Origin of the sequence: Belliella buryatensis, from assembly GCF_900188245.1 — a bacterium.
GTDB lineage: Bacteria > Bacteroidota > Bacteroidia > Cytophagales > Cyclobacteriaceae > Belliella > Belliella buryatensis.
In genome coordinates this window covers 1-57,671 of record NZ_FZOK01000016.1, presented here as the reverse complement: position 1 = coordinate 57,671, position 57,671 = coordinate 1, and the positions used below count along the sequence as shown (strand labels likewise).

Annotated in this window: 50 protein-coding genes and 1 pseudogene (1 of these 51 running past the window's edge); 30 read left to right on the top strand and 21 right to left on the bottom strand. The window is 38.3% G+C overall.

Features of this window, described 5'->3' with window-relative positions; genetic code table 11:
- The 9 genes and pseudogenes from CHB66_RS15310 to CHB66_RS15270 all read left to right on the top strand — a co-directional run.
- Positions 1 to 303: the end of an arabinan endo-1,5-alpha-L-arabinosidase gene (locus tag CHB66_RS15310; protein WP_089242291.1), read on the top strand. 696 nt of this gene lie to the left of the window's left edge; only the last 303 of its 999 coding nucleotides appear in the window; the start codon falls outside the window, past its left edge; the stop codon is at positions 301 to 303.
- Between the two features lie 20 nt (positions 304 to 323).
- Entirely contained in the window at positions 324 to 1,916 is a 1,593-nt protein-coding gene (locus tag CHB66_RS15305; RefSeq protein WP_170932505.1) for an alpha-N-arabinofuranosidase, read from the top strand.
- A 57-nt stretch (positions 1,917 to 1,973) separates the two neighbouring features.
- The gene (locus CHB66_RS15300; RefSeq protein ID WP_089242290.1) at positions 1,974 to 3,446 is read left to right on the top strand and encodes an arabinan endo-1,5-alpha-L-arabinosidase; all 1,473 of its coding nucleotides are present in this window, start codon (positions 1,974 to 1,976) and stop codon (positions 3,444 to 3,446) included.
- 2 nt (positions 3,447 to 3,448) lie between these two features.
- Positions 3,449 to 5,788, top strand: a complete 2,340-nt coding sequence (locus tag CHB66_RS15295; RefSeq protein WP_089242289.1) for a glycoside hydrolase family 127 protein — start codon at positions 3,449 to 3,451, stop codon at positions 5,786 to 5,788.
- 78 nt (positions 5,789 to 5,866) lie between these two features.
- Positions 5,867 to 7,417 (top strand): alpha-N-arabinofuranosidase, encoded by a 1,551-nt coding sequence (locus tag CHB66_RS15290; protein ID WP_089242288.1) that lies wholly within the window; start codon positions 5,867 to 5,869, stop codon positions 7,415 to 7,417.
- A 24-nt stretch (positions 7,418 to 7,441) separates the two neighbouring features.
- Positions 7,442 to 9,103 carry a ribulokinase gene (locus tag CHB66_RS15285; RefSeq protein ID WP_089242287.1) on the top strand — a complete coding sequence of 554 codons (1,662 nt, stop codon included), beginning with the start codon at positions 7,442 to 7,444 and terminating at the stop codon, positions 9,101 to 9,103.
- A gap of 148 nt (positions 9,104 to 9,251) precedes the next feature.
- A pseudogene (locus tag CHB66_RS17315) lies at positions 9,252 to 9,599 on the top strand (four helix bundle protein); the annotation flags it as partial.
- 73 nt (positions 9,600 to 9,672) lie between these two features.
- On the top strand, positions 9,673 to 10,371 hold the full coding sequence (locus CHB66_RS15275) for an L-ribulose-5-phosphate 4-epimerase (protein WP_089242286.1): 699 nt from the start codon (positions 9,673 to 9,675) through the stop codon (positions 10,369 to 10,371).
- Positions 10,372 to 10,394: 23 nt separating this feature from the next.
- Complete coding sequence (locus tag CHB66_RS15270; RefSeq protein ID WP_089242285.1) at positions 10,395 to 11,537, top strand: aldose epimerase family protein; 1,143 nt, start codon at positions 10,395 to 10,397, stop codon at positions 11,535 to 11,537.
- Positions 11,538 to 11,661: 124 nt separating this feature from the next.
- Here CHB66_RS15270 and CHB66_RS15265 read toward each other — a convergent pair whose 3' ends face one another.
- From CHB66_RS15265 to CHB66_RS15245, 5 genes are all read right to left on the bottom strand, one after another.
- Positions 11,662 to 12,666, bottom strand: coding sequence for a glycoside hydrolase family 43 protein (locus tag CHB66_RS15265; protein ID WP_089242284.1), 1,005 nt, complete (start codon positions 12,664 to 12,666; stop codon positions 11,662 to 11,664).
- A gap of 279 nt (positions 12,667 to 12,945) precedes the next feature.
- Positions 12,946 to 14,025 carry a 6-bladed beta-propeller gene (locus tag CHB66_RS15260; RefSeq protein WP_245812749.1) on the bottom strand — a complete coding sequence of 360 codons (1,080 nt, stop codon included), beginning with the start codon at positions 14,023 to 14,025 and terminating at the stop codon, positions 12,946 to 12,948.
- Positions 14,026 to 14,122: 97 nt separating this feature from the next.
- Entirely contained in the window at positions 14,123 to 14,344 is a 222-nt protein-coding gene (locus CHB66_RS15255; RefSeq protein ID WP_089242283.1) for a hypothetical protein, read from the bottom strand.
- A gap of 495 nt (positions 14,345 to 14,839) precedes the next feature.
- Positions 14,840 to 16,558, bottom strand: a complete 1,719-nt coding sequence (lysS, locus tag CHB66_RS15250; RefSeq protein WP_089242282.1) for a lysine--tRNA ligase — start codon at positions 16,556 to 16,558, stop codon at positions 14,840 to 14,842.
- Between the two features lie 59 nt (positions 16,559 to 16,617).
- Positions 16,618 to 17,805, bottom strand: a complete 1,188-nt coding sequence (locus tag CHB66_RS15245; RefSeq protein ID WP_089242281.1) for a proline dehydrogenase family protein — start codon at positions 17,803 to 17,805, stop codon at positions 16,618 to 16,620.
- A gap of 211 nt (positions 17,806 to 18,016) precedes the next feature.
- On the opposite strand from CHB66_RS15245, the gene CHB66_RS15240 reads away from it, so the two are divergent.
- Entirely contained in the window at positions 18,017 to 19,102 is a 1,086-nt protein-coding gene (locus CHB66_RS15240) for a bifunctional 3-deoxy-7-phosphoheptulonate synthase/chorismate mutase type II (protein WP_089242280.1), read from the top strand.
- On the opposite strand, the gene CHB66_RS15235 is transcribed toward CHB66_RS15240, so the two are convergent.
- Positions 19,103 to 19,492: a hypothetical protein gene (locus tag CHB66_RS15235; RefSeq protein ID WP_089242279.1), complete on the bottom strand. Its 390-nt coding sequence runs from the start codon at positions 19,490 to 19,492 to the stop codon at positions 19,103 to 19,105.
- A gap of 387 nt (positions 19,493 to 19,879) precedes the next feature.
- Between CHB66_RS15235 and CHB66_RS15230 the strand changes: the two genes are divergently transcribed.
- From CHB66_RS15230 to CHB66_RS15200, 7 genes are all read left to right on the top strand, one after another.
- Positions 19,880 to 20,977, top strand: a complete 1,098-nt coding sequence (locus tag CHB66_RS15230) for a chorismate mutase (RefSeq protein ID WP_089242278.1) — start codon at positions 19,880 to 19,882, stop codon at positions 20,975 to 20,977.
- Positions 20,978 to 21,144: 167 nt separating this feature from the next.
- Positions 21,145 to 22,176, top strand: a complete 1,032-nt coding sequence (gene aroB / locus CHB66_RS15225; protein ID WP_170932504.1) for a 3-dehydroquinate synthase — start codon at positions 21,145 to 21,147, stop codon at positions 22,174 to 22,176.
- A gap of 27 nt (positions 22,177 to 22,203) precedes the next feature.
- On the top strand, positions 22,204 to 23,415 hold the full coding sequence (locus CHB66_RS15220; RefSeq protein WP_089242276.1) for a 3-phosphoshikimate 1-carboxyvinyltransferase: 1,212 nt from the start codon (positions 22,204 to 22,206) through the stop codon (positions 23,413 to 23,415).
- Between the two features lie 103 nt (positions 23,416 to 23,518).
- Positions 23,519 to 23,758 (top strand): hypothetical protein, encoded by a 240-nt coding sequence (locus tag CHB66_RS15215; protein WP_089242275.1) that lies wholly within the window; start codon positions 23,519 to 23,521, stop codon positions 23,756 to 23,758.
- A 114-nt stretch (positions 23,759 to 23,872) separates the two neighbouring features.
- Complete coding sequence (locus CHB66_RS15210) at positions 23,873 to 24,691, top strand: prephenate dehydratase (RefSeq protein WP_089242274.1); 819 nt, start codon at positions 23,873 to 23,875, stop codon at positions 24,689 to 24,691.
- Complete coding sequence (locus CHB66_RS15205) at positions 24,691 to 25,836, top strand: pyridoxal phosphate-dependent aminotransferase (protein WP_089242273.1); 1,146 nt, start codon at positions 24,691 to 24,693, stop codon at positions 25,834 to 25,836. Before CHB66_RS15210 ends, CHB66_RS15205 begins: the two co-directional genes overlap by 1 nt.
- Before the next feature lie 10 nt (positions 25,837 to 25,846).
- Positions 25,847 to 26,695, top strand: a complete 849-nt coding sequence (locus CHB66_RS15200; protein WP_089242272.1) for a prephenate dehydrogenase — start codon at positions 25,847 to 25,849, stop codon at positions 26,693 to 26,695.
- A 103-nt stretch (positions 26,696 to 26,798) separates the two neighbouring features.
- On the opposite strand, the gene CHB66_RS15195 is transcribed toward CHB66_RS15200, so the two are convergent.
- Positions 26,799 to 27,308, bottom strand: coding sequence for a hypothetical protein (locus CHB66_RS15195; RefSeq protein WP_141107409.1), 510 nt, complete (start codon positions 27,306 to 27,308; stop codon positions 26,799 to 26,801).
- Positions 27,309 to 27,317: 9 nt separating this feature from the next.
- Positions 27,318 to 28,604 (bottom strand): serine hydrolase domain-containing protein, encoded by a 1,287-nt coding sequence (locus CHB66_RS15190; protein ID WP_089242270.1) that lies wholly within the window; start codon positions 28,602 to 28,604, stop codon positions 27,318 to 27,320.
- Positions 28,605 to 28,785: 181 nt separating this feature from the next.
- On the opposite strand from CHB66_RS15190, the gene CHB66_RS15185 reads away from it, so the two are divergent.
- Both CHB66_RS15185 and CHB66_RS15180 read left to right on the top strand, forming a co-directional pair.
- A complete protein-coding gene (locus tag CHB66_RS15185) occupies positions 28,786 to 29,499 on the top strand; it encodes an SIMPL domain-containing protein (protein ID WP_089242269.1) in 714 nt (237 codons plus the stop codon).
- 114 nt (positions 29,500 to 29,613) lie between these two features.
- Positions 29,614 to 31,125 carry a M20/M25/M40 family metallo-hydrolase gene (locus tag CHB66_RS15180; RefSeq protein WP_089242268.1) on the top strand — a complete coding sequence of 504 codons (1,512 nt, stop codon included), beginning with the start codon at positions 29,614 to 29,616 and terminating at the stop codon, positions 31,123 to 31,125.
- Positions 31,126 to 31,196: 71 nt separating this feature from the next.
- Here CHB66_RS15180 and pyrE read toward each other — a convergent pair whose 3' ends face one another.
- Positions 31,197 to 31,847: an orotate phosphoribosyltransferase gene (gene pyrE, locus CHB66_RS15175; protein ID WP_089242267.1), complete on the bottom strand. Its 651-nt coding sequence runs from the start codon at positions 31,845 to 31,847 to the stop codon at positions 31,197 to 31,199.
- Between the two features lie 105 nt (positions 31,848 to 31,952).
- Here pyrE and CHB66_RS15170 point away from each other — a divergent pair, with 105 nt between their 5' ends.
- Positions 31,953 to 32,639 carry an NUDIX hydrolase gene (locus CHB66_RS15170; protein WP_089242266.1) on the top strand — a complete coding sequence of 229 codons (687 nt, stop codon included), beginning with the start codon at positions 31,953 to 31,955 and terminating at the stop codon, positions 32,637 to 32,639.
- Here the strand turns inward: CHB66_RS15170 and coaD are convergent.
- Genes coaD through CHB66_RS15150 form a run of 4 tightly spaced genes read right to left on the bottom strand, consistent with a single transcriptional unit; the run spans position 32,627 to position 35,064 of the window.
- Positions 32,627 to 33,085: a pantetheine-phosphate adenylyltransferase gene (gene coaD / locus CHB66_RS15165; protein ID WP_089242265.1), complete on the bottom strand. Its 459-nt coding sequence runs from the start codon at positions 33,083 to 33,085 to the stop codon at positions 32,627 to 32,629. The two genes, CHB66_RS15170 and coaD, sit on opposite strands and share 13 nt — an antisense overlap.
- Before the next feature lie 8 nt (positions 33,086 to 33,093).
- The gene (locus CHB66_RS15160) at positions 33,094 to 33,924 is read right to left on the bottom strand and encodes a DUF3822 family protein (protein WP_089242264.1); all 831 of its coding nucleotides are present in this window, start codon (positions 33,922 to 33,924) and stop codon (positions 33,094 to 33,096) included.
- 2 nt (positions 33,925 to 33,926) lie between these two features.
- On the bottom strand, positions 33,927 to 34,508 hold the full coding sequence (locus CHB66_RS15155; protein WP_089242263.1) for a hypothetical protein: 582 nt from the start codon (positions 34,506 to 34,508) through the stop codon (positions 33,927 to 33,929).
- Between the two features lie 55 nt (positions 34,509 to 34,563).
- Complete coding sequence (locus CHB66_RS15150; RefSeq protein ID WP_089242262.1) at positions 34,564 to 35,064, bottom strand: NUDIX domain-containing protein; 501 nt, start codon at positions 35,062 to 35,064, stop codon at positions 34,564 to 34,566.
- A 26-nt stretch (positions 35,065 to 35,090) separates the two neighbouring features.
- Between CHB66_RS15150 and CHB66_RS15145 the strand changes: the two genes are divergently transcribed.
- Both CHB66_RS15145 and CHB66_RS15140 read left to right on the top strand, forming a co-directional pair.
- Complete coding sequence (locus CHB66_RS15145; RefSeq protein ID WP_089242261.1) at positions 35,091 to 36,542, top strand: ATP-dependent DNA helicase; 1,452 nt, start codon at positions 35,091 to 35,093, stop codon at positions 36,540 to 36,542.
- Between the two features lie 79 nt (positions 36,543 to 36,621).
- Positions 36,622 to 37,011, top strand: a complete 390-nt coding sequence (locus CHB66_RS15140) for a DUF1573 domain-containing protein (RefSeq protein WP_089242260.1) — start codon at positions 36,622 to 36,624, stop codon at positions 37,009 to 37,011.
- 52 nt (positions 37,012 to 37,063) lie between these two features.
- Here CHB66_RS15140 and CHB66_RS15135 read toward each other — a convergent pair whose 3' ends face one another.
- From CHB66_RS15135 to CHB66_RS15105, 7 genes are all read right to left on the bottom strand, one after another.
- Complete coding sequence (locus CHB66_RS15135) at positions 37,064 to 38,233, bottom strand: baeRF7 domain-containing protein (RefSeq protein WP_089242259.1); 1,170 nt, start codon at positions 38,231 to 38,233, stop codon at positions 37,064 to 37,066.
- Positions 38,234 to 38,648: 415 nt separating this feature from the next.
- On the bottom strand, positions 38,649 to 38,873 hold the full coding sequence (locus tag CHB66_RS15130) for a CDGSH iron-sulfur domain-containing protein (protein ID WP_089242258.1): 225 nt from the start codon (positions 38,871 to 38,873) through the stop codon (positions 38,649 to 38,651).
- 204 nt (positions 38,874 to 39,077) lie between these two features.
- Positions 39,078 to 39,791: an SGNH/GDSL hydrolase family protein gene (locus CHB66_RS15125; protein ID WP_089242257.1), complete on the bottom strand. Its 714-nt coding sequence runs from the start codon at positions 39,789 to 39,791 to the stop codon at positions 39,078 to 39,080.
- 6 nt (positions 39,792 to 39,797) lie between these two features.
- Complete coding sequence (locus tag CHB66_RS15120; protein ID WP_089242305.1) at positions 39,798 to 40,835, bottom strand: S66 peptidase family protein; 1,038 nt, start codon at positions 40,833 to 40,835, stop codon at positions 39,798 to 39,800.
- A 29-nt stretch (positions 40,836 to 40,864) separates the two neighbouring features.
- The gene (locus CHB66_RS15115; RefSeq protein ID WP_089242256.1) at positions 40,865 to 42,181 is read right to left on the bottom strand and encodes a D-alanyl-D-alanine carboxypeptidase/D-alanyl-D-alanine-endopeptidase; all 1,317 of its coding nucleotides are present in this window, start codon (positions 42,179 to 42,181) and stop codon (positions 40,865 to 40,867) included.
- Positions 42,178 to 42,567, bottom strand: coding sequence for a DUF423 domain-containing protein (locus CHB66_RS15110; protein ID WP_089242255.1), 390 nt, complete (start codon positions 42,565 to 42,567; stop codon positions 42,178 to 42,180). The genes CHB66_RS15115 and CHB66_RS15110 overlap by 4 nt, the downstream gene beginning before the upstream one ends.
- 112 nt (positions 42,568 to 42,679) lie before the next feature.
- Positions 42,680 to 43,351 (bottom strand): YggS family pyridoxal phosphate-dependent enzyme, encoded by a 672-nt coding sequence (locus tag CHB66_RS15105; RefSeq protein ID WP_089242254.1) that lies wholly within the window; start codon positions 43,349 to 43,351, stop codon positions 42,680 to 42,682.
- Between the two features lie 48 nt (positions 43,352 to 43,399).
- Between CHB66_RS15105 and CHB66_RS15100 the strand changes: the two genes are divergently transcribed.
- Genes CHB66_RS15100 through CHB66_RS15090 form a run of 3 tightly spaced genes read left to right on the top strand, consistent with a single transcriptional unit; the run spans position 43,400 to position 46,261 of the window.
- Positions 43,400 to 44,953 carry a GH3 family domain-containing protein gene (locus CHB66_RS15100; RefSeq protein WP_089242253.1) on the top strand — a complete coding sequence of 518 codons (1,554 nt, stop codon included), beginning with the start codon at positions 43,400 to 43,402 and terminating at the stop codon, positions 44,951 to 44,953.
- On the top strand, positions 44,950 to 45,612 hold the full coding sequence (locus CHB66_RS15095) for a LysE family translocator (protein WP_089242252.1): 663 nt from the start codon (positions 44,950 to 44,952) through the stop codon (positions 45,610 to 45,612). The genes CHB66_RS15100 and CHB66_RS15095 overlap by 4 nt, the downstream gene beginning before the upstream one ends.
- Positions 45,613 to 45,652: 40 nt before the next feature.
- Positions 45,653 to 46,261 (top strand): DUF6992 family protein, encoded by a 609-nt coding sequence (locus tag CHB66_RS15090; RefSeq protein ID WP_089242251.1) that lies wholly within the window; start codon positions 45,653 to 45,655, stop codon positions 46,259 to 46,261.
- Between the two features lie 65 nt (positions 46,262 to 46,326).
- On the opposite strand, the gene ald is transcribed toward CHB66_RS15090, so the two are convergent.
- On the bottom strand, positions 46,327 to 47,445 hold the full coding sequence (ald, locus tag CHB66_RS15085; RefSeq protein WP_089242250.1) for an alanine dehydrogenase: 1,119 nt from the start codon (positions 47,443 to 47,445) through the stop codon (positions 46,327 to 46,329).
- A 441-nt stretch (positions 47,446 to 47,886) separates the two neighbouring features.
- On the opposite strand from ald, the gene CHB66_RS15080 reads away from it, so the two are divergent.
- From CHB66_RS15080 to CHB66_RS15060, 5 genes are all read left to right on the top strand, one after another.
- Positions 47,887 to 50,301 (top strand): alpha-ketoacid dehydrogenase subunit alpha/beta, encoded by a 2,415-nt coding sequence (locus CHB66_RS15080; RefSeq protein WP_089242249.1) that lies wholly within the window; start codon positions 47,887 to 47,889, stop codon positions 50,299 to 50,301.
- 207 nt (positions 50,302 to 50,508) lie between these two features.
- Positions 50,509 to 51,612: a GAF domain-containing protein gene (locus tag CHB66_RS15075; protein ID WP_089242248.1), complete on the top strand. Its 1,104-nt coding sequence runs from the start codon at positions 50,509 to 50,511 to the stop codon at positions 51,610 to 51,612.
- Between the two features lie 102 nt (positions 51,613 to 51,714).
- On the top strand, positions 51,715 to 55,401 hold the full coding sequence (purL, locus tag CHB66_RS15070; RefSeq protein ID WP_089242247.1) for a phosphoribosylformylglycinamidine synthase: 3,687 nt from the start codon (positions 51,715 to 51,717) through the stop codon (positions 55,399 to 55,401).
- 745 nt (positions 55,402 to 56,146) lie between these two features.
- Positions 56,147 to 57,130, top strand: coding sequence for a GSCFA domain-containing protein (locus tag CHB66_RS15065; protein ID WP_089242246.1), 984 nt, complete (start codon positions 56,147 to 56,149; stop codon positions 57,128 to 57,130).
- Positions 57,131 to 57,314: 184 nt separating this feature from the next.
- Positions 57,315 to 57,602, top strand: coding sequence for a hypothetical protein (locus CHB66_RS15060; protein ID WP_089242245.1), 288 nt, complete (start codon positions 57,315 to 57,317; stop codon positions 57,600 to 57,602).
- The last annotated feature ends 69 nt before the right edge of the window (positions 57,603 to 57,671 follow it).

Here is a 57,671-nt window from a genome sequence, read left to right as displayed (position 1 = left end):
TTTGACTACTGCTGTAGAGGAGTGAATAGCACTTACAAAATGGTAGTAGGTAGATCAAGAGATGTGAAAGGACCATACTTAGATAGAGATGGTAGGAGCATGTTTGAAGGGGGAGGAACGCTAGTGCTTGAAGGCAATGCTGACTGGCATGGAGTAGGGCATAATTCCGCCTATACATTCGATAACAAGGATTTCCTCATTTTTCATGGCTATGATGCGCACGATAATGGAAGGTCTAAGTTATTGATTAGAGAAATGAACTGGGACAGTGAAGGCTGGCCTATAGTGAAATTGGAAGAATAAGAATAATTAACCCTAATAAAATGATTGATTTCAAAAAAATTACCACGGGCCTAGCTTTTTGTAGCCTTATGATTGGTTTCTCAACCAACTCATTAGCACAGAATGCCAGAATTAAAATTGACTTGGATCGTAAGATTGGTGAAGTCGATAAAAAAATCTATGGAAACTTTGTGGAGCACCTTGGGAGATGTGTCTATGGAGGCATCTATGATCCAGGTAACCCCCTTTCTGATGAAAATGGATTTAGGCTAGATGTATTAGAAGCAGTCAAAGGGTTAAATGTCTCTTTGACCAGATATCCAGGGGGTAATTTTGTTTCCAATTACAATTGGAAAGATGGAGTAGGATCTAAGGAAGATAGACCTACACGTTTAGAACTGGCCTGGAGTAGATTAGAATCCAATCAATTTGGCACGAATGAGTTTATGGATTATGCTAAGTTGATGAATACAGAACCTTATTTTGCTGTAAACTTAGGTACTGGCAGCATCCTAGAAGCACAACAATGGGTGGAATATACAAATGTAGAATCTGGTCCATATTATGCTGAATTGAGAAAAAAGCATGGCTATGAAAAACCTCACAATATCAAGTACTGGAGTTTAGGAAACGAAATGGATGGTCCATGGCAAATGGGTCATCTTAGTGCTGAAGATTATGCTAAAAAAGCCAGAGAGGCTGGAAAGTTAATGAAATTGACTGATCCTTCGATCAAATTAGTGGCAGCAGGATCTTCTAATTTCTATCCAGGTGCTAACCCTATGCATTGGAATAGGGTAGTCATTGATGAGCTCAAAGATGTGGTAGATTATCTAGCGCTTCATATGTATGTCGGTAATGTAGAGGATAACTATTATGCATTCGTAGCTTCTCCATTGGTATTAGAAGAAAGAACCCATTTGGTAAAAGGCATGATCGATGAAGCCATGACAAGAGCCAATAGGAAAGGGAAGGATCCTATTTACATTGCATGGGATGAATACAATATTTGGTATAGATGGAGGTCATCAGAGACTATGTCTGGAGACATAGCCTTGGAAGAAAGATATAATCTGGAGGATGCTTTGGTCATTGCATCTTTTCTAAATGCATTTATCAGAAATGCCGATGTTGTGAAGATCGCTAATATGGCTCAATTGGTGAATGTGATCGCTCCTATATTCACTAATGAAGAAGGTCTTTTTCTACAAACGATTTATCATCCGTTAGCATTATTTGCTCAGTATGCCCATGGTACAGCTTTGGATGTGTTTGTTGATTCAGAAACTTACAATACAGGAGATTTTGCTCTAGGTCTAGGGGAGCAAAGAGCTGACTTGAAGAATGTGCCTTATTTGGACGTTTCTGCCACCGTCAACGGCGACGAGGTCATCATCAATGTAGTCAATAGACATAAGGACAAGGCAATTACAACTGATATTCTAGCATTTGAAGGGGAATTTTCTGGTGATTTTGAAGTATTTGAAGTAAATGGCCCTGATATCAAAGCGATGAATGATTTTGGGAAAACAACTGTGGAAACTAAATCAAAATCTCTTAAAGGAAAAGGGGATAAAGTTACTTATGCCTTCCCAGCTCACTCTTACACAATGATCAGAGCAAAAATCAAATAATTAGCCTAACCCAATTTGAAGATGAATAGCAATTTCTCATTGATAAGACTTTTAATTATGTTTCTCCTAGTAGGAGTGCTGTTTTCTTGTAATGAAGGTACAGATGAGCCACCTCAAACTACCGAGCCTCCGACTGGCCCCACAGGACCAACTCCAATCGAAGGAATTCCAGTTCCATTGTCTGAAATTCAAGATAGTTATGGTCAGATTTCCTCTTTTCAATTTGCAAGTCAATGGGGGCCTTACAATTCTCATGATCCCTCGGTCATTAAAGACGGGGAATGGTATTATAGTTTTGGGACTGATGTAGCCTATGGTCAGCCTCTTTCCAGGGTTGGTATTCAAGTCAGGAGGTCCAGAGATTTGGTGGCTTGGGAGTTTAGGGGATGGGCATTCAATGGTCGTCCAACTCAGGCTGTGAATTATATCCGTCAAAATGGAGGAGAACCATTTGAAAATGTATGGGCTCCATACATTATCAAAATTGGAGATGAATACAGACTATATTATTCTCAATCTTCTCCGATTTTCAAACTCAGTGCTATTGGTCTCTTGACCTCTGATAATATTGAAGGACCTTGGGAAGAAAAAGGCTTGGTAGTCACTTCAAATACCAATATCCCTATGACCAATGCGATAGATCCGGCAGTCATAGTGGGTAAAGATGGCAAACATTGGATGTATTATGGATCCGCTTTTGACGGCTTATATGTAATGGAGTTGAATCCAGAAACAGGACTTGCTCAAACTACCAATGATAAAGGGTTTAGAATTATCCAAAGAGGCTTTACAGGTAGTAGAATCAATGGTAATATAGAAGCACCTGAAGTGATCTACAATGAGACTACAGGCTACTATTATATGTTCCTTTCTTATGATTGGTTAGAGTCCAAATACAACATCAGGGTAGGTCGATCTACAAGCCCCACTGGGCCATTTTTGGATTTTAATGGGCTAGATATGAATGGAGAGCAAGACAACGGCCCAATGATCGTTGCTCCTTACCGCTTTCAAGGGCATGGAGGATGGCAGGGTGTTGCTCACAATGCTGTTTTTAGAGATGGGGACCAGTTTTTTATTGCTCATCAGGGTAGGCCTTCTACAGATAGATTTTACATGATCAAGCATGTTAGGAAAATTTACTGGACAGAGGATGGTTGGCCCGTAGCTTCTCCTCAGCGCTTTGCAAACTTACCTTCTAAACAAATCAATCGAGAAGATATCGTGGGTACTTGGGAACAGATCATCTTGGGCTATAGAGTAGTGCCTGGTTATGCCGACGAGCAGTTTCTTCCTGATCTTCAAGTGTCTGCTGATTTGACTTTGAATGAAGATGGTACAATTGGTTCTGATGCTAACAATTCATGGACATTCGAAAGACCGTGGTTGACTCTGAATTATGGCAATGGTGCTTTCATTGATAAAGTCTATGTTGACGTAGAATATGATTGGGAAAATAGAAGAGAAACTATCATTTACACTGGTCTTAATAATGAAGGAACAGCCATTTGGGGCAAGAAAAAACAATAAATATGAACTTTAAATCCAAATTGTGCATACTGTTAATCTTTTGGTTTAGCCTTACTTTCAAAGGCTTAGCCCAAGATAAATATGTGCAGTTTTTTGGTTTAGATCAAGTCAAGTTATTAGATAGTCCCTTCCTCCAAGCACAAGAGATAGATAAGCGCTATATCCTAGAAATGGATGTAGATAGGTTACTTTCACCTTACATGAAAGAAGCTGGCTTGTCTTGGAAAGCTGAGAATTATGGTAATTGGGAAAATACTGGATTGGATGGTCATATTGCTGGCCATTATCTTTCCGCTTTGTCTATGATGCTTGCAGCTACAGGTGATCAAGAGATCAATAAGAGGCTTGACTATATGCTCGAAAAACTAAAGCTGGCTCAAGATACAAATGGGAATGGCTATCTCAGTGGCGTTCCTGCAGGAAAGAAAATTTGGGAAGAGCTCCGATCAGGTAATATCAGAGCAGGGAGTTTTTCTCTCAATGACCGTTGGGTGCCTTTATACAATATCCATAAGGTTTATGCAGGTTTGAGGGATGCGTATTGGATAGGGGGTAAAGAAGTAGCCAGGCCTATGTTGATAGCATTGTCTGATTGGTTTTATGATCTGACGGAAGAATTTTCCGATGAGCAGTTTCAGGAAGTATTGATCAGTGAACATGGAGGGCTTAATGAGGTCTTTGCAGATATAGCTGTCATGACCGGAGATTCCAAATACCTGGAATTAGCTAGAAAAATGTCTCATCAACAAGTCCTAGATCCATTAAAAAATTCAGAAGATAGGCTTACTGGGATGCATGCCAATACACAAATTCCCAAAGTAATTGGATTTCAACGCATCGCTCAAGTTGCCAAGGATGAAAAACTTAATCAAGCATCGGATTTCTTTTGGGATAATGTGGTCAATCAAAGGTCTATATCGATTGGAGGAAATAGTGTTAGGGAACATTTTCATCCAAGAGATGACTTTTCATCTATGCTCTCTTCTGAGCAAGGTCCTGAAACATGCAATACGTATAACATGATGAGGCTTTCGGAAATGCTTTTCCAAACAGCTCCAGATAGAAAGTACATTGATTATTACGAACGTGCTGTTTTTAACCATATCCTTTCTACTCAACACCCCGAAAAAGGTGGTTTTGTCTACTTTACCCCAATGCGCCCACAACACTACCGAGTGTATTCACAGCCACATGAAAATTTCTGGTGTTGTGTTGGTTCTGGATTAGAGAATCATGCCAAGTATGGACAAGCGATTTATGCCTATCAAGAAGATGTTCTCTTTGTCAATCTATTTATTGCATCCGAATTGGATTGGAAAGAGAAGGGGATAAAATTGAAACAAACAACCAATTTCCCAGAAGAAGAAGGTACAACTATAGGTTTTTCACATAGAGGAAAGAAGGAAGTAAAGCTGAAAGTACGTTACCCAAGCTGGGTCAAGCTGGGTCACTTGAAAGTAGCTGTAAATGGCAAACAACAAGAAGTTACAGTGGATAAGTTTGGATATTTTCTGATTGAAGGTAAATGGTCGGCAAAAGATCAAATCCAAATAGCTCTTCCCATGGAAACAAAAAGTGAGCAAATGCCTGATGGTTCACCTTGGTATTCTTTTACCCATGGACCGATTGTGTTAGCGGCCAAAACAGGAGAGAATGACCTGAAAGGGCTCTTTGCGGATGATAGCAGAATGGGTCATGTCGCTGTTGGAAAAATGATTCCATTAGATCTAAGTCCGATACTAAAGCAAGAAGTCCAACCAAAGCCAATTCAAGTAGACAATACATTTAAGTTCCTCTTAACTGCCAATCAATTTCATCAATTAGAAAAAGACATCGAGCTAGTTCCATTCTACTCAGTTCATGACAGCAGGTATCAGGTTTATTGGCCGGTAGTGGCTGGTACCTCACTGGAAGCTTTCAAAAGGGAGCTAAATACCAAAGATGAATGGATGCGAAGGTTAGAAGACTTGACGATAGATCAGGTAGCCGTTGGTGAGCAGCAGCCAGAAACAGAGCATGATTTCAAAGGAAATAATTCACAAACAGGACAAGAAAATGGCATATTCTGGAGAAGTACAACTGAATATTTTCAGTATTCACTCAAAAATAAGCATCAAGAAAGCAAGATCTTACGACTTACCTTCTTGAATCCGCCATCTTCCCGAAGTTTTCGGCTTTTAGTCAATGGTGAATCATTGAAATCCGAAAATGAAGATGAATCATTAATTAGAGATTATGATTTGTCGGGATTCAATAGCGAGTTGTTGGAAGTGAAAATTCAAAGTATTGAAGGTGCCGCTACTCCAAAACTAAATCACATTCGATTGATGAAATCGAACTAGCTAGCTTCAAGCAGTTTTGCCTAAGGAAAAAAATATCGAGAATTAAAAGCATTAATATAAACCTATAATCTATAAGAAATGAAGACAAGAAGCTTAAAAGGAATGATCTTATTGGCAGCAGCACTGCTGGTAACCTTTGTTTCCACGGCTCAAAACCGACTAATCGTCAATACTGATCAAGGAAAAACCACCATCAGCAGACATATTTATGGACATTTTGCGGAACATCTGGGACGAAATATCTACGGAGGAATATGGGTGGGGCCTGACTCTGATATTCCAAATGAAGATGGATATAGAAAAGATGTAATGCAGGCTCTGATTGACCTGGAAATTCCAAATCTAAGATGGCCGGGAGGTTGCTTTGCCGATGAATATCACTGGACAGACGGCATAGGAGACCCTGCGGAGAGACCCAAAATGATCAATACCCACTGGGGTGGAGTGACTGAGGATAATTCTTTTGGTACACACGAGTTTATGAATTTTGCCAAGAAAATTGGTACAGAGCCTTACATCACTGGAAATGTGGGTAGTGGATCCGTGGAGGAGATGTCAAAATGGATAGAATACATCAACTTTGATGGGGTAAGTCCAATGGCAGACTTGAGAAAAAGAAACGGACAAGAAGAACCTTGGAATATCAAATATTGGGGTGTAGGAAATGAAAGCTGGGGATGTGGAGGAAACATGACTCCAGAGTACTACGCCAACGAGTACAGAAGGTATGCTACCTACGCTAGAAATTATGGTGGCGCAAAACTTTACAAAATTGCAGGCGGTGCCAATAACTGGGATTATAACTGGACTGAAGTCTTGATGAAAAATATTCCACTTTGGATGATGGACGGACTTTCATTGCATTACTACACCATTGCAGGTTCTTGGGAAAACAAGAAGTCAGCGACACAATTCGATAAAGAGACCTACCTAGAGACGCTAAGAAAAGCAGCATTCATAGATGAATTGATCACCCGTCATGGTACCATCATGGACAAGTATGATCCTGAGAAAAGGATCGGTATGATCATCGACGAATGGGGGACTTGGTTTCAAGTAGAGCCAGGTACTAACCCAGGATTCTTATACCAGCAAAATACCATGCGCGACGCCCATGTAGCTGCCATTTCTTTGAATATTTTCAATAAACATGCGGATAGGGTTCATATGGCCAACTTGGCACAGACAGTCAATGTACTGCAAGCTATCATTTTAACAAATGAAAATGATATGATTTTAACTCCGACTTACCATGTTTTTGACCTATATAAGCCGCATAAAGACGCTACCTTGTTGCCTCATCATTTGGTTTCAGAAGAAGTGAGTTTTGGGAAAGAGAAAATGGAGGCTTTGAATGTATCTACTTCAAAATCTGATGATGGTACCATAAATATTAGTATTGCCAATATTCATCCTGACAAGAAAATCGACCTTGATGTAGTTCTGAGAGGCATAGAGGCTAAGAACGTCTCCGCTGAATTCGTAAGTGCCCCAAGTATTGATGCCTACAATACCTTTGAGAAAAAGGATGTGGTCAAAAAGGCGACATTCAGAGATTTCAAATTGAATAAAGATAACTTAAAAATTTCTGTACCGGCAAATTCAGTTTTGATGGTAAGGGTGAAATAATTGATTGCAAGATAAAGAAAGCAAATGAACGAGCAATTTGTAATTGGACTGGACTATGGATCTGATTCTGTCAGGGCTGTATTGGTGAATACAGCTAATGGAAACTGTCTAGCTAGCCATGTCTACTGGTATCCTCGATGGAAGGAAGGAAAATACTGTGATCCAGTATCCAATAGATTTAGACAGCATCCTTTAGATCATTTAGAAGGATTAGAGCAGACGATCAAAGGAGTTTTATCAAAATCAGGTATTGACAAAAACCAAGTAAAGGCCATCTGTGTGGATACAACTGGTTCTTCACCTTTACCTGTAGATCATAAAGGGCAGTCTTTGGCTTTAAAGCCTGAGTTTGCTGAGAATCCTAATGCCATGATGGTGCTTTGGAAAGATCATACTGCCATCAAAGAAGCAGATGAAATCAATTATATTGCCCGTACATGGGGAGGTGAAGATTTTACAAAATACGAAGGAGGTATTTATTCCTCCGAATGGTTCTGGGCCAAAATCCTCCATGTTGTAAGAGAAGATGAAGCGGTGAAAAATGCAGCCTTTTCTTGGATGGAGCATTGTGATTTTATCACTGCTCAGTTGATTGGAAGCGAAGATCCCTTGGCATTGAAGCGCAGCAGATGTGCAGCAGGACATAAAGCGCTATGGCATGAAAGCTGGGGCGGATTGCCACCAAAAGAATTTCTTGGCAAATTTGATCCGTATTTAGCTGATTTGAAGGACAGACTTTACACTGAAACATACACTTCAGATGAAGCTGCTGGTAATCTGAGTAAAGAATGGGCGGATAAGCTTGGACTTTCTGAAGAAACAGTAATTTCTGTCGGTACATTTGATGCACATGCGGGAGCAGTAGGAGGTGAGATTACAGAAAACACCTTGATCAAGGTGATGGGGACATCAACTTGTGACATCATGGTTACCAATAAAGAAAAGCTTGGAGATAAATTGATTCCAGGAATCTGTGGACAGGTAGATGGTTCTGTAATTCCTGGTACAATTGGCTTGGAAGCTGGTCAGTCTGGTTTTGGTGATGTATTGGCATGGTTCAAAAATCTCCTACTTAAACCATCTCTGGAATTGATTGAGGCAAGTGAAATCTTAAATCAAGAGCAAAAAGAGAAATTAAAAACAGAACTTGATGATCAATTGATTGTCAAATTATCTGAAGAAGCCTTGGCGATACCTATTGAAGAATCTAAAATAGTAGCATTGGATTGGATCAATGGCAGGAGAACTCCAGATGCTAACCAAGCACTTAAAGGTGCAATCAGAAACTTGAATATGGGTTCAGATGCTGCCCGAGTGTTTAAGTCATTGGTAGAAGCAATCAGTTTTGGGTCAAAAAGCATCGTAGAAAGATTCCGTCAGGAAGGTGTTCAGATTGATGCTGTTATTGGTCTTGGAGGCGTTGCCAAAAAATCAACGTTGGTGATGCAGACACTCGCTGATGTTTTGAATATGCCCATCAAAGTAGCGACTTCCGACCAAGCCCCAGCTTTGGGTGCTGCCATGTATGCTGCAGTTGCTGCAGGCATTCATGCTGACACCGAATCCGCCATCCAAGCCATGAGCAACGGTTTTGACAAGATCTATGAACCAATCCCAGCCAATGTCCCTGTTTACGAAAAGCTTTATAGCGAGTATGTGGACTTTGGGAAACTAATTGAAGGATGAATTAGGAAGGATGAAGGAGGAGTTAATTTTAGATTTTAGAAGGTAGATTTTAGATTGAGTTGGAGATTGTGTAGATTTATTATGCTTTCAACATTTTTCAATTCTAATTTTTACATTTATGCAAAGTCTAATTTAACAAAGAACAAAGAGATTTGCTCTCGATGTAATTGATCTTATTGAATCACTTCCAAATTCAGTTTCAGTAAAAGTAATTTCCTATCAACTTGTCAAATCTGCGACTTCAGTAGGCGCAAATTACAGAGCTGTCTGCAGGGCAAGAAGTGATAATGAGTTTATTTCAAAACTTCAAATTGTCTTAGAAGAGGCAGATGAAAGTGGCTATTGGTTAGAATTAATTCAAGCTAAAGGCTGGGTTGATGTTTCAAGACAACTACAAGAGGCAAATGAATTAACAGCGATCTTTGTATCGAGTTTGAAAACCATTAAAAATAGATCAAACTCAAAAAATAATGAAGAAAACAATCCTCTAAAATAATTGTAGATTTCAGATTTCAGATCTAAAATCTACAATCTTCCCGATAGCTATCGGGACTAAAATCTAAAATCAAATGTACAAAGAACTAAAACAAGCCTGCTACGACGCAAATATGCAACTGCCGAAATTGGATTTGGTGGTGTATACTTTTGGAAATGTAAGTGCTGTGGATAGGGATAATGGCGTTTTCGCTATCAAACCAAGTGGTGTGCCTTATGAAGAATTGAAAGTGGAAGATATCGTCATCGTAGACTTTGATGCCAAAATTGTGGAGGGAAAGATGCGTCCCTCTTCGGATACAAAAACCCACGCCTTTTTGTATAAGCATTGGGAAAATATCGGGGGGATCTGTCATACGCATTCTACTTATGCAGTAGCATGGGCACAAGCCATCATGGATATTCCCAATTTTGGAACTACCCATGCTGATCACTTGACCGCTGATATTCCCTGCGCTGCACCCATGGCCGATCACCTTATTGAGGGAGATTATGAACATAATACGGGACAGCAGATTTTAGACTGTTTTGCAGAAAAAAACTTGAGTCCAGCTGAAGTTGAAATGATCCTAGTAGGGAGTCATGGTCCTTTTGCCTGGGGAAAAGATGCTGCAAAGGCGGTATATAACAGCAAAGTTTTGGAGGAAGTAGCAAGAATGGCATACCTTACTCTACAAATCAACCCAAATGCAGCAAGACTTAAAGATGCATTGATCAAGAAGCATTATGAACGTAAACATGGTAAAGATGCCTATTATGGGCAAGGATGTTAATAACTTCCTAATAAGGATAAATTATGAATAAAATAACCACCACGGCCTACCTGCTAGGTTTATTGACCTGCTTAAGCTGGAGCTGCTCCGCTCCAAAAACTGAGGAGAGTAAGATGATTCAAGAAACCATTAATTTCAAAGTTAAGGTACAGGAAGTACCTATTGGAGATAAAAAGGCCAAGCTCTTTCACCTCGATAATGGCAATGGAATGGAAGTGGAAATCTCCAGTTTTGGAGGGATTATTTCCAAATTGATTGTTCCAGATAAGAATGGCAAAAGTGAGAATATCGTTTTGGGCTATGAGAATATTGCTGATTATGATAACAATGACTATTATTTTGGCGCAGCCATAGGTAGGTTTGGAAATAGAATTTCCAAAGGACGTTTTGAATTAGATGGGAGTTCTTATCAATTAGCTACCAATGATGGCGCTAATCACCTCCATGGAGGTCTTACAGGTTTTAATAGAGTCTTTTGGGATGCAGAATACCTTGAAGGGGAAGAGTCCATGATCATAAAGATGAGCTATACAAGCCCAGATGGTGAAGAAGGATACCCTGGAAATCTTAAAACTACTTTGACCTTTGAATTGACCAGTGATAATAAGCTTTTGTTAGAGTTTGTTTCAGAGACTGATCAGGCTACTATTGTGAATTTGACCCACCATGGATATTTCAATCTGAGTGCCATGAAGGAAAATATTCTTGGACATCAATTGACTATCTATGCGCCTAAATATACCCCTGTAGATGCTGAACTGATCCCAACTGGAGAATTGAAAACAGTAGCCGGGACACTTTTTGACTTTACCAGTCCATATTTAATTGGAGCTCGTATAGGGGAGGTTCCTGGAGGTTATGATCATAATTTCGTAATCAAAGAAGCGCATTCTGGAGACTTAGTCAAAATGGCCGAATTGTATCATGAAAGCTCAGGAAGAGTGATGGAAGTTCATGCAGATTCACCTGCTGTTCAGTTTTATTCTGGGAACTTCTTGGATGGAAAATTGACTGTCAACGGGGTCAATTATGAACAATATATGGGACTCTGTCTGGAACCTCAGACTTTTCCTAATGCACCAAATGAACCCTCTTTCCCTTCTGCAAGACTTAATCCAGGCGAAAAATACAGCCATAAGATTGAGCTTCACTTTGGGGTAAGGTGATTTTTGATTTTAGAAGGAAGATTTTGGAGTGGGCGCTAGGCCAACTCTAAATCCACCTTCTATTTTTTTTGTTAAAGGCTGACTGACTGTCCAAATCAAGCTGCTCCTTTAAAATCTAAAATCCTCAAACTGGCTCAACTCCCTCCGTTGTCATCACCACTCTTTTCAAAGTACCATCAGGATTGTAGTAGAGGTAGTCTATGCAAACAGACCTTCTAAAGCTTCCTCCATCTGTAGGGATACTGCCGTTATGATAGATAAAATAGTCTTTTCCTTTAAATTCTATGATTGCTTGGTGATTGGTGTTGGAATTCCCAGCTACTTCATTTAAGATTCCTTTGTATTCCCAAGGCCCTGTGATGCTCTTACTCATGGCGTAGGCTGTTTTTTCAGGGAATTGATACGCGTATGATAGATAATACCAGTCACCCTTCTTGTGAACCCAAGGCGCTTCTGTGAAGTTGGGAAGTGGAATTTGATTAATTGGACCATCTAATTCGATCATATTTGGTTTCAATTTGGCCCAATAAGCGATTGTATTTCCCCAAAAAACATAAGCTTCGCCATCATCATCAATGAATACAGCTGGATCAATATCATCCCAACTGATTTCGGTATCCGTGGTCATGTCGTTGGTGATCAATGCCGAGCCTCTCGCATCTTTCCAAGGACCAATTGGTGAATCTGCCACTGCAATTCCAATAGCTTTGCCAGGGATTTCTTTGTGCGTGACAGTCACAAACCAGTAGAATTTACCGTCTTTTTCAATCGTATGGGCTGCCCAAGCATCTCCAGACGCCCAAGCAAATGTTTCTACTACATTCAAAGCCGCTCTCTCCTCCCAATTGACCATGTCAGTGGAGGAAAAAATAAGCCATTCATGCATTTCATAAAACTCCTTTCGCGGAGGAGCTTCATCATGTCCTACATAAAGGAATACGGTGTCATTATGTACAAGTGCTGCTGGATCTGCAGTGTATTTGTGGGTGATGATTGGATTTCCTACTCTTTCTGAAGCTGTAGTTTGAATAGTTGTATTTGTGCTTTCAACTGCTGGTTCAGAACATGCAGCAATTGCCAGAAGCATTCCTGTACATGCCAAATTGATTTTTCCTCTGAAATTTTTCATAGTCTCAATGGTTGTGATTTTTTAAGGTTTATTTATTCAATAGCAATATAAATAAATAAGTGTAAAAAATACAATTAAAAAATCAAACCTTAAAAATCTCTGCTGATAGGTACAGGAGGAATTCCTTGGCAAGAGTTCTTGGAGCTGGATGTTATCTCCTTATTCAAATAAAAAGACTGTCAATTTAACTGTCTTTTTTGCTTAAAAATACTTTCGTAAAGTATTGATTAATAATTAAATAATTTACTTTTTAATATTTTACTCAATAGAAAGAGTAATTTACTCTAGGACGAAAAGGAAAAACGAATATTCATACCCTTCTTCAAGACTGCTTTTGAATGATTCTGAAGCCCTACTTTTCACGTATTCTCCACTCACTCCAAAAACTGTTTTGCCAGTACTCACAGTATTGATATGGAACAACTCCATATCACTTTTGAAATTATCTTTCAGACTTGGATATATGACCAAGTTTCCCTTATCAATATCCCATAATCCAAATGCACCTTTTCCTTTGATAGAAACTTTAATTAGTGCTTTTTGATCATCAATTGAATAAATCTCTCCGTCCAAATAGGAGAATTTTTTGGTATTGAAAAAATTCATCATATCAAAAGCATCTTGAATTTTCAAAAATTGATCATCCGGAACTGAGCTACTCCCAAAATCAACTTTTGCAAATGGAATTAAGCCTTTTTCTACTTCATAAGAATAGATTGTATCATTAAAAGATTTTGAAAATAGGATTTGATCTTTGTATGCGGAAAAAGGTGAATAGGGTTTGTAAACGTATGCATATTCATTTCTGTCTATTGGAATAGCTCTATGGATTATGCCATTTTCATCAGAGGATACGAAGTCAAAATCAATTTCATCATTTATTCGGTTTACGAATGAAACATATCCATTTTTGAAAGGGAAATGATAATGTGCCTTAATCGCCATGGTTTCTGTTTTTTTATTATTTAGTTTCTCGTCAAACCAAATGATTTTTGTACCCATGGATACAACACCAACTTCATTGTTTTTTTCTACTAGGTTATTGATTCCATTAATATTAAGCTTGTCATCATTACCAAATCGGATGGAATTCAGGACATTACCTTCGTAATCAATCTGGTAAAGAGATTGTGAGTAATCTTGATCGAATAGATAAATGTATTTTTCTGAAAGTAAAACATCAGGAATTCCTCCAATAGGGCTTTCAGTTTTGATTTCTATAATGTTGAGTTTTTCTCCGATTTCTGATAATTCAATTGATTTTTCCTGAAGGATAGGGTTGATTTTAATTAATTTTACTGTGCTGTCCGAAGAACATGAAAAAAGAATTAAAAGAAATAATGCAAGAATGTATTTCATGTTTTTAAAAGAGTATTGTTTAGAAATATGAAAAGAATTTTTTTTGAAATAGAAAAAGACTCTACCTTAATTAAATAAAGTAGAGTCTAAATTGATATTATTCAATAGTCGGTTCCTCATCACAGAATGTTTGCCAATTTGCAAAACATTCGTCCACGCCTTCTAGCCTGCATCGAATAACTTTTTCTGTAGGACTACCCGGGGCACACTTTTGCCAAACAATTTTGTAAGGATTAGCATTAGTTTCTGAAGGAGCAATAAATGCAACTCCAATAAATAATATTGAAGCAAAACCAAAAACTTTCATAAAATTTTTCATCTGATTAAATATTTAAAGTAACACCTTTATTTATGCAGGTAAAGGTTTCCTGCAAATTCTAAAAATTTGCCAAAAAAGAATTTGATCAAACTTATTTTTTTTCATTTCAAAGATTTTTTAAAAAAAAAATTAATGATTGACCTTAATGAATTCAATAAATAAACTGATAACCCTCGTGTACTGTGGTGTACATATCGATTATCCACAAGATTATTTGTAATAAAATTACAAACTGATGTCCTTTCGTAAAATCACAATTTTATGATCATATGCTTCTATGCCACTTGCTCCAATTTCTAGTTTTAATGCTTGATTTGGGTCAATTCCGAAAATCGGAACAAGTTATCCATGAATATCAAATTTCAATTAATATCTGCTTTAATTGAAAAGCATACATTTATTTTACTACTGGCATCATTCCGTATATACATGTTATAATTTTTATATTCGTGAAGAAGTATTTTATAATTCCCCATTAACTTTTCTTAAATAACCTTATGCTAACCAGCCCTCTACCTCTTCTTTAGTAGGGTTATTGGCGACTAGTTTGAGTTTTTTTCTTCTTCCACAGACATCATTGAAAAGCTTATTGGCATCTTGATCTTTGAGTTGTTCGATGGTGTGGATATTCAAATCTCTCAATGCAGGTATTAATCCCATTGGAATTCCCAAAGCCATGAAATCTTCATCAGTAGCAATCTTAACTTTTTTCTCTGGTCTCATTTGAGGAAAGAAAAGTACTTCTTGAATGGTAGTCTTATTAGTCAGCATCATGGTCAATCTATCAATACCAATACCAAGACCTGAAGTAGGTGGCATACCATATTCCAAAGCCCTCAAGAAATCATCATCCATAGCCATGGCTTCATCATCACCTCTGGCTGCTAGCTTTAGTTGCTCTTCAAATCTTTCTCTTTGGTCTATTGGATCATTTAATTCAGAATAAGCGTTGGCGATTTCCTTACCATTTACAAATAGTTCGAACCTCTCTACCAGACCATCCTTAGTTCTATGTTTTTTAGCTAAAGGTGTCATTTCAATCGGATAATCAGTAATATAGGTTGGTTGAATCAAGTGATCTTCAACCTTAGCACCGAAGATTTCATCAATCAGCTTGCCTTTGCCCATGCTGGCATCTGTTTCGATTCCTAGATCTTTGCACACTTTTCTCAATCCATCTTCGTTCATTTCAGATACATCTATCCCTGTATATTCCTTGATAGAGTCGTACATGCTGATTCTTCTGTATGGACCAGCAAAATCTATTTGCTTATCACCTACAGTAACAACAGTAGTTCCATGAATGGATAAGGTTACTTTTTCCAATAACTCCTCTACCATTTCCATCATCCAGATGTAGTCCTTGTAGGCCACATAAATTTCCATTGAAGTAAATTCAGGGTTGTGGGTTCTATCCATCCCTTCGTTTCTGAACATTTTTCCGAATTCATACACCCCATCAAAACCACCTACAATCAATCTCTTGAGATAAAGCTCGTTGGCAATTCTCAGATAGAGTGGCATGTCAAGCGTATTATGATGTGTATTGAAAGGCCTTGCTGCTGCGCCACCGTGGACAGCTTGAAGAATAGGTGTCTCTACCTCTAACCAACCGTGATCATCAAAATACCTTCTCATATTAGAGATGATCTTGGTTCTGGTGATAAAAACTTCCTTTACCTCTGGATTAACAGTCAAGTCTACATAACGCTGTCTGTATCTCAATTCAGGATCGGTGAACCCATCATAAGTATTCCCTTCTTCATCTCTCTTAACAACAGGAAGTGGTTTCACCGCTTTTGAGAGTACTTTGAGTTCAGTGACATGTAAGGAGATTTCTCCTGTTTGGGTAGTGAAAATATACCCTTTCACACCGATAAAATCACCAATACCAAGCAGCTTCTTGAATACAGTATTGTAAAAAGTCTTATCCTCGCCTCCGCAAATATCATCTCTACGAACATAAATCTGCAATCTGCCTGTAGAATCTTGAATCTCTGCAAATGAAGCAGAGCCCATGATTCTCCTGCTCATTAATCTCCCGGCGATAGAAATGTCCTTATAGTCAGTTTTATTATTCTCGTAGTTTTGATGAATGTCTGCCGCAGTGACATTGATTGGAAATGACTCGGCTGGATAAGGATTGATACCTAACTTCATCAACTCTTCTCGGTCTTTTCTGCGCTCTATTTCCTGTTCACTTAATAATTGCATTGTCTAAAGATTTGAGGGAGGAGGGCTTGAATTGCTTCTCCTTTTTGGTTTAAGGTTTTTTATTTATTCAAATTTCTTCTTCGAGAAATTTCCTTTTTGATCAAGTCAAACTCTCTTGAGCTTTGACCTGCTACTGAAGTGTTTTCTTCTGCTCTACGGCCTAAGTAAGGCATTACTTTTTCAACAGGACCATAAGGAACATATTTCACTACATTAAAGCCGGCGTTTGCTAAGTTGTATGAAATATTATCGCTCATGCCGTAGAGTTGAGCAAAGTAGACATTCTCGTCTTTTGGGTTGATTTGATTTTCTTCGATCAATTCGGTGAGATAAATATTGCTTCTCTCGTTGTGTGATCCACTTACAAGACTTATTTGTCCAAAATTTTCTATGCAAAAGGCCAAAGCTGCGTCATAATCTCTATCAGAAGAACCTTTGTCAGGTTGAATGGGTGATAGGTAGCCTTTCACTTTAGCTCTTTCCCTTTCTTTTTCCATGTATGCTCCTCTCACAAGTTTCGCTCCTAATTTATAACCTTTTGCTAAGGCTACTTCATTGGCATCCTTAAGCCTTTGAAGCATGTCATGCCTGTACATTTGGTAAGTATTGTACACGATACATTGCTCTTGGTTGTATTTCTCCATCGCCTCGTAGACCATCTGATCAATGACATCTTGGAACCAAGACTCTTCAGCATCAATCAAAATCCTTGTTTTTGCTTTCGCTGCAGCCTTGCACAATCCATCTACTCTAGATTTAAGTCTAACAAAAGATGCTTTTTCTGAGCAATTTAGTGCCTTCCCTTCTTGAACTTTAGTCATGATTTTATAGTCTCCAAGGCCAGTTACCTTAAAGACAGCGAAAGGAATATTGTCATCACCAGAAGACCTTTCTACTGTTTTTAATATTTCTTTATAAGTCGCTTCATAGCTATCTTCATTTCCTTCGCCTTCTACTGAGTAGTCCAATATGGTTTTGATATTGAAAGCAGCCAATTCATCAACGGTTTGCTGAGAATCTTCTATGCTTTCTCCTCCACAGAAGTGACCAAACATGGTGCTTTTCATCAGTCCCTTGATGGGGAATTTTATCTTAAATGCCAAATTGGCCATTTTAATCCCCATTTTCACGGCGGTGTTGTTATTCATAGTTGCGAAGATGAGATACATTTTTCTCAATTCCGCGTCAGATTTAGAAGCAAATGCTACTTCTAAGTTCTCCAAAGAAATTTTGGTTTTTGTGGGCATATTCTGTCATTCGAGCTGCAAATATACTTTTTGAATCATAGCCTTCCAAACCTTATATGGATTCTCACTGTAGATTGGCTAAGCTTTTTTTATGATTCAAAATTAGCCTTTTTCTTTATCAGAAGGCTGATTTCAATCATGTATTTCCCTAGCAACAACTTTTTGTTGTAAGCAATTGTTAATTTGGCGATAATAATTGAATCAAATTTATATGGCTAGATCATTTGAAGCTTGGGAATTGGGGTTGGAGAATCCTTTGTTTATTGCAGGCCCATGTAGTGTAGAGACACCTGAACAACTGGAAGAGACTGTTGCTGGATTGGTCAAACAGGGAGTTAAAATAATAAGAGGAGGTGTTTGGAAACCAAGAACAAGACCAGGTAGCTTCGAAGGTGTAGGAACGATAGCATTGCCATGGATTCAAGAAGTAAAAAAGAAATATGGAGTAAAATTCGCTATCGAAGTAGCAAACCCTAGTCATGTAAAGCAAGCATTAGATGCAGAAGTTGATATTTTATGGATAGGAGCAAGATCTACAGTTAATCCATTTACTGTCCAGGAAATTGCTGATAGTCTCCGAGGAGTAGATATTCCGATATTTGTAAAGAATCCAGTCAATCCTGATTTGGCATTGTGGATTGGCGCTTTGGAGCGCCTTGATCAAGCTGGATTGAAACGAATTGGAGCTATTCATAGAGGCTTCTCTAATTTCAATGATACCACTTATCGAAATAGTCCAATGTGGCAAATACCTATAGAACTGAAAACAAGATTCCCAGAGCTGCCTCTGATCAATGATCCAAGCCACATTTGTGGAAAGAGGGATTTACTTTTTGAAGTCTCCCAGATGGCGCTGGATTTGGATTTTGATGGCTTGATCATAGAGTCGCATCGAGACCCCGATCAGGCATGGTCAGATGCTCCACAGCAAGTGACACCGGAAGCTCTCGGGGAAATGTTACGTAAACTCAAGACAAGAACAATCAATCTGGACAATCCTGAATTTCAATATCAATTGGAACAAATCCGGCAACAAATTGATGAAGTTGATAGAGAACTCCTAGAAGTGATGACTAGAAGAATGAATCTGGTTACACAGGCTGGGCAGTTTAAAAAACTAAATAATGTAGCCATTTTTCAAATTGATCGCTGGAAGAAGGTTTTCAAAAGTAGATCTGAATGGGCGCAAGCTATGCAACTCAATCCTGAATTTGTTAAAGAATTGTTTCGTATGATTCATTCAGAATCTATTAGCAAGCAAAAGGAAATAATGGAAGACAAGACCTCAGAAAAATAATCAGATTTGGACATGATATACATCCATCTGATTTCTAGGAATATTTGTGATTGAGAAGCCTCCCGATTGAGGGATTTCTTCTATGAGATCAAAAAACTTACAACCTCTGGGTAATCCTTCAAAAATCAGAGTGAACTGATACTTTTGTTTAGGCTTAATAAAGGTCCAAAATGGGAAAAATGTTATGTTATCAGCATTGAGTAGTTTTGATTTATCACTACTCTCTTTTGGAATTAAAAAAGTGCTCTGCCAAATTCTTATCATCTGCTCCATGGGGCCATTTTCCAAATAACATTTGACGATTACTTGCCTCTCCACATTTTCCTCGGTAAGGATTTGTTCAAGTATCTCGGTATCTACTTTGGTTTTTGGTTTGGTGATGATATTCATGCTTCAGTTTTGATACATAGTAATAAATCAATTTGAGAATAGATGGTTCCAGATTGATTGTAAAACACGTCAGATAATTCCCCATAGAATATTTTGAAAATCCTTGTTAAAATTGGTATGATTACTGATTTACCAATAGTAGGCCTTGGTATTACAGTATTGTCAAAAAAATAATAGAAAATTAATTTGTTTTTAAAAAATCACCCTTTACATTTGAAGCATGTTAATCGCAGCCGTTATATATTTTACCTTCTTTTACTTTTACTTTCGTCCTGAAGGTCGAATCGGAGCTGTCTATTGCTTGATAAAAAAATAATTTAATCATACATGCAAAAAAGCCCGATTCGACAGAATCGGGCTTTTTTGTTTTCAAACCAATTTAAACTCATGGAAAATCACTTACAAACAAAAGACTGGGGACTAGGGCTTAAAGGTCACGTTATCATTGCGGGGCCTTGTAGTGCTGAGACACCCGAACAAATCGAGCGAGTTTGTCTCGATATGAAAAATGAAAATATGATTCCAAACCTTTTCAGAGCTGGAATATGGAAACCAAGAACAAGACCAGGAAGCTTCGAAGGGATTGGAGAGGATGGATTGAAGTGGATGGAAATCGTCAGACATCACCTCAATATCCCAATCACTACAGAAGTAGGAAATGCCGCTCACGTAGAACTTGCGCTAAAGCATAATGTCGATGTACTTTGGATTGGAGCAAGGACAACAGTCAATCCTTTTGCAGTTCAGGAAATTGCTGATGCGTTGAAAGGAGTAGATATTCCGGTAATGGTGAAAAATCCAATGAATCCAGACCTTCAACTTTGGCTGGGAGCTTTGGAAAGACTTCAGACTGTAGGAATCAATAAATTGGCTGCTATTCATAGAGGTTTTTCAGATTCTTATGATAAGAGATTCAGAAATAAGCCAAACTGGTCCATGCCAATTCACTTGAAAAGAGAGTGGAAGGGAATGGAAGTGATCAATGACCCCAGTCATATCGTAGGCAATAGAGCTGGTATCCTTGAAACCTCTCAGCGAGCGATTAATTTTGGTTTGGATGGATTAATGATCGAAACGCACCATGATCCCGATAATGCTTGGTCTGATGCAAAGCAGCAAGTTACTCCTGCGACTTTGAAACAAATTCTATCTCAGATTGACTTTAAAAGCACAGGAGAATCTGAAAATCCAAGCGAAAGATTAAATGATCTTAGACAAGCTGTAGATCATTTGGATGATCAATTACTTGACTTACTTCAAGAAAGATTTTCTATGATCGATCAAATCGGGGCTTACAAAAGAGAAAACCACCTCACTGTTTTTCAGTCAGATAGATGGAAATATGTGATGGAGTCTAGGACACAAAAAGGTGTTCAAAAGAATCTTAGTGAAAAATTCATGAAAGAATTGCTTTACTGTATTCATGAAGAATCTGTCAAAAGACAAGAGAAGCAACTAAGAGAAGCAGATCCAGTTAAGAGATAGTAAATAGGTTAAAATGTTGAAAGGTTTAAAAGTTATTGGCAATCATTGATTTCATTTTGTTTTTAATCATTGCTAATCTCAAACTTTTCAACATTACAACTTTGCGATTTTATAACTTTTATCCCCGGGCTTTTTGTAATTTCGAGTCAATTAATAACAAAGAAAAATTGGAATCAATTATATTTTCTAATACCATTTCGGATGATCTTGCTGGGTTTTTGAACAGACAGGATTATTCCCAACTCGGATTGATCATGGATAGCAATACACAGGAGCATTGCTATCCATTGATTAAATCCAAGCTACCAGCACATCAGACTTTCGCTTTTACAGCGGGTGAGATCAATAAAAACTTGGATACCTGCACTCAAATCTGGCAATGGATGACAGAATGTGGATTCGACCGAAAAGCGCTGATCATCAATCTTGGTGGAGGTGTGACGGGTGATATGGGTGGCTTTTGCGCTAGTACTTACAAAAGAGGTGTGCGGTTCATCAACATACCAACCACACTTCTTTCTCAAGTCGATGCCAGCGTAGGAGGAAAGCTTGGGATTGATTTCAATGGTTTCAAGAATCATATCGGTGTTTTTGCAGAGCCCATAGCTGTCCTTATTTCAGATGAATTTCTCAAAACACTACCCGAAGTAGAACTCAGATCTGGATATGCAGAAGTGATTAAACATGGTCTGATTCAGAATGCAGATTACTTTTCTTGCCTGAAAACTCAAGATTGGGAATCTCAAGATTGGAAGACTTTGATCGAAAAGTCAGTCAGCATAAAAAAGTCAGTGGTAGAAAAAGATCCAAAGGAATCGGGATTGAGAAAGATTCTCAATTTTGGGCATACCATTGGTCATGCTTTTGAATCCTTTTATTTGGATTCTGACAACCATTTGCTTCATGGCGAAGCAATTGCCATCGGAATGATTTCTGAAGCTTTTCTCTCAAACAAAAAATCAGGCTTGACTTTAGATGAATTGAAGCAAATCACAAACTTACTCTTAGGGGTGTATGGGAAAATAGAAATCCCAACTGCTGATGTTGATGCTATTGTAGCACTTTGTTCGCAAGACAAGAAAAATGATTCAGAACGCATAAATTTCTCTCTTCTTCGGAAAATCGGACAGTGTGAATACGATATCACAGGGAGTACATTGGAAATCAAAGAAGCAATTGCTTTCTACCAATCCCTTTAAGAACTCTTTCAAGCCTATATTTATAGTATGAATACCATTACATTATCTCAACTATCAAAATTCAAATTTACGGATATACCACTCCCTTCTTCAAAAAGCGAAAGCAATAGGGTATTGATTATTGATGCTTTGACGGAAGGTGAAAATCAGATCAGCAATCTTGCTGAGGCAAGAGATACGCAAACGATGATTCGTTTGCTGGAAACTAACCCACCTGTTTTTGATGTACTTGATGCTGGTACGACCATGCGTTTTCTTACCGCCTTTGCTACAGTCACTAATCAGAATAAGATTATGACTGGTACAGCGAGGATGTGTGAGCGCCCAATAGGAATCTTGGTAGATGCATTGAGAGAGCTCGGTGGAGAGATACATTATATGAACAAAGAAGGCTACCCGCCTTTGGCAATTCACGGCTTTAGCAATCAAAAAACCAATAAAATCAGGATTAGAGGAGACGTAAGCAGTCAATATATTTCGGCTTTGTTGATGATTGCACCGATTTTGCCAGAAGGATTAGAGTTGGAGCTGGAAGGCAAAGTAGGCTCGAGAACTTACATTGAAATGACGCTAGAGTTGATGACTCAATTTGGTGTGACATTTACTTGGGATGATAATAGGATTCATGTTGCTCCTCAAAAATATCAGCCAACAAGTTTCGCAGTTGAATCTGATTGGTCAGGAGCAAGTTATTGGTTTAGCCTGTTGGCATGTGCTGAAGAAGGAGAATTGTTATTAAGAGGATTGAAGCAAGATAGCCTTCAAGGTGATTCCAAGATCGTAGAAATTATGGGTCATTTGGGAGTTAGAAGTGAATTCAATGACTCGGGGGTTAAATTGACCAAGCAACCTGTCAGAGGATTGAAGTCTTGGGATTTTACCCATTGTCCTGATTTGGCACAAACGGTGGCTGTCACGTGCGCAATCTTAGGTCAGAAAGTGGAGTTTTCTGGTCTTGAAAGTCTAAGAATCAAAGAAACGGATAGAATCTTGGCTTTACAGCAAGAACTAGCCAAGTTCAACGCACAACTAGTCGAAGGGGAAAATGAAGTTTTCACATTAATTCCTTCAGTTGATATTCCAAGTGAAGTTCAAATTCATACTTATGATGACCACAGGATGGCGATGGCATTTATGCCATTGATGACCAAAACCCAAGTAATCATCGAAGATCCCGAAGTAGTCAATAAATCCTATCCAAGTTTTTGGAAGCACGTGGAATTGGTGAAAGAATTGTAAGGTTTGAATTTGTCTTTAATGTTTTCAAAAGGAGAATATAGGAATGAATAGTACAATTGGCAGTTTAATTCATCTTTAAAAATAGATTTACGAATATTTAAACATGGACATTTCAGTTAACCTTAAACTTGAGCAGATAAAAGAATTGCTGAGCAGTTTATCTCCAAAGCAGTTTGAAGCAGTTAGAAAGTATGTGAACGAGATCTCACATGATGAATCTTCGAGCTCAATTGAGAAGATAAATTTAAAGCAACTTTTGAAAAATGCACCTGTAATTTCAGATCAAGAAATTGAAAAAATTCAAGAAGCAAGAAGTTTATTAGCGTTATGGAGAAACGAATAGTTTGTTTGGACACTTCTGTGCTTTTAGATTTTTTCCGAAAGAAAAATCGAAGCAAAACATTTTGAAAGAATAACAGGGTTAGCACTTTTATCACCTGAAAAATAGTCTCTTCCAATGAAAATATCAATACAGGGAATACCAGGTTCTTTTCATCATCAAGTGGCGCTCAATTGTTTTGGAGAGGACGCAGAGATTTTGGGTTTTAGGACTTTTGAAGAAGCTGCCAAATGTGTGAGTAAAGGAGAATGTGAATTTGGGATTTTAGCCATTGAAAATTCAATCGCTGGTGCTATTCTTCCAAATTATGAATTGATAGACCGCTATAACCTGACGATCAAGGATGAATATTACTTGCCAATTTCTCATAATTTGATGTGTATGAAAGGTCAGCATATCGAAGATATCGCTGAAGTAAGATCTCACCCTATGGCCTTATTGCAATGTAAGAAGTTTTTTGAAGCCTATCCGAATATCAAATTAATTGATGATGTCGATACAGCCTCCGTTGCTCGAAGGATTAGAGATGAAAAACTCAAAAATGTTGCTGCTATAGCAAGTACTACAGCTGCGAAAATATACGGACTTGAGATACTTGCAGGCGATATTCAGACTGTCAAAAATAATTTTACCCGATTCATTATTTTACAGAAACCTATTTTGGATTTAGGATTAGTACAACCTAATAAAGCTTCTATCAAAGTAACTGTTAACAATGAAAAAGGCATTCTTGCAAAATTATTGTCATTGATCAGTAGCTCTGGTTTGGACTTGAGTAAAATTCAATCTATCCCCGTGATTGACAAACCATGGGAGTATGCATTTTTTATTGATTTGCAATTTGAGAATTATCAAGCCTATCAGTCGGTAATTCAAGATATAAAAAGTGATTTTGGCGATGTGAAAATTTTCGGGGAATACGAGAACAGAAAGTAATGAAGGGTTTTTCTAATCGGCTAACATATATCGAGGAATATTATTTTTCCAAAAAACTTAAGGAAGTCCGTCAGTTGATCTCTGAAGGGAAGCCTGTAATCAATATGGGAATAGGAAGTCCGGATTTACCACCGCACCCATCCGTGATCCAGGCACTCCAAGAAACTGCCTCAGATTCCCTTGCCCACGGGTATCAAGGATATCAGGGAATTCCTGAGTTGAGAAAAGCTTTTGCTGATTTTTATCAAAAGCATTATGAAGTTGATCTCAATCCTAACGCTGAAATACTTCCTTTGATGGGTTCGAAAGAGGGAATAATACACATCTCCATGGCGTTTTTGAATGCAGGTGACGAAGTTCTTATCCCAAATCCCGGTTATCCCACTTACGCATCAGCGGCACAGCTTGTGGAGGCTAAGGCTGTTTTCTATGACTTGGATAAAGCAAATGACTGGCAGCCAAATTTTGCGGCATTGGAAAAGAACGATCTTTCCAAAGTAAAATTGATGTGGGTAAACTATCCCCACATGCCGACGGGTGCTAGAGCTAGTCAAGGATTATTTGAAAAGATTATTCAGTTTGGGAAGAAGCATGACATTTTAATCATTCACGATAATCCTTACAGCTTTATTTTGGAAGATAAACCTTCAAGTATTTTATCCATAAACGGAGCGAAAGAAATTGCAATGGAGCTCAATTCCCTCAGTAAAACCGCAAATATGGCGGGATGGAGAGTTGGAGCTTTAGTGGGGAAGGCAGAATTGGTTGATGCAGTGCTGAAAGTAAAAAGCAATATGGATTCAGGGATGTTTCTAGGGATCCAAAAAGGTGCTATTGCCGCACTTTCATTGGGTCAAGATTGGTATGCTTCGCTGAATGAGACTTATGCGAAAAGAAGAAACTTAGTATGGGAATTAGCTGACCTTTTGGATTTGGAGGTAGAAAAAGATGCTGTAGGGATGTTCGTTTGGGCGAAAATCAAAAACGATAAAACAGATATAGATTTTGTGGACGAATTACTTGATCAACATCACTTGTTTATCACGCCAGGAAGTATTTTTGGAATTCAGGGAAAAGGATATGTTCGTTTTTCACTTTGCATTTCAGAAGAAAAAATTAAAGAAGTAATCTATAGAATCAAATAAAACCATCAATATGAAAAAGATACACATCATTGGATTAGGCCTTTTGGGGGGTTCTTTTGCTTTAGCTTTAAAGCAGGCTAAACCTGATATTAAATTTACTGGGTTTGATACCAATCTCAAAAATCTAGAAGATGCTCTAATCTTGGGGATTATAGATGAAGCCAAAGAAGAGCCAGATACAGATACTGATGTCATCATCTTAGCGACTCCAGCGAATACGCTTTCTGGACTTCTAATCAAATATTTGGATCAAGTAGGACCAAACACATTGATTATGGACTTTGGTTCTACGAAGGAGAATCTCTGCAAAGCGGTTACAGAGCATCCTAAAAGAGCCCAATATTTGGCAGGACACCCAATTGCTGGTACAGAATATTCTGGGCCAAAAGCAGCTAAAGCTGACTTACTGGATAAGAAAGTATTTATCATCTGCGAAATGGAATTGACTGATGTGCATTTGAAAGGGATGGCTTATGACATCTTAGAAGCGCTCAATATGAAACTCAGATTTATGGATGCGGAAGAGCATGATAGACATTTAGCTTTTGTATCGCATCTTTCGCACGTATCTTCTTTTATGCTTGGAAAGACTGTCTTGGATAAGATGGAAGATGAGAAAAATATCTTTGATATGGCAGGTTCAGGTTTTGCATCTACGGTAAGACTGGCCAAATCCTCTCCTGCTATGTGGGCACCGATTATGGAGGAAAATAAAAAAAATATGCTCGAAGCCTTGAGTCTTTATATTTCTAATTTGTCAAAATTCAGAGATAAAATCATTGCCGAAGACTATGAAAGTCTAGCTTCAGAAATGCAGAAAATCAACAAAATTGGAGATATTTTAGATCTAGGAAAATAAAATAAAAACCCCTGTTAGTTGATATTAGCAGGGGTTTTACTATCATTTTAAGCTATATTTCTTTCCTCAAATCGTATGATGTCATTTATCACTTTCCAGAAAATTATTCTACTCTTCTGAAAATACTAAAGCATTCATTAACACAGCCTTTTGTGCTTTTTCCATAATTATGTTCTAATTGTAATTGGTTGTTTTGAGATTGATCTGTGATGATGACTTCTGAAATTTTTGAAGTTTTTACCCCTAAAATCTCTATCTCACAATCAAATGTCAATTCAATAACAGGAATTGTGCCTTTGTATTCATAACTCCCTGTAGTACATTCCTCAAATTTTGTATAGCTAAATGTTCCGTCTTCAAATAACTTTAAGCTATATCCAATTTCGGTATTCAACCATTCATTTCTAGCTGGATTGGAAAGTGAATCAACTAAGACGAATTTCTCTACCTGTTCCCATTCTCCTATAATCTTATTTGAATAAGCATATATTAACGGTGGCTGATCAACTGTCTCACATGAAATAATGATAAAAGCCAATATTATGAAAAACAATTGATGCTTTAATTTTGGCATAATTTTTTTATTTATTTGCATAATATCTGGAATGTACACAATTAAATACTAATCTACAAACGCCCCATTCACCATTTGCTCAAATGGTCCGTAGAGCTTTTGTTGATGGTATGATGGGTACATTTGCGTAAGCAGCATGGCTACAGAATTTCTTGCAGGATCAATCCAGAAAGTAGTTTGAAAGGCACCTCCCCATGAAATTTTCCCTGGAATTCTCCCAAAACGTAAATCGCCATCTTCTGGAACAACCTGATAACCGTAAGTAAAATGATCTCTACCCATTCTAATTTCACCAATTTGATTGTTTTTGGCGAAAGCGATAGTTTCTTCTTTTAAAACTCTGACGCCATTTAATTCTCCATCATTGAGTACCATTTGGCAAAATTTGAAGTAGTCCTGAGCTGTAGAACTCAAGCCAGCTCCCCCTGAGAAATAGGTTTTTGCTCCTTTGATTGGGAAGAAACCGGATAAGCCTCTATTTGGATTTTCTGGAAACTCCACTAATGGCTCAGACCTAGTGTTTGCATACATAGTCGTAAGCCTCTCTGCCTGAGCTTCATCATCGAAATAAAATCTAGTATCATCCATGCCTAGTGGATCAAAAATATTTTCTAACAGATATTGATCAAATGATTGTCCTGAAGCAACTTCAACTACTCGTCCTAGCACATCTATACTCAATCCGTAAGTGAATTTCTCACCCGGTTCATGTTTCAAAGGGAGTTTCCCTAGTTTAGCAATGCTTTCCTCCAGCATGATTGGCTTCAAAGTGGTCAAATCTATGATTCCTTCTTTGGCATAAATCTTATTCATCAAAGTATCTGCAAAGCCATAAGAAATTCCGGAAGTATGGGTCAATAGATCATGGATAGTCACTTCTCTTGAAGCAGGTTTTGTTGTGTAGCTGGAATCGGCAGGATTTACACCAACCAATATCTGAGGGTTTGAAAACTCAGGAATATATTTAGAAACAGGATCTTTGAAATCCAATTTGCCATCTTCGTACAATTTAAGAATTGCAATAGAAGTGATAGGTTTGGTCATGGAGGCCATTCTGAAAATGTCATTTGTCTTCATCGCCTTATTTTGAGCTATGTTCTTGTACCCAAATGCATTTTCATAGACTATTTCCCCATCTACCGCCACCAATGCAACTGCTCCAGCAATCCATTGATTATCTACTGCTTTCTTAAGCAAGATGTCAATATTGCGAAGTGAATCTTGATTGACTTTTTCTGAAATGGAAAAATTTACATTTGGTCCTTGACAGAAACTGAGAATAGGGAGTAGGAAAGCGAATACTGAAAGGGCAAAAAGCTTGTTAATATTTTTCATAGTATATAAAATTGTTGAGACATAATGGGATGTTATTTCGTCTTGAATGTGGTTTGATAATTTCTTACCCTTAAATTTAGGATAAATACTTTCTCAAGAAAATCAAATCTGGGAATTAACAAATATTAAGTTTTTGTGGCTTGGGATTTGAATACTGTAAACAGACTAAAACATATATTATATGAAAAAACTACTCTTTTTATTACCCGTTTTGCTTCTTCCATTATTTGCTTCTGCACAGCAACAATCTGTTCCATCGATTGAAGTAGATGGTGCCAGTGAAATCAAAGTGATGCCAGATGAAGCTACTATTAATATGAATCTCCGAGAATTGGGGATGAAAGTTTCAGACGTAACTAACAAGCTGAATAAAAAGACAAAAGCAATCGAAGATGCATTGAAAAAGTCAGGTGTAAAAGATTACAAATTTGTAGTGGACAACTACTATGTCAACATCAATAGAATCTATACCAGAGGATCTTCTAAAGATAGTGGATATGTTGCCACCCAAAACATCAGAGTTGTAGTCAAGCACAGAGAAAATGATTTAGTGAAAATCGTCGAATCAATCAATAAATCAGCTGATTTGAGTTATAATGTGAGTTTTGGTATTTCTGAAAATCAGAAAAAATCTTATCAGGAAAAGCTTTTAGAATTGGCTTTGCTTGATGCAAAAAGGAAGGCTGATATCATTGCTAAGACCATGGGGATCGATCAAATCCGCGTTTATAAAGTTAACTACAGCTCAGGTGCTAGTTTCCAGCCAACTGAGTATCGAATGGAAACGATGATGATGAAGACAGCTTCTGAAGATAGGGTAGAGCCTACTTTTAGTCCCGAAGAACAGACACTCAGTGATCGGGTAAATGTGAGTTTTACATTCATCCACAAATAAAAAATTCAAACCAGTCCAAGCCGGACTGGTTTTTTTATTTTGAGCTGTATACAGAATTGACTTTTTAATTTATTTGAAGTGACTTAACTTGATCTTTGCAAAATCAAATTCAATATGAAAATATATAAACTAATAGTCATCGTTTTTTTGTGTTTTCCAATTTTGGCACATGCCCAGCAAATTGACCTTCATAGAACAACAGAAAAGTACTTAGTCAAAGGTGTTAAGTTGCTCAATGAACTTGTATCGATACCCAACGATTCCAATCATCCTGATCAGCTTGTTCCTAATTTAGAATGGTGCGAAGAAAATTTTTCGAATAGAAATTGGAGTATTGAACAATTAGCTACCAAAGGATTCCCTTTGATGTTGGCAAGCTACAAAGTGGAAGATGCGAAGAAAACAGTTTTGTTTTATTTCCATGTCGATGGGCAGCCTGTTGATAGAAAAAAATGGAATCAAGCGGATCCATACACCCCTGTGTTGAAGAAAATCAATGAATCTGGGGGTTGGGAGGAGATTTCGATGGATAAAATTGAAGAAGGAATAGATGATGAATGGAGGATATTTGCAAGAGCAGTATCAGATGACAAGGGTCCTTTAGCTATGTTTTTGACTGCTTGGGATGCCATGATTGCAGAAGGTCTTTTACCCAATTACAATTTGAAAGTAATTTTGGATTTTGAAGAAGAAATTGGGTCTCCGAATTTACCCGCAGCTGTTTTGGATCACCGTGAAAAACTCAAGGCAGACATGATGCTAATCATGGATGGGCCAAGACACCTGAGCAATGAACCAACATTGAGTTTTGGCGCAAGGGGTATTTCAGAAATCACCTTGACTGTTTTTGGTCCTAGAGCGGCGCAGCATTCTGGACATTATGGAAATTATGCTCCCAATCCTGCGCTTAGGCTATCCAAATTATTGGCATCAATGAAAGATGATGAAGGCAGAGTGATCATTCCGGGATTTTATGATGGGATTAATTTAAGTCCAGAAGAGAAAGTGATCCTTGATGCGGTTCCAGATGATGAAGCAGAGATCAAAAGAAAACTTGGAATTGGTTTTACTGATCAAGTTGGAAGTAGTTATCAGGAGTCAATTCAATACCCATCTTTAAATATCAGAGGCTTGGGATCAGGATGGATAGGAGCGGAGTCAAGGACAATCGTACCCGCTGATGCTACAGCAGAGATCGATATTAGATTAGTACCTGAAAGTGATCCAGAGAGACTATTTACATTGGTTCGCAGTCATATTGAAGAACAAGGCTATCATATCTTGGACAGAGAACCCACTGACGAAGAGCGAATGAATTATCCTAAACTTATCAAATGGAAAGGAACAATTTCCTATCAGGCATTTCGAACGCCATTTGATTCAGAACCGGGTTTATGGTTAGAAAAAGCTTTTATAAGAGCATTTGCTAAATCTCCGATAAAAATAAGGATCAGTGGAGGTTCACTACCAATTTCTCCATTTGTTGATGCGTTGGGTTTTCCAGCTGTGACCATACCAACAGTCAATTCAGACAACAATCAACATGGTCCTGATGAAAATATCAGATTGGGAAATTACAGAGAAGGAATTATGACAGCATTATCTATTTTGACTGAGAAGTTGTAGAAATAGATATAAAAAAAGAGAGCTACGAAAGCTCTCTTTTTTACTTTCAATTAAAAATAATATTGTGATGGTTATTCTTTTCCCCAGGCAGCAGGATCTTTTCTCCATTCTACTAAAGAGGCCAGAGTATCGTCATCATTAATATAATCATTGGCTAAAGCCTGCGGCAACATCGCGGCATAATCACTCAAGCAAATCAAATCTACTCCTGCGTTTTTGAAGTTATCTGCTGCAACATCAAATCCATATGTGAAAATTGCAACCATTCCCAACACCTCAAAGCCAGCGGCCTTCAGATCAGCTACTGCTTTCAAAGAGCTTCCTCCAGTTGAAACCAAATCTTCGACAACTACAACTTTTTGTCCATGTGTGACCTTACCTTCGATCATATTTTCCATACCATGACCTTTAGGCTTGGATCGAACATAGACAAATGGTAAACCCAATGCATCAGCTAGAAGTGCTCCTTGTGGAATCCCTGCTGTTGCCACCCCAGCGATAGCTTCCACTTTGGAAAAATTTTCTTGAATAGCTTTGATTAGATTTTCCTTGATCAAGTCTCTCACTTTAGGGTAGGAAAGAGAAAGCCTGTTATCACAGTAAATTGGGGATTTCCAACCCGAAGCCCAAGTAAATGGTTTGTCAGGTTGAAGGCGAATTGCTCTGATTTCTAGAAGTTTTGAAGCTACTTCTGCGGCTACAGTTTTATCAAATAATTTCATGTCTCAAAAATAGTAGATAAAAATCAAGCGGGATTGTGCAGGATGATTTTTTTTATGCATTTTTGATATTCTAAGCTACCTGAATCAGACTAAAGATCCCGAGAGATGAAGATTTTTATCAATGACAAGCCTTTGGATATAATGACGCCCGAAGAATTACCTGTGGACAGGACTTTTGAGTGTATTTATGAAAACCCTAAGGACCTTCCTACCTCTCTTGATTTCCATGATGATGTCTTGATCACCAACCCTTCTCAAGATATTATTATTAAGTTACTTTATCTTTTACGTACACGAAAGTTGAAGAATTTGGACTCAGTAGTCTTGGTTACTAAAGACAAGGAGAAGCTTAAGAAATTCATCAAAAGTAGATTTACTATCATCAAAGCCGCTGGCGGTGTAGTCACAAAAGGTGAGAAGGTTTTATTCATACATAGGCTTGGAAAATGGGATTTGCCTAAAGGGAAATTTGAAAAGGGAGAAACTCCTCCTGAATGTGCTGTAAGAGAAGTAGAAGAAGAATGTGCTATCAAGGTAAAGCTTGGTCCAGAAATCTGTAAAACTTGGCATACATATACCCAAAATAGAAAAAGTATTCTTAAAAAGACTTATTGGTATGCTATGGATAATCTCAATGATAAAGGCATGAAACCTCAGACTGAAGAAGGGATTGAAGATATCAAATGGCTTAGTCATCAAGAAGCAAAGGTCGCTCTTGTCAACTCTTACCCATCTATGAGGTATTTGTATAAGCGTTTTTTAAAAATGGTACCTAAGGTTCAGACCTCGTAAGGTAGGTATTCATTTATAGCTGCTCCAAATCTATGAACATCTCTGATGATGGTAGAACTGATGGCCGCAAACTCCGGAGAAGTAATTAGAAATACCGTTTCCAAGTCTTTATTTAGGTTTTTGTTCATTTGAGAAATCGTGTTTTCGTACTCGAAATCAGTTGTGTTTCTGAGTCCTCTCACCAAAAAAGTAGCCCCAATTCTCTTGGCTAATGACGAAGTAAGTTCATTGTAAACTATCACCTCTACACGATCATTCCCTTCATAGACACTTTTGATTTTGGCAACCATCAGGTCAATATCGAAATAACGATTTTTTTTTGAAGAATTATAGCCAATTCCAATCACCACTTTATCAAAAAGCTGAAGGCTTCTCATCACAATATCATGATGACCTTTGGTGTAAGGATCAAAAGACCCAGGGAATATGGCAATTTTGTTTTGCATGTCTATTTTTATCTAAACTCCCAGTAAGCTTCAAAAAGATTGGAGTTTTGGAAGATTTCCGCACCACTGAGATACTGTTGATTTGCCTTCGGTTGATCTAAGATAAAGTTTTTGAAGTAAAGATTTCCAAACTCTTGATTGAGTTCTAAACTTTCAAAGTCACCAAATACAGTGACTCTGCAATACTTCCTGTCAAACCCAATTTGTGAAATGACACCAAAAACATACTTAATCAATGAATCTTTATCCTCAGCTTCGTAGGCATTAAAATTGACCAGCTCTTGATTTTTGAATGCAGCTACATAACTTTCCTGACCATGAATATTGATGAAAAGCTCTTGATTGATGTAGCTGCTTTTGTCTTTGAGAACATAAGCCAAGAAAGATGCACTACCATGGAAAAAAGAAGTCTCTAAACCTTCTTTTGATAAGATATCTATTAACTCTGACTCAAATGCACCTGTCAAATAGATGTTATTGCTATCTAATGCCGTGAAAATTTGATTTTGAGCTTCTTTCTGAGGAGCATTAAAATACTGGTATTTATCCAATTGCTCAGCGTCAAATACCAATCCTGGGATAAGAGCATATTGCTGATTGAAAATAAAAACTTTGGTTTTTACAGGTAGGGCGTAGAGTTTATCTCTTTCTAACACAAATCGGAGAGAGTTCAAATCTGCAAAAAACTTCTGGTGTATAGCAGAAATCTCTTCATTGGCATCTTTGGCGAGAAGAATAAACTTTTCACCAAACAAGAAAAGCGATAAGTTTGACACCATATTGATGTCAAACTTATCGCTATAAATATTTTCTTGGATATTTTCTACAATGTTAGCCAAGATTACTCCCAGTTACCTGAAGTAGATGAATCATTTCTAGACCCTACTCTCAGAGCCTTTTCCTTGTTATTCAATCTTCTTTTTGGATTGATAGGTTCTGGATCTCTAATTTCGAATACAGGGATTTCTCTTTGATTTCTTTCTACTTTGTCAGCGAAGAATTCAAATGTCTTTCCACCAGAGCCTGGCACTACATTGAGTGCTTCAAGGTTGAAATTAGGATACTTTCTTTCATTAAATAATGAATCCATTACACCAACTGAACCTAGTGTATCGAAGGTGACAGTAGTCTCTTCTTTTCCATATTCCAATAGTTTGGTGGTCTCTTTTCTTTGAACCAACCAGATTTCACCGTCTTCGATGAATTTTTTAAGATCTTCCCAGTTACCAGCATACTCACCATTAGCAGCAATGTAAGCAATCTGAGCATCTCTGAGCATTTGAAGTTTTTCGATGATTCTCGCTTCAGTTCTAGCGATTTCTTTTTCTGCTTCTACTACGCTGTCTACGCTATTATAAAGCATGTAACCTAGACCCAAAGCGCCTAGTAAGAAGACAATAGATAAAATTCTAGTTAACGTCATTTTTTTGGCTTGATTTAATCTACTAAATAAGGTTGATGGTGTTTCTAATAAAGTGCTATTTTAGATAATTATTCTCAAAATTAAAATATCCTTTCCATTTTCTCACATCATTCACCGATTTTATTCCCCAAAACAGCCTGTGTTTCTCGGAATTTTTGATGAGCGCAAGATTATCGATGTTAAGAAAGCCGATTTCCGTGATCAATTGTAGTTCGTCAGAGAGTTCTGGATCTTTCCCCATTTTTAGATTTCCACCTGTTGCTTCTATTTCAAAAAACAATTCAACAGCATGGAGTGGCTTGTTCAAATATTCATAGGTGCATAAGAAGTCTTTTATCTTAATCTCCAATCCAGTTTCCTCCATGAATTCTCGCTTTAGATTTTCTTCCGCCGAACTACCATATTTCATTCCGCCTCCAGGGACATTCCAAAAAAACCTATCATTTCCCATCTTATGTTTGATCATTAAGATACTATTATCTTGGATCAGTATCCCATTGACGCGCGTTCTAAGCCTTCCCCCAAACTTCTCTTCAATTTCTTTTTCCAAATTCATCTTATTAGACTTAGATTCGTAATTCCATGGACGATAAAGATAAGCAAGTCAAAGTTAGGCCATCCATTCTTCTGCAAAGAAATTTTCCACATGAGCCTACCTCAGGTCAAATGCAGTTTTTTCTGAAAATGGATCAATTCTTTTTGAATGACCAAAATACATCTACTGTTTTTATACTTCGTGGTTATGCAGGTACAGGAAAAACTTCCTTGATTTCGGCATTGGTCAAAGTTCTCCCCAGGATGCAAATGAAAGCATTGCTTTTGGCACCTACGGGTCGAGCTGCTAAAGTTATGGGAAATTACAGTGGAAGATCAGGTTTCACTATCCATAAGATCATTTACAGACCTAAGGAAGCAGTGCCAGAATCAGGCTTAGGCTTTGAATTGATGAAGAATTATTACAAAAATACACTCTTCATTGTTGATGAGGCTTCTATGCTAGCAGATGATGGAGCGGGAAGCTTGCTCAGAGATTTGATTCAATTTGTCTTTCAGGAATCTACAAATAGGTTATTGCTGGTAGGAGATACAGCGCAGCTTCCACCTGTGGGTAGTCAACAAAGTCCAGCTTTGGATAAGAGCTATTTGATAAGGAATTTCCGATTACAGACAGATGATATCGAATTGACAGAAGTGATGCGCCAGCAGTTAGATTCTGGGATTTTGTACAATGCCACCTTACTACGACAGCAGGTTGTGAAAGAAAATCCCTCAATTGGATTCTATACCAAAGGATTTAAGGATTTTTTCAAAATGACGGGAGAGCGTTTAGAGGATGGGTTACGTTATGCTTACCAAAAATATGGTGTGGAGAACACTACGATTATCACTCGCTCAAATAAAATGGCTGTTCAGTACAATCAGTATATCAGGCAAACAATCCATTTTTTTGAAGAGGAAATCAGTGCTGGAGATTTATTGATGATTGTAAAAAACAATTACACATATATGGCTGATTCTGAGAAAGTAAATTTTCTAGCCAATGGAGATTTTGCCGAAGTTGCCAAAATCAGGTCTTTTGAAGAACTTTATGGCTTGAGATTTGCAACTTTGGAGTTAAGGTTGATAGATTATCCGGAAGAACCCAACTTTGAAGCGAAAGTCATCTTAGACACCTTGTATAGCCCGACTCCAGCCTTGACTACGGAGCAATATAGAGAGTTGTATAAGCAAGTAGCAGCTGATTATGCAGATGTAGCCAACAAAAGTGAAAGGATGGAATTGATCAAAAAAGATCCTTATCTTTCGGCCTTACAAATTAAATTCGCATACGCCTTGACCTGTCACAAGTCTCAAGGGGGGCAATGGGATGCAGTATTTGTAGATCAAGGCTATCTAACTGAGGAGCAAGTGGACAAAGAGTATGTCAGGTGGCTGTATACGGCAGTCACAAGAGCAAAAAAAGAACTCTTTATGGTGAACTTTCATCCGAAGTTTTACCTTAATGGAGAAAAGAGTGAATTAGGGAATAGTTAATTAGGTCGCTTGGTTGATTAGTTGATTGAGTGATTTTAAATAGAATTAAGAAACAAAGAATAAATTAAAACTTAGAGCAATGAAAAAGTTAGTATTAATCATGGTAATGGCGCTGTTTGCAGTTGCCGTTCAAGCCCAGGAGAAAAAAGGTGCTGAGATTATTTTTAAAGAAAAGTCTATCGACTTCGGGGATATTACCCAAGGTGATAAGGTAGAGCACACCTTTGTTTTTGAAAATACAGGAGATGTGCCTTTGGTGATTTCCAATGTAGCTGTGACATGTGGATGTACTGCACCTAACTGGCCAAAAACTCCAATCGCACCAGGAGAAAAAGGAGAAATGAAAGTTGTCTTCAATTCAGCTGGTAAAATGGGCAAGCAAAACTCCGTAGTAAGAGTTTACTCCAATGCTGCCGAGCCAATAGAAAAAGTTTCATTGATTTCGAATGTTCTTCCAAAAGGAAATTAAAATTTAAAAAATAAATTAAAAAGCAGACCCGATTTCGGGTCTGCTTTTTTTATTACAAAGGATACCTCAGTATCGCTGCAACTTGTGCTTCTTCAGGCATATTTTCTTCTTCTACCATATATACTTTACCTTTGTATTCAACAGTTCTAGCGGCAGCTTCATCTATCAGACAATGACCTGCATTTTCTTGCTCTTCAGACACACTGATTTGGTGGGTTTCAGGATCGTAAGTTCCAAAAAGATGTTTGTGGTTCATGTTTACCAAAAGTGTGTCCACTCCGCCTGTCAGAGCAGCTTTGATGATTTTTAAATTATCATTGCTTATTGCAAGTCCGTCTACAGCCTTTTGGTTGAAAGCCTCTTTTCTTTTGATTCTTTCTTTTTCAAAAAATGGCGCGACTACCTCCCAAGATTTCTGATGTAAGGTCATCATGTCTTTTTCGCCATAAGCACCACTCACATGCCCATCCAAGAGGTGATTGTATTTGGTTGCTTCTTTGAAAATTGGAATAAGGTAATCGACTCCAGCCAAAACTAGCGGTAGTGGATTGTTATTTAGCTTGGGCTCAAGCATATTTGTCATTCTGTGGAAATAATTCAGAATGGTGACTTTTTTCACTTCATCAGAACCACCGTCATGCCCGTGATACATTGCACCTGCAATGCCAGACCCTCCCTGACCCTGCAATTGTTTTTGGTTTTCATCTTCCTCTTCTTCTGCTGTAAAAGATACAGCAACTTCTTCAGGGTCTAGAATGATTTCTTGTACTGTATTTCTTGTAGCTTCATACAATAAGATCTTATCAAGATTGAGCAATAAGATGTAGTAATGTCCATCATCTGACAATTCAGGAATCATAGGCAATAACAAAGGTTTCTCGCCAATGAAATTTTGACCATTTTCTAGATCAATGGGTACTTTGATTACTTCCATGCCTTCGGATGAAATAAAGCATGCGAGCATATCCGAATTGTTTTGCCAGAAAGTCATGTCATCCAAAAGTTCAAAAGCTGGAGAAAGTAAGTTTTTGATTTCCTTATTTTCAATATTATGATCTTTATCCAATTTGATAGCGACTTCTTGCAGTTGATTCTTGAAATGAATCTGATCTTTTTTATAACCTTCAGAACTCTGTCTAGATGTAGGGCTATAAATACTTATAAAGGGATTTCCCTTCTTTTTGGATAGATTGATAAAAGCATTTCTATTAAAAATTTCCATTTGATTAGGTTTAGGTTAAACATATAATTTATAAAAGGGCTTGTCCCTCAATACTAAAAGGCTCAAAAACTCCGCCAATGAAGCAGAATCTTAATATAAATTCAATTAAAATGGGATAAGAAACCCTGGTCGACAGACAGAGCGATTGGAAGAAAAATTCGATAAAAAGAAAAAAATATGAATTTGGGACAGATCATTTTGAAGATATCTGACATTAATATTTAGCCTATTAGGGAAAACCCTAAATAAAAAGCCCTGAGTGATTCATATATCAATCAGGGCTTTTGCCAGATAATGCTGTGTCCGCATGCGGTCTATTGACTCTCAATTAAACGCATAAAGGCTTACTCTGTAGCTTCAAGACTAAAAACGATCTAACTTGTTATCTCGAGTTTGTTTGCTACTTAAGACTGCTTTATATTTTCTTTGGAGGTAAATCAAAGGATGTCGCTTCGTGCTCGAAATTACCTCTATGCGAACCATCACAAAAAGGTTTATTATTAGAGTGACCACACCTGCAGAGTCCTAATGTGGTTCTTCCCTGAAGGCCATAGGCGTTACCCTGATTGTCAACAATTTCAAAATCCCCTTCTACTTTTAGAAAGCCATTAGGATTTACGGTTATTTTAGTTTTGGGCATATTTTTCTTTTTGAATTTTCATTAATACAACGAACTTACATAAAAAGGGCTCAAATTTGAAAATTAACTTTTAAGAACGACTCTTTTGACCCGAAAATCTAGGCATTTTTTTTCCTTCTTGTATGGTTATTAGATTAGGAAATTTCTCTATTTAACTGTTAGATACCTCTTGGATAGTGATTTTGGTTGATGACCATCCGAATATTAAAACTCCATTACCTCAACAATCTCCACCAATTTCTCAGCCCAATATTGATAAATCAAACCACTTGGATGGAGTTGGTCTGAGACAACTGACTCAGGCTTCATCCCATTGATTCTGTAATGTTCGGTGATATCGATATAGGTAACGCCCATTTCTTCAGTAATTTCTTTTTTTGCTTGGTTGTATTGATCAATTTCGCGCGCTACTTTTTCTTGATCCGAACCTCTGTTTACCGCAAAAGGTGTAACTCCCCAATCTGGAATTGAAAGTACCACGACATGACTTTTATCTCCTTTTGCAAAAGCGATGGCATCTTCTAAAAGTTGCCGAAATTCACTTCGGTAATTGTCTACTGGCCTTCCTCGATATTGATTGTTTACTCCAATCAGTAAAGTGACCAAATCGAAAGTTTTCCCATTGACATCTGCAGCTTGAATACCTTTTTTCAATTCATCAGTTGTCCAACCTGTAGTGGCGATGATTTTTGGCTCTGAAAAAGCAATTCCCGATTCCTCGAGCATCTCCACTGCCTGATGGGGATAGCGGTCTTTCGCCTCAACACCCTCTCCGATGGTATAAGAATCACCAAGTGCCAAATATGTCATTTTATCAGAATCCATATTTTGATTTTGTTTTGAAATATTCTGGGTAGAAATACAGCTCCATTGTCCCAATACGAGGAAAAGGCTAGCTATTAAGAGAATTTTTTTCATAAGGTTTTATTGAAATATTGTTTCTAGCATAGTCAAAGTACCTGCATCTGCATCGAGTTTTACTCTTGCACCAACAGGGATGATAAATTGCTTTGGGATATGCCCAATCATAGCGCCTTTGTATGCAGGGATTCCCAATGGAAGAATATAATCATCCAATACATCATCTAAAGTTAATGATCCATAACCACCTGATGGAGTGCAATCAGTGCACTGACCAAATACAAAGCCTTTGATTTGACCTAATGTTCCGTTAAGCTTCAATGTGCTCATCATCCGGTCTATTTTATAAGGATCTTCACCGATATCTTCCAGGAATAGGATAGCATCCTTAAAATCTGGAAGATAGGGTGTTCCCGACAGCGCTGTCAAAACAGTTAGGTTACCTCCGAGGATTTTTCCTGCTACCGTCCCTGACTTCATGGTGATAGTTCTGTTGTTTTTGACCACCAAGTCATCCCCTTTGGATATTTCATTTTCAAATGTCAGGTGAGATTTTTCAAAAAAGATTTGCTCAAATTGCTGCACATTGAAGTTGTTCCAACTTCCTGTACCATTTGGACCGTGGAAGCTAATCAAACCTGTCTGTGCGTGGATGGCATTATGCAATGCAGTAATGTCAGAATAACCCAAAAGCGGTTTAGGGTTTTTTTTGACCAAGTCATAATCAATCAATGGTAGAATCCTCGCGGCTCCTGAACCACCCCTTATGCAGATGATCGCCTTGATTTCAGGATCGGCAAACATGCCGTTGAGGTCAGCGGCTCGCTCTTCATCGGTGCCCGCAAGATGTCCGCGTCTATTTTTTAGGTTTGTACCTAGCTTGACCTTGAAACCTAGAGCTTCCAAAGCTTCCTGTGCAAACATGAATTGAATACGCTCTGAGGTGGCAGCTGATGGACTAATGAGTCCAACTGTATCTCCTTTATTGATGGCCTTTGGCAGGAGAATAGTATTTGGTTGATTGGATTTCTGATCTAGAGCCAGGAAGGGGATAGCTCCAATCGCAAGTCCCATGGATTTGATAAAACTCCTTTTATTCATCATCGAGCTAGGGTTGGTTATTCTGAAATTTAGTAGTTGTTTCGGATAAAGACCAGAACTTTTTCCATTTCCCTTCTGATTTCAGAAGCTGGGTTCAGGTAGTTGTTGTTCATAAATGCAAAGGCATAATGCCGATTACTATTGGTTCGAATGATGCCTACAAGTGCGTGGTTATTGCTGATGGTACCTGTTTTAGCAAATATATATGGTCTAGGTGCTCTGTAATTATTTTTGAGTGTACCATTAATTCCGCCTTGAGGCAAAAGACGCATCAGTTGCTGGCGAGGCATCAAGTTGTCCAGTTTTTCGATGATCTGCACCATACTTCTTGGAGTGACCAAGTTGTGGCGAGATAGTCCCGATCCATCTACCCATTTAGGAGTGTCGGGTAGATCACTGAGGTGTTTTTTGAGAATATGATCTATGGCTTTTTCTGTATTGAGTTCACCAAACAGCTCATCACTTACCATTAGCATGATCTGTTCTGCGATGAAGTTATCGCTCTCCTGTAGCATCTCTTTCCATAGTGGCTGCATGGTGCCTGCTTGATATTTCTGGGCATTGCTTGGAAGCGGTGTGTCCACCAACTCCACTGGCTTCTGAAGGATATTGCGCATCAAGTCAACTGTCAGCTCTGGGGAGGTCACGAAGGGTAGGATAGGGCCCGGGTTGGTATATGTCCTAGGATTGTAAAAGAAAGTGTTGCTATGAAAATCTCTTCTTACAGTGGTGAGGTTGCCATTGACATTTCTGGAAAATACTTCAAATCCAGGAATCATAGATTGAGGTCTTCCATTGACATTTCTAAATGTGACAATATTCCCATAAATAGGAAGAGGAGATTTTTCTGCTGAATATGCAAAGTAATAATCGTCCCATTGCCAACCATAGCCAAATGAAGTATCATTCCAATTGGCCGCAGAGAATTTCACTTTTTTATATGGTTTTAGAAATTCTTCTATCTTGGGTTGAGGTAGTAAGTTGTATTTCCAAGAAGGATCCCCAGAACCCCAGATGGTGATTTCATCTCCTTGAATTGTATACCTGAAGGTGTTTGTTTTTTCATTGAGAACTACCAGAGAAGCATAAAAAGTCAACAGCTTGGTAGTCGAAGCTGGGATGAAATTCATGTGACTATTTTTTTCATAATGTACCCATTGACTGTCTAAGTCATAGAGCATAAATCCAGTCAAATGATTATCAAAAAAAGTGTTCGGACCAAGTAACGCATGCAGTTGAAAGTAGCGGTTACGTATACTATCCTCAAGTGCATCCTGTTGCTGAGCACTGGCGAAAGAGATAAATGAAAATAGAAAGATGAATGTAAAAAGCTTTTTCAACTTCATAAATTCTCAAATTTTGATGGTTTTCCAGCAAGAAATAAAAATACCCAACCTAGAATAAAGGCTACTCCTCCTATAGGCGTGATGGCTCCAAGCCATGTAATTCCAGTCAGTGAAAGGGCATATAGAGATCCAGAGAAAATCAAAATTCCAACTAGAAAAAGAAATCCGGCGCTATTCAGGTGTTTTTTATCAGTAAAAACAGCTTGAAGGATTCCGACTGCTAAGATGGCAAAGGTATGATAGAAGTGGTATTTCACAGCTGTTTCAAAAGTCTCCGTACGCCCATGTCTAGCTAATAGCTCAGCTAATCCATGTGCCCCAAAAGCACCTATCCCCACCGCCAAAGCTCCCAGAATCGCTGCGATTTGAATGTGTTTGTTTTTCATTTCTAATAGTTTTAATGTTGTAACGTTGGAAGGTTGTAAAGTTGTTGGAGATGTTTAAATAGAAAAGCGTCGTGATTCCCAAACTTTGAAACTTTAAATCATTTAAATCTTATCAACTTTTTCTACTGCCGAAGATTGCGGAGCCAATTCTTACCATGGTACTTCCTTCTTCTTGTGCGATCAAGTAGTCACCAGACATACCCATGGAGATCTCTTTAAGCTCAAAACTATCAGGTAGTTTTTGACTTTTAAGTTGGTCAAATAGATGCTTAAGCCCTCGAAATTCCTTGCGCACCTGTGATTCATCATCAGTAAAAGTCGCCATACCCATCAAACCAATGATTTTCACATTTGACAATTCATGGATTTCTTTGCTTTGTAGCATTTCATCAAGCTCCTGCTGATCAAAACCAAACTTACTATCTTCCTCAGCAATATGCATTTGAATCAGGCAAGAGATGGTTCTATCTACTTTTTTAGCCTGTTTATTTATTTCTTTGAGGAGTTTGAAAGAATCAACTCCATGAATCAAATGAACAAATGGAGCGATGTACTTTACTTTATTTCTTTGCAAATGACCAATCATGTGCCAACGAATGTCAGCTGGTAATTGCTCTTGTTTTTCTACTAATTCTTGTACCTTATTTTCCCCAAAGTCCCTGATGCCAGCATCATACGCTTCTTGAAGTAGGCTGATAGGTTTAGTTTTGCTCACTGCCACGAGGAGGCAACTTGGGTTTTTGAAAGTGTTTTTTATATCAATTAAATTTTCTTTAATATTCATTCTTTTAACTTTGATACTTTTATATAACCAAACTAGGTAAACAAAGATATGGCTATCTTAGGGACATTGCTAAAAAATGGTATCAGATTACGTGAATCTTTGGAGCAAGAATACAGTGCACCGATAGAGTTACAAAAGAATGTACTCAAAAAACTACTGATCAAATCTGTTAAGACGGAGATTGGAAAAAAGTATGAGTTTGACGCTATTCTGAAGTCATTTAAATCAGAGGGAGATGATTTTTATAATGCTTTTTCCAGTCGTGTTCCTATTTATAATTATGATAAAATTTATGAAGAATGGTGGCATCGGCTCAAGAATGGGGAGAAAAATATCACTTGGCCAGGTGAGATCAGGTATTTTGCGTTGAGTTCAGGTACCTCAGGAGCATCATCCAAATATATCCCTATCTCCAAGGATATGGTCAAAGCCATCAGAAAAACAGGTGTCAGACAAATCCTCACCTTGTCCAAATATGACTTACCGAACTCCTTGTTCACAAAAGGTATACTGATGCTTGGCGGGAGTACGGATTTGGAGTTCAATGGTACTTACTTTTCTGGAGACCTTAGCGGGATCACTACAGGGCGATTACCGATTTGGTTTCAGCGTTTTTATAAACCTGGAAAAATCATTTCTAGGAATAAAAACTGGGGAGAAAAGCTTGATCAAATCGTAGCTAATGCGCCGAAATGGGATATTGGTATCATCGTAGGTGTACCTGCTTGGTTACAGATTCTGATGGAGAAAATCATAGAGCGTTATCAATTGAAGACCATTCATGATATTTGGCCAAATTTACAGATTTTTGTTCATGGAGGAGTATCCTTTCAGCCCTACAAAAAAGGTTTTGAAAAGTTACTGGCCAAGCCATTGATCTACATGGAGACTTATCTAGCTTCGGAAGGGTTTTTGGCTTTCCAAGCTTTGCCAGATAGACCATCCATGCGTTTAGTATTAAATAATGGGATTTTTCATGAATTTATTCCTTTCAATGAGCAGAATTTCGATGAAGATGGAGAAGTGAGACCCAATGTACAGACGCTTCAAATCGATCAGGTAGAGGAAGGCAAGGATTACGCTTTGTTAATCACAACCTGTGCTGGAGCATGGCGCTATTTGATTGGGGATACCATCAAGTTTGTTTCCAAAAAGGAAAATGAAATTATTATAACCGGTCGAACGAAGCATTTTCTCAGTCTATGCGGAGAGCACCTCTCTGTAGATAATATGAATCGTGCTATCAATATGGTGGAAGAATCCATGAACGTCAGCATAAGAGAGTTTACTGTTCTAGGGTTACCACAGGGGAGTTTGTTCATGCATCATTGGTTTGTAGGGACAGAGGATGAAGTGGACCAAGGAGAAATCATGAGACAAATAGATGAGAATCTAAAGGAGCTCAATGATGATTATACCGTAGAGCGTAGGCATGCGCTGAAAGAGGTTAAGCTGACTAAGGTGCCTTCTGTACTTTTCTACGCTTGGATGAAATCAGAAGGCAAAGAAGGTGGTCAGAATAAGTTTCCAAGAGTGCTGAAAGGGGATAAGATGAATTCTTGGCTCAATTTTCTTAAAGCGAACAATATAGGTATATCATGATCCAGGCCTTATTAGAAGGTGTAAGTATGGGACTTATCCTTTCGGCGATGATTGGTCCAGTATTCTTTGCCTTGATCCAAAACTCAATTGCTGCAGGCTTTAGAAATACAGCTGTATTGGCGACGGGTATTTTTCTCAGTGATTTGATTTATGTGGTCATTACCTATTTCAGTGTAAGCATATTTGCACAGAATCCATATTTTGAAGTCTTCTTAGGCTATGGAGGAGCTTTAGTTCTGGTAGGATTTGGGGTGAGTACTTTCTTCAAAAAGACAGTTCATAGACCCAATTCGGCCGGTATTGACATGATTAAGCCAAAGAAAATCACCGCTTTTTTCAAAGGATTCAGTATCAATGGTGTCAACCCTTTTGTTTTACTCTTTTGGATTTCAATAGCAGGATTGGTTAGTCTCAAAGATGATTTTACTTCTGGAGATGTATTCATGTACTATCTGGGTGTCTTGATGACAGTTTTTCTGATTGATCTTTTGAAAGCATTTGTAGCAAAACAACTCAAACCATTTGTCACACCAAAGTTTATGGTAAACATGAATAGGGTGGTTGCTGTTGTATTAGTATTCTTCGGTATTCGATTAATTCTGTTTGCTTATGAAAAGCACCTGCTCTTGGAGGATTTGATTGTTGCCTTTTTAAAGTGAAAATTACCGACCTAAAAAATGATTAAAACCAATCTTAAATATGCAAAAGATCAATAATTCTTTCGTGATAATACTGATAACAACCTTAACAGTATTTTTGTCTTTTCAGGTAGTTGCCCAGTCAGAGCATCAACAAATGTTGGACTTTAATCATAAGAGGATTGATTATAACCGCTCTGGTATGCTAATATTGGGTTCTTGGGCAATTGGAAATATGGTGCTTGGAGGAGTAATGATTGGAAGAACTTCTGGAGAAACTCGTGCTTTCCACCAAATGAACATTTATTGGAATACTGTCAACTTAGCCATTGCGGGTTTTGGGTATTATTCAGCAATGAAAGAAGTGCCAAGTACAGAGTTTTGGGAGACCATGCGGGCTCAACAAAGTATAGAAAAGATTCTACTTGTCAATGCAGCCTTGGATGTGGCCTACATGGCTGGGGGATTGTATTTATTGGAGCGTGGAAGAAGGTTGGAAAATGACCAATTCAAAGGCTTTGGAAAATCTGTAATCTTACAAGGAGCATTTTTGATGAGTTTTGATGCGATCAAGTATGCATTCCACAATTTTCATGGCAAAGAACTACCTGAGATTATGAATCATGTAGGGGTGACGGCAAATGGTATTGGACTTTTGGTTAACTTTTAAAAAAAATAAAAGCCTCTCAATTTAATATCGAGAGGCTTTTGTCTTGAATTTGGATAGACTAGGGCTTAGTCTACCAAGTATTTGTCAACAGGAACATAATCCATGTCAAAGGCTTCTGCTACTGCCTTGTAGACGATATCACCATGGATGACATTAAGACCAGGTACTAGTTCAGCATTTTCCTGAGCAGCTCTTTTCCAACCCTTGTCTGCCAATTGGATAGCATATGGAAGTGTTGCATTGGTCAAAGCTAAGGTAGAAGTATAAGGTACAGCACCCGGCATGTTAGCTACACAGTAGTGAACTACTTCGTCGATGACATAAGTAGGGTTCTCGTGGGTAGTTGGCTTGCAAGTTTCGATACATCCACCTTGATCTACTGCTACGTCCACTAAGACAGCTCCTTTTTTCATGTCAGCAAGCATATCTCTGGTGATTAAGTGAGGTGCTTTAGCACCAGGGATTAACACTGCACCTACGATCAAGTCAGCGTCTTTGATCATCTCTCTTACATTGTATTCATTAGACATCATGGTCTTTACATTGGCTGGCATCACATCGGCTAGGTATCTCATTCTTGGAAGAGATACATCCATGATGGTTACATCAGCGCCAAGTCCAGCAGCCATCCATGCTGCTTGAGTTCCTACTACACCACCACCTAGGATGATGACTTTAGCAGGAAGTGTACCTGGTACACCACCCAATAAAATACCTCTACCGCCAAGAGGTTTCTCTAAATAATTAGCACCTTTTTGGATTGCCATTCTGCCAGCTACCTCTGACATTGGAACCAAAAGTGGCAAGCTTCTATCAGCTTTTTCTACAGTCTCGTAAGCCAAACATACAGACTTGCTAGCCACCATAGCCTTTGTCAATGGCTCGTATGAGGCAAAGTGAAAATAGGTAAACAACAATTGATCTTCTTTGATCAATTTGTATTCAGGTTCGATAGGTTCTTTTACCTTCATGATCATCTCCGCGATGGCATATACGTCCTCGATGGTAGGAAGGATTGCAGCACCAGCTTCTGTGTATTGATCATCTGTAAATCCACTGCCTTCGCCAGCAGTGTGCTGTACATATACAGAGTGACCTCTCTTTACCAATTCCTTGGCTCCTGCAGGGGTCAATGCAACCCTGTTTTCGTTGTTTTTAATCTCCTTTGGAACACCTATTATCATGTCTCGTAAATTTGGGTTAGAATTATTGCGGCAAATATAAGAACTGCTTAGCATTCCATTTTGAAAATCAATATACTTTTTTGATTCAAGTACGAAATCCCTTTCTAAATGAAATTTAATTTTATTATTAATCTTTATTCTTAATAAAATTTCAAAAAAGAGGTTTTAAACATTGAAAATTTCGGAGGTTTTTTTCATCATTTTATCTCAGTAATTTCCATTGGTTTTTTTATACTTTACTATTTTATAAATTTAGAAAAATCGATTTTTTAAGAATAAAATTCTTTAAATATGATTTTTTATAAATATTTACAAAATAAATTTTCGAAAAATTTAAAAATTATTCTGTTGCACAGTTTGTAAAAATAACAAAATTCTTTATTTTTGAAATACTTGGAAAAGAACTACAGTAACCCAAATATAGCGTAAAGATTATAAATTATGACAGAGGTGGCATCAGCAGCAAAAAATAGAAAGCAAAAAGCTCTGAATAAAGAGCAACTTTTGAAAGATTATCGCATTGCACAGGAAAGTCGACAAGCATCCCTAATGGGAAGAAAGGAAGTTTTCATGGGCAAGGCCAAGTTCGGGATCTTCGGTGATGGAAAGGAATTGGCTCAGCTAGCCATGGCAAGATATTTCGAAAATGGAGATTTTAGAGCGGGATACTACCGTGATCAGACTTTTATGTTTGCCATCAATCAGCTTACCATTCAGGAATATTTTGCACAACTCTATGCTCATACAGACGTTGAGGCTGACCCTGCTTCTGCAGGTAGATTGATGAATGGACATTTTGCTACTCGTTCCCTTCATGAAGATGGAACTTGGAAAAACTTGATGGAGATGAAAAACTCCTCAGCGGATATTTCACCAACTGCTGCTCAAATGCCCAAATTGCTGGGGCTGGCTTATGCTTCTAAACTCTTTAGAGAGAATGAAGGGTTACATGGCCTTACTCAATTTACCAATAAAGGAAATGAAGTAGCTTGGGGAACTATTGGGAATGCTTCTACTTCTGAGGGGATGTTTTTCGAATCTATCAATGCTGCTGGCGTACTTCAAGTGCCTATGGTAGTGTCCGTTTGGGACGATGGCTACGGTATTTCTGTTCCCAATGAATACCATACTACCAAAGGAAGTATTTCTGAAATTCTGAAAGGGCTGCAAAGGAATGATGATCAAAAAGGCTACGAGATTTTTGTAGTCAAAGGCTGGGATTATGAGGCCTTGGACAGAGCTTTTGAAAATGCCTCGAGAATTGCAAGAGAAGAACATGTGCCAGTTTTGATTCACGTAGTAGAGGTGACACAGCCACAAGGCCACTCAACATCTGGTTCGCATGAAAGATACAAATCACCAGAGAGACTTCAGTGGGAAAAAGAGCATGATTGTATTTTGAAGTTCAGAGAGTTTCTGCTTGAAAGAAATATAGCTTCAGAGTCAGAACTTGACCAAATTGATAATGAGGCCAAGCAGTTTGTAAAAGAACAAAAGGAGGCAGCATGGAAGGCTTTTGCTGGGACGATCAAATCAGAGCTGAATGAAGCTGTAGCTCTTTTAAAAGAAACAGCAACTAAATCATCAAATCCATCTGGTATCAATCAGCTTGCAGATGAGCTTTCCAAAACACTCAATCCAATCAGAAAAGATGTAATATCAACTGTCAGAAGAGCGCTTTGGATATTAAGAACTGATGCAGAGGATGTCAAAGTTAATTTGAGAAACTGGTATACAGCGCAGCAGAAAATCAATGAGGATAGATACAGTAGTCATCTTTATAGTGAGTCAGGATTTAAGGTAGAAAACATAGATTCAGTAAGTCCAGCATATGCAGAAGATGCTCCTTTGGTTGATGGAAGAGAGATTTTGCAGGCATGCTTCGATGATTTACTTACAAGAGACCCTAGATTCTTTGCTTTCGGAGAAGATGTAGGAAAAATTGGTGACGTAAATCAGGCATTTGCAGGCTTACAGGCAAAGCATGGAGAGCTAAGAGTAACGGATACTTCCATCAGAGAATGTACTATAATTGGCCAAGGTCTGGGTGCAGCACTAAGAGGTTTGAGACCCATGGCTGAGATTCAATACTTGGATTACATCTATTATGCTTTGATGACCTTGGCAGATGATGTAGCTTCATTACAATACAGAACCAAAGGAGGTCAGAAAGCTCCATTAATTGTGAGAACTAGAGGTCATAGGCTTGAGGGTGTATGGCATGCTGGTTCCCCGATAGGCATGTTGCTTCATTCTCTCAGAGGTATGTTGCTTTGTGTTCCAAGAGATATGACTCAGGCAGCAGGAATGTACAATACCTTGATGGAAGCTGACGAACCTGCTTTAGTGATTGAGTGTCTGAATGGATACAGATTGAAAGAGAAGATGCCGTCCAATATCTCAGAAATGAAGGTTCCTTTGGGATTGCCAGAAGTACTGAGAGAAGGTACTGACATGACTATCGTCACCTATGGCTCTATGTGTAGAATCGTGATGGATGCAGCTGAGGAATTGGCACTGATGGGTATAGATGTAGAAGTGATCGATGTGCAGACCTTGTTGCCATTTGATACCACTGGAGTGATTGGGAGGTCTATCCAAAAGACAAACAGAGTACTTTTTGCTGATGAAGATGTGCCAGGAGGAGCCTCTGCTTTCATGATGCAGCAAGTGATCGAAGAGCAAAATGCCTACTATCATCTAGACTCTGAGCCAGTAACCATTGCAGCCAAAGCACATAGGCCAGCCTATTCTTCAGATGGAGATTACTTCTCCAAGCCTTCTGTAGAGGATGTAGTGGAAAAAGTATACGGAATAATGCATGAAGTAAATCCAGGTAAATTTCCAGAGATTTAATAGCAGAGTATTTACACTATGTTCAGGTAAATCTCCTTAAACAAAGTAACCCATATCAAAACCAGTGCCCTATGGTGCTGGTTTTTTTATTGATTTTTGATTCACGTAAAGTTGTATATCATTTACTCTTGGTTGTAAAGATTGTCTAGCTCTTTAAATACTCACCAAAAATCACTAACTTAGGTAAAAAGGAAAATTGAATTGCAAATGGACAGGTTAGAAGATTTGAAGACATATAATATTTTAGATACGTCACCAGAGCAAGAGTTGAATGAATTGGCAGAAATCGCAAGTGCAATTTTTGATACTCCCGTTTCTATTGTTTCGTTTATTGATGATGAGAGACAATGGTATAAAGCAAAAATTGGTTTAGATTTTAATGAAGTTAAAATTGAAAAAACTTTCTGTAAATATACTTTAGATAATCCTGATGATATTTTAATAATAGACAATCCTTTAGAAGATGTTAGAGTTAAGGATAATGAATTAGTCACTTGTGACGGAGGAATTAAATTTTATGCTAGTGCACCTTTAGTGTCTGGTCATGGTAATGTTCTTGGGACAGTTTGCGTAATTGACTATGAAGAAAAGAAATTCTCTAACAAGAAGTATGAAGCGCTTCGTCTAATATCCAAAAAAGTAATGGATTATTTGGAAACAAGAAAAGTTATGCACCTTCAAAACAAGGAGATCGAATACAGTGCCGAAAGACTTAAGAGATTAACAGATTTGGCTCCAGGTGCAATTTTTAAACTTTCATTAAATATTGAGGGTGAATTGAAATTCATATTTATGAGCGAAGGAATTCAAAGATTAATCCCTGAATTATGTCCTGAAAAATTAAAAAATGACCCTAGAATTTTGTTAGATTTTATTTACGGGGAAGATAGAGATTATGTGTATAATCTTTTTAAATATTCTTCCCAGTCTCTCATTCCAGTTGAAGCTGAATACTTAGTTCACATATCGGATGAAATCCAAAAATGGCATTGGATGAAGGCTAATCCTTTAAAATTAAATAATAAAGAAGTTGTCTGGTATGGAGTTATTCAGGATATTACTCAAAAGAAAAATCATTTGGATACATTAGAAAAAATGCTTTTTGATATTTCTCATGTAATTAGAAAACCTATTGCTAATATCTTGGGAATTGCAAATATTCTTCAATCATCAGAAATTACGAAGTTAGAAAAAATGGAAATGTGTTCAATAATTTTCGAAGAAACCCAAAATCTGGACGATTATATAAATGAACTCAATTTAAAGTATCATAATTTAAAAAAACTATTAAAAAAAGATTGGACAGATTGAATTGGCGTTTTTTAGGGTACTATTATAGTATTTATATATTTCTCCTTTTGAGGCAATTGTTTACCTTTGCCTCTTCTAAAAAAGACATCCAAAACTCAGGACATGATTCTCTTTTTCCAATCCCCACAGGCAGTCATCTTTGCTGTCCAAACCCAACATCCCCTCACTCAACAAGATCTTGATAAACTGACCTGGCTCTTCGGAGATGCCAAACAGCTCCAAGGGGCTCAGGTGAAAGGAAGGTTTTCTGGTCCTCGTAAAGAAATGATCACCCCTTGGTCTACCAATGCAGTAGAAATCACTGTGAACATGGGTATTCAAGGCATTCAAAGAATAGAAGAATATTTCCCAATATCAGATCAGGCCGAACTTGACCCCATGCTTCAAAAAGCATACGAGGGACTAGATCAAGAGATCTTCTACATCCAAGTAGAGCCTGAGAAAGTGCAGGAAATCACTGATATCAAAGCTTACAATACCTCTGAAGGTCTAGCTTTGAGCCAAGAAGAGGTAGATTATCTAGAAAATGTATCCAAACATTTAGGAAGAGCTTTGACAGATTCGGAAGTTTTCGGTTTCAGTCAGGTAAACTCGGAGCATTGTCGTCATAAAATCTTCAATGGCACCTTCATCATAGATGGTGAAGAAAAAGAAAAGACACTTTTTCAACTGATCAAAGAAACATCCAAGAGACATCCCAACAGAATTGTCTCTGCCTATAAAGATAACGTAGCTTTTGTCCAAGGGCCAAGAGCACAGCAATTCGCTCCAAAAACACAGGATAAGCCAGATTTTTTTGAGCCAGAGAGTATAGAAACTGTAATTTCACTCAAAGCTGAAACACATAACTTCCCAACCACCGTGGAGCCCTTCAATGGTGCTGCGACTGGTTCTGGTGGGGAAATCAGAGATAGGATGGCTGGAGGTACTGCATCTATTCCTTTGGCAGGTACCGCGGTGTACATGACCTCTTATGCAAGGTCAGATAAAGGCAGAAGTTGGGAAAAGAATCTGGCGCCTAGACCCTGGCTTTACCAAACCCCGATGGATATTTTGATTAAAGCATCCAATGGAGCGAGTGATTTTGGAAATAAATTTGGTCAGCCTTTGATTTCAGGGTCGGTATTGACTTTTGAGCATGAAGAAGGAGAGAAGGCGCATGGCTACGATAAAGTAATCATGCAAGCTGGTGGTATAGGATTTACCAGAAGTGAATACAGCAAGAAAAATGATCCTGCCAAAGGTGATCAAATCATCATTATGGGAGGAGATAATTATAGGATCGGCATGGGTGGCTCGGCAGTATCTTCTGTAGCAACAGGGGAGTTTTCCAATGCCATAGAACTCAATGCCATTCAGCGATCCAATCCTGAAATGCAAAAAAGAGTCATGAACGTCATTCGTGCGATGGCAGAGTCTAATGATAATCCCATCATCTCTATCCATGACCACGGTGCTGGTGGACATTTGAACTGTCTATCCGAATTGGTAGAAACCACAGGTGGTACCATCCATATTGATCAGCTTCCAGTGGGAGACCCAACACTCTCCGCTAAGGAAATCATAGGAAATGAATCTCAAGAAAGAATGGGCTTAGTCGTAGGTAAAGAAAACCTTGGACTACTTCAGAAAATATCAGAAAGAGAAAGAGCACCCTTCTATGTAGTCGGCGAGACTACTGGAGATATGCATTTCAAGTTCGAAAATCAACAGACTGGCGAAAAGCCTGTAGATTGGAATTTGGGGTATATGTTTGGAAGTTCCCCGAAGACCATTTTGGAGGATAAGTCTGGCAATGCATCTTTTGAAGAAGCGGAATATGAAGTCAGTCAGTTGAAGTCTTATATCAAGGAAGTATTGCAGCTGGAAGCTGTGGCTTGTAAAGACTGGTTGACTAACAAAGTTGATCGTTCGGTGACTGGCAGAGTAGCCAAGCAGCAGACAGTCGGAGAGGTTCAGGTTCCCCTGAATAATGTGGCGGTTATGGCCATAGATTTTACAGGTCAAAAAGGAATCGCAACTTCAATCGGGCATGCGCCGGTGGCTGCACTAGCCAATCCAGAAGCTGGCTCGAGACTAGCTATAGCAGAGGCCATGACCAATCTAGTATGGGCTCCAATAGCCGATGGGCTCGCGGGTATCTCACTCAGTGCCAACTGGATGTGGCCTGCTAAAAATAAAGGTGAAAATGATAGGCTTTACCGTGCTGTAGAAGCGGTTAGCAATTTTGCCATAGAGCTTGGAGTGAACATCCCAACTGGAAAAGACTCCCTATCTATGACTCAGAAGTATCCTGATGGGAAAGTGGTTTACTCTCCGGGTACGGTTATCATATCTTCAATCGGAGAGTGTTCTGATATCAATCAGGTAGTTTCTCCTGATTTGAAGCCAGTTGATGGTAGTAGAATTTTCTATATTGATTTATCCAAGGATGATCCAAAGCTAGGTGGTTCCAGCTTTTATCAGGTATTAAATAAAATAGGTTCTGAAACGCCAGATATTAAGGATAGTCTTTATTTCGGGCAGGCATTTATGACTGTTCAGAAATTGATCGAAAAGGGAGAGATCCTCGCCGGGCATGACATTTCTTCTGGTGGATTGATTACCGCTTTATTAGAAATGACCTTCCCATCTTCCCAAGTAGGGTTGACTGTAAAAACAGATAGGCTCAATGGTAGAGATATTGTAAAATCACTTTTTGCCGAGAACCCGGGGCTTTTGATTCAGGTAAAAAACCCAGAAAGAACAAGGGCGGTCTTAGCAAATCATGGCATTGATTTCATTTCTATCGCCAACGTTAACTTGACAGGCAAGGTGGAGCTTACTGGTCTCGAGCTTAGTCTTGATGTTGAAGAGATGAGAGATACTTGGTTCAAGTCTTCTTATTTGCTTGACAAAAAACAATCTGGGGAGAAATTAGCCTTGGAGAGATTCAAAAATTATAAAAACCAACCGCTGGCATATAGTTTCGGTGCAAACTGGGAGGGTACATTTGATGCCTTCAGCTTGAACCCCTACAGAAGAGAGAAATCAGGTAAAACTGCAGCAATTATCCGTGAAAAGGGGGTGAATGGAGATCGAGAGATGGCTTATTCACTCTGGTTAGCTGGCTTTGATGTGAAGGATGTACACATGACAGATTTGATTGCTGGTAGAGAGACCTTGGAAGATGTGCAGATGATTGTCTTTGTAGGAGGTTTTTCTAATTCTGATGTATTAGGTTCTGCAAAAGGTTGGGCAGGAGCATTCCTTTACAACGAAAAAGCAAAACAGGCATTGGATAAATTCTATGCTAGAAAAGATACCCTGAGTTTGGGTGTTTGTAATGGCTGTCAGTTGATGGTGGAACTAGGGTTGGTGACTCCAGACCATGATGTGAAGCCAAAGATGCTCCACAATGCTTCCCATAAGTTTGAGTCAGCCTTTGTCAACGTCAATATTCCAGAGAATGATACAGTGATGTTCAAGAGCCTTGCTGGTCAGCGTCTAGGTGTGTGGATTGCACATGGAGAGGGTAAATTCTCTCTGCCAAAAGAACTATCAGCATATCATGTTGGGATGACTTACGCTTACGAGGCATATCCAGGAAATCCAAACGGATCAGATCATGCGGTAGCAGGGATTGCATCTGCTGATGGAAGACATTTAGCCATCATGCCACATATCGAGCGCTCCTTGAAGCCTTGGAACTGGCCTCACTATCCTTCAGAGCGTGCTGATGAAGAGATTACCCCTTGGGTAGAGGCTTTTGTCAATGCCTTCAAGTGGGTGAGTAATTCGGGATTGTAGTTGTTGGAATGTTTTAAAGTTTGAAAGTTTGGCGTATTCGTGATTTTCTAGGTTTCGTTATTGGTTGATTAGAAATCAGTTGATGTCCGTCGAATTAGATTGAAAACTTTGGTATTTGCGTGATTGACCATTGAGTACACCAAGGTGCACTCAATGGTTTTTTTTTGCGGCTTTTGTATTTAGTTGATTGAGTGACTAGGTAATTGAGTGATTAGGGGTTGGAAGAGTTACTCCTGAGCAATGAGATTAGAAAATTAAAAAATTGCTAAATAATTGGTCCTTTAGCGATTACATGATTTTTGGGAATTGCTTTAGTTCTCGCAACGAGCGCATCGGAGTAACGCAACGAACGCTACGGAGAAGGAGTTAGGGAAAATGGGAAATAGATATTTCATCCACAATTAAGAGTTGATTTATTGATAGTTCGGGGGAATTTCTACCGGGCATTTGGATTGAAAAGTTAAAAAATTTTGAAATGATCGATCCAGTCAGAATCCTATCACCTTAGCAAAAGATAAAGATCACTTCTACATTTAACCATTTGGGTCTATGCTTTTAGGATTAGAGAGAATCACTAACAACTCCAATGAGTTTAAATCCAATTATCCCTTTATATTGAACCATCCAATCCGCTGCGACCATGCTATTTCTAAACTCGTTGCAATAACCTTCCAACTTTCTAACTTTCCCCATAAATTTCTCCCAACCATTATCTATATCTCACGATTCTCCTTAATTTTAAGTCATGCAATGGACGGTCAACTTCGATATACCTGATTTTCAACCCAAAATCGATCATCACTCGCAGCTTTATGCGATAGGTTCCTGCTTTTCAACCATGATTGGCGATAGGCTGAGTGATCGGAAATTTGATATTGTCAATAATCCATTTGGGACACTTTTCAATCCCCTATCCATCTCTCAAGTCCTGGAAGATGCCTTGCTCGAGATGCCTGTCAATACGGATATGGTGCTTGTGAGGGACTCTTTGTACCTACATTTTGGCATGCATTCGGATATTTCTGCTTACAGCAAAGATTCTCTGGAGCGGTTGATCCACAAGAAGCAACACTTGACCAAAACACAGTTGGAACAAGCCAGTCATTTATTAATTACTTTTGGGACAGCATGGGTGTATGAATATGGAGAAGCGAATCAGCTCGTGGCCAACTGTCACAAGCAGCCTGCGGGATTATTTGAGAAGCGCCTACTGAACCTTGATGAAATTCACAAGACCTATATCGGGTTTTTTAACCTCCTCAGGGAATTTAACCCCAATATCCAAGTCATCCTCACCGTCAGTCCAGTACGACACCTGAAGGATGGGATCATGGAGAATCAAGTGAGCAAGAGCATACTGCGTTTGGCTTGCCATGATATTTCAGAATCATTTGATTTTGTCCATTATTTCCCGAGTTACGAGATCATGATGGATGAACTGAGAGACTATAGATTTTATAAGTCTGACAAGACCCATCCTACAGATGAAGCTGAAGCCTATATTTGGGAGCGGTTCAAGCAGGCTTGGATTGCGCCAGCTGCTTTTCCCATGATTCAAGAGATCGAGCAGATTAGGAGAGAGTTGGCACATCGGCCATTTAATCCCGAGAGCCCTTCACATCTGAAGTTTTTAGAAAACCTTAACAAAAAACTAGAGCGACTCAGCCAATTCTTCGACTTCTCCAAGGAAATGGATCAGTTGAGGAAACAGGTGGATTTTAGGAAGTAGATTGGAGTCCAGTAACTTATTGTTTTTTAATTGAGTTGAATTCGGTATGTTAAGGTATAATTAAGAAATAACTGCAACAGTTGCGCTATTAATTCTATATGGCATAAATAGTTTGATGGTTGCCTGAAGAGAATAGTTGTTGGGTAAGGCTAAGAACACTTAAAGACATAAACAAAATTAAATAATGGGACTTTTAGACAAACTATTCAGAAAAAAGGAAGATAAAATTAAGAGCCATGAAGACTTTTGGAATTGGTTCTTAGAAAATGAACAGGCTTTCTACAAAGCAGTAAAAACATGCAGAAATATTGAAACAGATTTTTTTAATAAACTTTCGCCTAAACTCGATGAACTAAAGGATGGTTATTTCTATCTAACAGGAATGTTTGACGAAAATTTAGCTGAGTTAATTTTTACGGCGGACGGAAATATAAAGAATATAATTTGGCTCTATATGATTTGTAGTGGGTAACTGAAACAAAAGTCAAGAAAGTCTTAAATTTGTTTGATGAACAGCAACCAGATTTTTGAGATGGCGCTT

Excerpts from the sequence above, each read along its gene's own strand:
- CHB66_RS15305 (WP_170932505.1), top strand. The coding sequence starts at position 324 with ATGATTGATTTCAAAAAAATTACCACGGGCCTAGCTTTTTGTAGCCTT.
- CHB66_RS15300 (WP_089242290.1), top strand. The coding sequence starts at position 1,974 with ATGTTTCTCCTAGTAGGAGTGCTGTTTTCTTGTAATGAAGGTACAGAT.
- CHB66_RS15295 (WP_089242289.1), top strand. The coding sequence starts at position 3,449 with ATGAACTTTAAATCCAAATTGTGCATACTGTTAATCTTTTGGTTTAGC.
- CHB66_RS15290 (WP_089242288.1), top strand. The coding sequence starts at position 5,867 with ATGAAGACAAGAAGCTTAAAAGGAATGATCTTATTGGCAGCAGCACTG.
- CHB66_RS15285 (WP_089242287.1), top strand. The coding sequence starts at position 7,442 with ATGAACGAGCAATTTGTAATTGGACTGGACTATGGATCTGATTCTGTC.
- CHB66_RS15275 (WP_089242286.1), top strand. The coding sequence starts at position 9,673 with ATGTACAAAGAACTAAAACAAGCCTGCTACGACGCAAATATGCAACTG.
- CHB66_RS15270 (WP_089242285.1), top strand. The coding sequence starts at position 10,395 with ATGAATAAAATAACCACCACGGCCTACCTGCTAGGTTTATTGACCTGC.
- CHB66_RS15265 (WP_089242284.1), bottom strand. The coding sequence starts at position 12,666 with ATGAAAAATTTCAGAGGAAAAATCAATTTGGCATGTACAGGAATGCTT.
- CHB66_RS15260 (WP_245812749.1), bottom strand. The coding sequence starts at position 14,025 with ATGAAATACATTCTTGCATTATTTCTTTTAATTCTTTTTTCATGTTCT.
- CHB66_RS15255 (WP_089242283.1), bottom strand. The coding sequence starts at position 14,344 with ATGAAAAATTTTATGAAAGTTTTTGGTTTTGCTTCAATATTATTTATT.
- lysS (WP_089242282.1), bottom strand. The coding sequence starts at position 16,558 with ATGCAATTATTAAGTGAACAGGAAATAGAGCGCAGAAAAGACCGAGAA.
- CHB66_RS15245 (WP_089242281.1), bottom strand. The coding sequence starts at position 17,805 with ATGCCCACAAAAACCAAAATTTCTTTGGAGAACTTAGAAGTAGCATTT.
- CHB66_RS15240 (WP_089242280.1), top strand. The coding sequence starts at position 18,017 with ATGGCTAGATCATTTGAAGCTTGGGAATTGGGGTTGGAGAATCCTTTG.
- CHB66_RS15235 (WP_089242279.1), bottom strand. The coding sequence starts at position 19,492 with ATGAATATCATCACCAAACCAAAAACCAAAGTAGATACCGAGATACTT.
- CHB66_RS15230 (WP_089242278.1), top strand. The coding sequence starts at position 19,880 with ATGGAAAATCACTTACAAACAAAAGACTGGGGACTAGGGCTTAAAGGT.
- CHB66_RS15220 (WP_089242276.1), top strand. The coding sequence starts at position 22,204 with ATGAATACCATTACATTATCTCAACTATCAAAATTCAAATTTACGGAT.
- CHB66_RS15215 (WP_089242275.1), top strand. The coding sequence starts at position 23,519 with ATGGACATTTCAGTTAACCTTAAACTTGAGCAGATAAAAGAATTGCTG.
- CHB66_RS15210 (WP_089242274.1), top strand. The coding sequence starts at position 23,873 with ATGAAAATATCAATACAGGGAATACCAGGTTCTTTTCATCATCAAGTG.
- CHB66_RS15205 (WP_089242273.1), top strand. The coding sequence starts at position 24,691 with ATGAAGGGTTTTTCTAATCGGCTAACATATATCGAGGAATATTATTTT.
- CHB66_RS15200 (WP_089242272.1), top strand. The coding sequence starts at position 25,847 with ATGAAAAAGATACACATCATTGGATTAGGCCTTTTGGGGGGTTCTTTT.
- CHB66_RS15190 (WP_089242270.1), bottom strand. The coding sequence starts at position 28,604 with ATGAAAAATATTAACAAGCTTTTTGCCCTTTCAGTATTCGCTTTCCTA.
- CHB66_RS15185 (WP_089242269.1), top strand. The coding sequence starts at position 28,786 with ATGAAAAAACTACTCTTTTTATTACCCGTTTTGCTTCTTCCATTATTT.
- CHB66_RS15180 (WP_089242268.1), top strand. The coding sequence starts at position 29,614 with ATGAAAATATATAAACTAATAGTCATCGTTTTTTTGTGTTTTCCAATT.
- pyrE (WP_089242267.1), bottom strand. The coding sequence starts at position 31,847 with ATGAAATTATTTGATAAAACTGTAGCCGCAGAAGTAGCTTCAAAACTT.
- CHB66_RS15170 (WP_089242266.1), top strand. The coding sequence starts at position 31,953 with ATGAAGATTTTTATCAATGACAAGCCTTTGGATATAATGACGCCCGAA.
- coaD (WP_089242265.1), bottom strand. The coding sequence starts at position 33,085 with ATGCAAAACAAAATTGCCATATTCCCTGGGTCTTTTGATCCTTACACC.
- CHB66_RS15155 (WP_089242263.1), bottom strand. The coding sequence starts at position 34,508 with ATGACGTTAACTAGAATTTTATCTATTGTCTTCTTACTAGGCGCTTTG.
- CHB66_RS15150 (WP_089242262.1), bottom strand. The coding sequence starts at position 35,064 with ATGAATTTGGAAAAAGAAATTGAAGAGAAGTTTGGGGGAAGGCTTAGA.
- CHB66_RS15145 (WP_089242261.1), top strand. The coding sequence starts at position 35,091 with ATGGACGATAAAGATAAGCAAGTCAAAGTTAGGCCATCCATTCTTCTG.
- CHB66_RS15140 (WP_089242260.1), top strand. The coding sequence starts at position 36,622 with ATGAAAAAGTTAGTATTAATCATGGTAATGGCGCTGTTTGCAGTTGCC.
- CHB66_RS15135 (WP_089242259.1), bottom strand. The coding sequence starts at position 38,233 with ATGGAAATTTTTAATAGAAATGCTTTTATCAATCTATCCAAAAAGAAG.
- CHB66_RS15130 (WP_089242258.1), bottom strand. The coding sequence starts at position 38,873 with ATGCCCAAAACTAAAATAACCGTAAATCCTAATGGCTTTCTAAAAGTA.
- CHB66_RS15125 (WP_089242257.1), bottom strand. The coding sequence starts at position 39,791 with ATGAAAAAAATTCTCTTAATAGCTAGCCTTTTCCTCGTATTGGGACAA.
- CHB66_RS15120 (WP_089242305.1), bottom strand. The coding sequence starts at position 40,835 with ATGAATAAAAGGAGTTTTATCAAATCCATGGGACTTGCGATTGGAGCT.
- CHB66_RS15115 (WP_089242256.1), bottom strand. The coding sequence starts at position 42,181 with ATGAAGTTGAAAAAGCTTTTTACATTCATCTTTCTATTTTCATTTATC.
- CHB66_RS15110 (WP_089242255.1), bottom strand. The coding sequence starts at position 42,567 with ATGAAAAACAAACACATTCAAATCGCAGCGATTCTGGGAGCTTTGGCG.
- CHB66_RS15105 (WP_089242254.1), bottom strand. The coding sequence starts at position 43,351 with ATGAATATTAAAGAAAATTTAATTGATATAAAAAACACTTTCAAAAAC.
- CHB66_RS15100 (WP_089242253.1), top strand. The coding sequence starts at position 43,400 with ATGGCTATCTTAGGGACATTGCTAAAAAATGGTATCAGATTACGTGAA.
- CHB66_RS15095 (WP_089242252.1), top strand. The coding sequence starts at position 44,950 with ATGATCCAGGCCTTATTAGAAGGTGTAAGTATGGGACTTATCCTTTCG.
- CHB66_RS15090 (WP_089242251.1), top strand. The coding sequence starts at position 45,653 with ATGCAAAAGATCAATAATTCTTTCGTGATAATACTGATAACAACCTTA.
- ald (WP_089242250.1), bottom strand. The coding sequence starts at position 47,445 with ATGATAATAGGTGTTCCAAAGGAGATTAAAAACAACGAAAACAGGGTT.
- CHB66_RS15080 (WP_089242249.1), top strand. The coding sequence starts at position 47,887 with ATGACAGAGGTGGCATCAGCAGCAAAAAATAGAAAGCAAAAAGCTCTG.
- CHB66_RS15075 (WP_089242248.1), top strand. The coding sequence starts at position 50,509 with ATGGACAGGTTAGAAGATTTGAAGACATATAATATTTTAGATACGTCA.
- purL (WP_089242247.1), top strand. The coding sequence starts at position 51,715 with ATGATTCTCTTTTTCCAATCCCCACAGGCAGTCATCTTTGCTGTCCAA.
- CHB66_RS15065 (WP_089242246.1), top strand. The coding sequence starts at position 56,147 with ATGCAATGGACGGTCAACTTCGATATACCTGATTTTCAACCCAAAATC.
- CHB66_RS15060 (WP_089242245.1), top strand. The coding sequence starts at position 57,315 with ATGGGACTTTTAGACAAACTATTCAGAAAAAAGGAAGATAAAATTAAG.